The 57671-nt window shown below is 32.9% G+C and carries 59 protein-coding genes; 8 read left to right on the forward strand and 51 right to left on the reverse strand.

What is annotated here, in order from left to right; genetic code table 11:
- Positions 1-88: 88 nt before the first annotated feature.
- The 8 genes from QZZ48_RS01415 to QZZ48_RS01450 form a co-directional block, all read right to left on the reverse strand.
- Entirely contained in the window at positions 89-394 is a 306-nt protein-coding gene (locus QZZ48_RS01415) for a hypothetical protein (protein ID WP_294961034.1), read from the reverse strand.
- 210 nt (positions 395-604) lie between these two features.
- A complete protein-coding gene (locus tag QZZ48_RS01420) occupies positions 605-1228 on the reverse strand; it encodes an acyl-CoA acyltransferase (RefSeq protein WP_294961036.1) in 624 nt (207 codons plus the stop codon).
- A gap of 206 nt (positions 1229-1434) precedes the next feature.
- Positions 1435-3030: an arginine--tRNA ligase gene (gene argS, locus QZZ48_RS01425; RefSeq protein WP_294961038.1), complete on the reverse strand. Its 1596-nt coding sequence runs from the start codon at positions 3028-3030 to the stop codon at positions 1435-1437.
- Positions 3031-3033: 3 nt separating this feature from the next.
- The gene (locus tag QZZ48_RS01430) at positions 3034-3270 is read right to left on the reverse strand and encodes a twin-arginine translocase TatA/TatE family subunit (RefSeq protein WP_294961041.1); all 237 of its coding nucleotides are present in this window, start codon (positions 3268-3270) and stop codon (positions 3034-3036) included.
- A 61-nt stretch (positions 3271-3331) separates the two neighbouring features.
- The gene (gene gmk, locus QZZ48_RS01435; protein WP_294961043.1) at positions 3332-3955 is read right to left on the reverse strand and encodes a guanylate kinase; all 624 of its coding nucleotides are present in this window, start codon (positions 3953-3955) and stop codon (positions 3332-3334) included.
- Positions 3955-5679, reverse strand: coding sequence for a DNA topoisomerase IV (locus QZZ48_RS01440; RefSeq protein ID WP_294961046.1), 1725 nt, complete (start codon positions 5677-5679; stop codon positions 3955-3957). Before QZZ48_RS01440 ends, gmk begins: the two co-directional genes overlap by 1 nt.
- A 46-nt stretch (positions 5680-5725) precedes the next feature.
- Complete coding sequence (gene fliR / locus QZZ48_RS01445; RefSeq protein ID WP_294961049.1) at positions 5726-6493, reverse strand: flagellar biosynthetic protein FliR; 768 nt, start codon at positions 6491-6493, stop codon at positions 5726-5728.
- 10 nt (positions 6494-6503) lie between these two features.
- Positions 6504-7148, reverse strand: coding sequence for an ABC transporter ATP-binding protein (locus QZZ48_RS01450; RefSeq protein ID WP_294961052.1), 645 nt, complete (start codon positions 7146-7148; stop codon positions 6504-6506).
- A gap of 134 nt (positions 7149-7282) precedes the next feature.
- Between QZZ48_RS01450 and ndhC the strand changes: the two genes are divergently transcribed.
- The 5 genes from ndhC to nuoF are packed head-to-tail and all read left to right on the forward strand — an operon-like array spanning position 7283 to position 11554.
- Positions 7283-7645: an NADH-quinone oxidoreductase subunit A gene (gene ndhC, locus QZZ48_RS01455; RefSeq protein WP_294961055.1), complete on the forward strand. Its 363-nt coding sequence runs from the start codon at positions 7283-7285 to the stop codon at positions 7643-7645.
- A complete protein-coding gene (gene nuoB, locus QZZ48_RS01460; RefSeq protein ID WP_294961057.1) occupies positions 7636-8157 on the forward strand; it encodes an NADH-quinone oxidoreductase subunit NuoB in 522 nt (173 codons plus the stop codon). The genes ndhC and nuoB overlap by 10 nt, the downstream gene beginning before the upstream one ends.
- Positions 8150-9823 (forward strand): NADH dehydrogenase (quinone) subunit D, encoded by a 1674-nt coding sequence (nuoD, locus tag QZZ48_RS01465; RefSeq protein WP_294961059.1) that lies wholly within the window; start codon positions 8150-8152, stop codon positions 9821-9823. Before nuoB ends, nuoD (QZZ48_RS01465) begins: the two co-directional genes overlap by 8 nt.
- Complete coding sequence (locus tag QZZ48_RS01470) at positions 9820-10302, forward strand: NAD(P)H-dependent oxidoreductase subunit E (protein ID WP_294961060.1); 483 nt, start codon at positions 9820-9822, stop codon at positions 10300-10302. The genes nuoD (QZZ48_RS01465) and QZZ48_RS01470 overlap by 4 nt, the downstream gene beginning before the upstream one ends.
- Positions 10295-11554 (forward strand): NADH-quinone oxidoreductase subunit NuoF, encoded by a 1260-nt coding sequence (gene nuoF, locus QZZ48_RS01475; RefSeq protein ID WP_294961063.1) that lies wholly within the window; start codon positions 10295-10297, stop codon positions 11552-11554. Before QZZ48_RS01470 ends, nuoF begins: the two co-directional genes overlap by 8 nt.
- Before the next feature lie 24 nt (positions 11555-11578).
- Here the strand turns inward: nuoF and QZZ48_RS01480 are convergent, their stop codons facing one another.
- The 11 genes from QZZ48_RS01480 to QZZ48_RS01530 all read right to left on the reverse strand — a co-directional run bounded on the left by QZZ48_RS01480 (position 11579) and on the right by QZZ48_RS01530 (position 23203).
- Positions 11579-13087, reverse strand: coding sequence for an NADH-quinone oxidoreductase subunit N (locus QZZ48_RS01480; RefSeq protein ID WP_294961066.1), 1509 nt, complete (start codon positions 13085-13087; stop codon positions 11579-11581).
- Positions 13087-14565 carry an NADH-quinone oxidoreductase subunit M gene (locus QZZ48_RS01485; protein ID WP_294961068.1) on the reverse strand — a complete coding sequence of 493 codons (1479 nt, stop codon included), beginning with the start codon at positions 14563-14565 and terminating at the stop codon, positions 13087-13089. Before QZZ48_RS01485 ends, QZZ48_RS01480 begins: the two co-directional genes overlap by 1 nt.
- Positions 14566-14568: 3 nt before the next feature.
- Complete coding sequence (gene nuoL, locus QZZ48_RS01490; RefSeq protein ID WP_294961070.1) at positions 14569-16455, reverse strand: NADH-quinone oxidoreductase subunit L; 1887 nt, start codon at positions 16453-16455, stop codon at positions 14569-14571.
- Entirely contained in the window at positions 16452-16769 is a 318-nt protein-coding gene (gene nuoK / locus QZZ48_RS01495) for an NADH-quinone oxidoreductase subunit NuoK (RefSeq protein ID WP_294961074.1), read from the reverse strand. Before nuoK (QZZ48_RS01495) ends, nuoL (QZZ48_RS01490) begins: the two co-directional genes overlap by 4 nt.
- Positions 16770-17282, reverse strand: a complete 513-nt coding sequence (locus tag QZZ48_RS01500) for an NADH-quinone oxidoreductase subunit J (RefSeq protein WP_294961077.1) — start codon at positions 17280-17282, stop codon at positions 16770-16772.
- Positions 17279-17782 (reverse strand): NADH-quinone oxidoreductase subunit I, encoded by a 504-nt coding sequence (locus QZZ48_RS01505; protein WP_294961080.1) that lies wholly within the window; start codon positions 17780-17782, stop codon positions 17279-17281. Before QZZ48_RS01505 ends, QZZ48_RS01500 begins: the two co-directional genes overlap by 4 nt.
- 2 nt (positions 17783-17784) lie before the next feature.
- Positions 17785-19068 carry a complex I subunit 1 family protein gene (locus tag QZZ48_RS01510; protein WP_294961082.1) on the reverse strand — a complete coding sequence of 428 codons (1284 nt, stop codon included), beginning with the start codon at positions 19066-19068 and terminating at the stop codon, positions 17785-17787.
- A gap of 7 nt (positions 19069-19075) precedes the next feature.
- Positions 19076-20590, reverse strand: coding sequence for a 2Fe-2S iron-sulfur cluster-binding protein (locus tag QZZ48_RS01515; protein WP_294961084.1), 1515 nt, complete (start codon positions 20588-20590; stop codon positions 19076-19078).
- A 214-nt stretch (positions 20591-20804) separates the two neighbouring features.
- Positions 20805-21857 carry a translation elongation factor Ts gene (gene tsf / locus QZZ48_RS01520; protein ID WP_294961086.1) on the reverse strand — a complete coding sequence of 351 codons (1053 nt, stop codon included), beginning with the start codon at positions 21855-21857 and terminating at the stop codon, positions 20805-20807.
- A gap of 2 nt (positions 21858-21859) precedes the next feature.
- Positions 21860-22636, reverse strand: coding sequence for a 30S ribosomal protein S2 (gene rpsB, locus QZZ48_RS01525; RefSeq protein ID WP_294961088.1), 777 nt, complete (start codon positions 22634-22636; stop codon positions 21860-21862).
- 201 nt (positions 22637-22837) lie between these two features.
- Entirely contained in the window at positions 22838-23203 is a 366-nt protein-coding gene (locus QZZ48_RS01530; RefSeq protein WP_294961089.1) for a NifB/NifX family molybdenum-iron cluster-binding protein, read from the reverse strand.
- A 110-nt stretch (positions 23204-23313) separates the two neighbouring features.
- Here QZZ48_RS01530 and QZZ48_RS01535 point away from each other — a divergent pair, with 110 nt between their 5' ends.
- Positions 23314-23820, forward strand: a complete 507-nt coding sequence (locus tag QZZ48_RS01535; RefSeq protein ID WP_294961091.1) for a GNAT family N-acetyltransferase — start codon at positions 23314-23316, stop codon at positions 23818-23820.
- Here the strand turns inward: QZZ48_RS01535 and bcp are convergent.
- The 10 genes from bcp to mqnP form a co-directional block, all read right to left on the reverse strand.
- Positions 23807-24277, reverse strand: a complete 471-nt coding sequence (gene bcp, locus QZZ48_RS01540; protein WP_294961094.1) for a thioredoxin-dependent thiol peroxidase — start codon at positions 24275-24277, stop codon at positions 23807-23809. The genes QZZ48_RS01535 and bcp overlap by 14 nt on opposite strands.
- Before the next feature lie 61 nt (positions 24278-24338).
- A complete protein-coding gene (locus tag QZZ48_RS01545) occupies positions 24339-24803 on the reverse strand; it encodes a DUF420 domain-containing protein (protein WP_294961096.1) in 465 nt (154 codons plus the stop codon).
- On the reverse strand, positions 24796-25407 hold the full coding sequence (locus tag QZZ48_RS01550; protein ID WP_294961099.1) for a DedA family protein: 612 nt from the start codon (positions 25405-25407) through the stop codon (positions 24796-24798). The genes QZZ48_RS01545 and QZZ48_RS01550 overlap by 8 nt, the downstream gene beginning before the upstream one ends.
- Positions 25408-25565: 158 nt before the next feature.
- Complete coding sequence (locus QZZ48_RS01555; protein ID WP_294961102.1) at positions 25566-26318, reverse strand: group I intron-associated PD-(D/E)XK endonuclease; 753 nt, start codon at positions 26316-26318, stop codon at positions 25566-25568.
- Positions 26311-27294 carry a DNA cytosine methyltransferase gene (locus QZZ48_RS01560; protein ID WP_294961182.1) on the reverse strand — a complete coding sequence of 328 codons (984 nt, stop codon included), beginning with the start codon at positions 27292-27294 and terminating at the stop codon, positions 26311-26313. Before QZZ48_RS01560 ends, QZZ48_RS01555 begins: the two co-directional genes overlap by 8 nt.
- Positions 27295-27657: 363 nt before the next feature.
- On the reverse strand, positions 27658-28677 hold the full coding sequence (murG, locus tag QZZ48_RS01565) for an undecaprenyldiphospho-muramoylpentapeptide beta-N-acetylglucosaminyltransferase (RefSeq protein WP_294961104.1): 1020 nt from the start codon (positions 28675-28677) through the stop codon (positions 27658-27660).
- A gap of 12 nt (positions 28678-28689) precedes the next feature.
- Positions 28690-29859, reverse strand: a complete 1170-nt coding sequence (locus QZZ48_RS01570) for an FtsW/RodA/SpoVE family cell cycle protein (protein WP_294961105.1) — start codon at positions 29857-29859, stop codon at positions 28690-28692.
- Positions 29860-29867: 8 nt separating this feature from the next.
- Positions 29868-30389, reverse strand: coding sequence for a hypothetical protein (locus tag QZZ48_RS01575; protein WP_294961107.1), 522 nt, complete (start codon positions 30387-30389; stop codon positions 29868-29870).
- Positions 30386-30901: a hypothetical protein gene (locus QZZ48_RS01580; protein WP_294961109.1), complete on the reverse strand. Its 516-nt coding sequence runs from the start codon at positions 30899-30901 to the stop codon at positions 30386-30388. The genes QZZ48_RS01575 and QZZ48_RS01580 overlap by 4 nt, the downstream gene beginning before the upstream one ends.
- Positions 30898-31758, reverse strand: a complete 861-nt coding sequence (gene mqnP, locus QZZ48_RS01585; RefSeq protein ID WP_294961112.1) for a menaquinone biosynthesis prenyltransferase MqnP — start codon at positions 31756-31758, stop codon at positions 30898-30900. Before mqnP ends, QZZ48_RS01580 begins: the two co-directional genes overlap by 4 nt.
- 66 nt (positions 31759-31824) lie before the next feature.
- On the opposite strand from mqnP, the gene miaA reads away from it, so the two are divergent.
- Together miaA and QZZ48_RS01595 are read left to right on the forward strand one after the other, a co-directional pair.
- Positions 31825-32718, forward strand: coding sequence for a tRNA (adenosine(37)-N6)-dimethylallyltransferase MiaA (gene miaA, locus QZZ48_RS01590; protein ID WP_294961114.1), 894 nt, complete (start codon positions 31825-31827; stop codon positions 32716-32718).
- Positions 32715-33149, forward strand: coding sequence for a phospholipase D-like domain-containing protein (locus QZZ48_RS01595; RefSeq protein WP_294961117.1), 435 nt, complete (start codon positions 32715-32717; stop codon positions 33147-33149). Before miaA ends, QZZ48_RS01595 begins: the two co-directional genes overlap by 4 nt.
- On the opposite strand, the gene QZZ48_RS01600 is transcribed toward QZZ48_RS01595, so the two are convergent.
- The 22 genes from QZZ48_RS01600 to QZZ48_RS01705 all read right to left on the reverse strand — a co-directional run bounded on the left by QZZ48_RS01600 (position 33146) and on the right by QZZ48_RS01705 (position 57656).
- The gene (locus QZZ48_RS01600) at positions 33146-35518 is read right to left on the reverse strand and encodes a flagellar protein (protein ID WP_294961119.1); all 2373 of its coding nucleotides are present in this window, start codon (positions 35516-35518) and stop codon (positions 33146-33148) included. The two genes, QZZ48_RS01595 and QZZ48_RS01600, sit on opposite strands and share 4 nt — an antisense overlap.
- Before the next feature lie 39 nt (positions 35519-35557).
- On the reverse strand, positions 35558-37066 hold the full coding sequence (gene nuoN / locus QZZ48_RS01605; protein ID WP_294961121.1) for an NADH-quinone oxidoreductase subunit NuoN: 1509 nt from the start codon (positions 37064-37066) through the stop codon (positions 35558-35560).
- The gene (locus QZZ48_RS01610) at positions 37066-38619 is read right to left on the reverse strand and encodes an NADH-quinone oxidoreductase subunit M (protein ID WP_294961123.1); all 1554 of its coding nucleotides are present in this window, start codon (positions 38617-38619) and stop codon (positions 37066-37068) included. Before QZZ48_RS01610 ends, nuoN begins: the two co-directional genes overlap by 1 nt.
- A 3-nt stretch (positions 38620-38622) precedes the next feature.
- Positions 38623-40545 carry an NADH-quinone oxidoreductase subunit L gene (gene nuoL, locus QZZ48_RS01615; RefSeq protein ID WP_294961126.1) on the reverse strand — a complete coding sequence of 641 codons (1923 nt, stop codon included), beginning with the start codon at positions 40543-40545 and terminating at the stop codon, positions 38623-38625.
- 4 nt (positions 40546-40549) lie between these two features.
- Positions 40550-40858, reverse strand: coding sequence for an NADH-quinone oxidoreductase subunit NuoK (gene nuoK, locus QZZ48_RS01620; RefSeq protein WP_294961129.1), 309 nt, complete (start codon positions 40856-40858; stop codon positions 40550-40552).
- The gene (locus QZZ48_RS01625; protein WP_294961132.1) at positions 40855-41430 is read right to left on the reverse strand and encodes an NADH-quinone oxidoreductase subunit J; all 576 of its coding nucleotides are present in this window, start codon (positions 41428-41430) and stop codon (positions 40855-40857) included. Before QZZ48_RS01625 ends, nuoK (QZZ48_RS01620) begins: the two co-directional genes overlap by 4 nt.
- Before the next feature lie 11 nt (positions 41431-41441).
- On the reverse strand, positions 41442-42056 hold the full coding sequence (gene nuoI / locus QZZ48_RS01630; protein WP_294961133.1) for an NADH-quinone oxidoreductase subunit NuoI: 615 nt from the start codon (positions 42054-42056) through the stop codon (positions 41442-41444).
- Positions 42057-42066: 10 nt separating this feature from the next.
- Positions 42067-43053, reverse strand: coding sequence for an NADH-quinone oxidoreductase subunit NuoH (gene nuoH / locus QZZ48_RS01635; protein ID WP_294961136.1), 987 nt, complete (start codon positions 43051-43053; stop codon positions 42067-42069).
- A gap of 3 nt (positions 43054-43056) precedes the next feature.
- Positions 43057-45543, reverse strand: coding sequence for an NADH-quinone oxidoreductase subunit G (locus tag QZZ48_RS01640; RefSeq protein WP_294961139.1), 2487 nt, complete (start codon positions 45541-45543; stop codon positions 43057-43059).
- On the reverse strand, positions 45540-47786 hold the full coding sequence (locus QZZ48_RS01645; protein ID WP_294961142.1) for a 2Fe-2S iron-sulfur cluster-binding protein: 2247 nt from the start codon (positions 47784-47786) through the stop codon (positions 45540-45542). The genes QZZ48_RS01640 and QZZ48_RS01645 overlap by 4 nt, the downstream gene beginning before the upstream one ends.
- 8 nt (positions 47787-47794) lie before the next feature.
- Positions 47795-49789 (reverse strand): FAD-dependent oxidoreductase, encoded by a 1995-nt coding sequence (locus tag QZZ48_RS01650; protein ID WP_294961146.1) that lies wholly within the window; start codon positions 49787-49789, stop codon positions 47795-47797.
- Between the two features lie 9 nt (positions 49790-49798).
- The gene (locus tag QZZ48_RS01655; RefSeq protein ID WP_294961148.1) at positions 49799-50023 is read right to left on the reverse strand and encodes an NADH-ubiquinone oxidoreductase subunit E family protein; all 225 of its coding nucleotides are present in this window, start codon (positions 50021-50023) and stop codon (positions 49799-49801) included.
- Positions 50023-51264 carry an NADH dehydrogenase (quinone) subunit D gene (nuoD, locus tag QZZ48_RS01660; RefSeq protein ID WP_294961150.1) on the reverse strand — a complete coding sequence of 414 codons (1242 nt, stop codon included), beginning with the start codon at positions 51262-51264 and terminating at the stop codon, positions 50023-50025. The genes QZZ48_RS01655 and nuoD (QZZ48_RS01660) overlap by 1 nt, the downstream gene beginning before the upstream one ends.
- An 8-nt stretch (positions 51265-51272) precedes the next feature.
- On the reverse strand, positions 51273-52079 hold the full coding sequence (locus QZZ48_RS01665) for an NADH-quinone oxidoreductase subunit C (RefSeq protein WP_294961154.1): 807 nt from the start codon (positions 52077-52079) through the stop codon (positions 51273-51275).
- On the reverse strand, positions 52079-52588 hold the full coding sequence (locus QZZ48_RS01670) for an NADH-quinone oxidoreductase subunit B family protein (protein ID WP_294961157.1): 510 nt from the start codon (positions 52586-52588) through the stop codon (positions 52079-52081). Before QZZ48_RS01670 ends, QZZ48_RS01665 begins: the two co-directional genes overlap by 1 nt.
- The gene (locus QZZ48_RS01675; protein ID WP_294961159.1) at positions 52570-52959 is read right to left on the reverse strand and encodes an NAD(P)H-quinone oxidoreductase subunit 3; all 390 of its coding nucleotides are present in this window, start codon (positions 52957-52959) and stop codon (positions 52570-52572) included. The genes QZZ48_RS01670 and QZZ48_RS01675 overlap by 19 nt, the downstream gene beginning before the upstream one ends.
- A 283-nt stretch (positions 52960-53242) precedes the next feature.
- Positions 53243-54979 carry an ATP-binding protein gene (locus QZZ48_RS01680; RefSeq protein ID WP_294961161.1) on the reverse strand — a complete coding sequence of 579 codons (1737 nt, stop codon included), beginning with the start codon at positions 54977-54979 and terminating at the stop codon, positions 53243-53245.
- 8 nt (positions 54980-54987) lie between these two features.
- On the reverse strand, positions 54988-55722 hold the full coding sequence (locus QZZ48_RS01685; protein ID WP_366755891.1) for an outer membrane protein transport protein: 735 nt from the start codon (positions 55720-55722) through the stop codon (positions 54988-54990).
- A gap of 25 nt (positions 55723-55747) precedes the next feature.
- Positions 55748-56122, reverse strand: a complete 375-nt coding sequence (locus QZZ48_RS01690; protein WP_294961164.1) for an outer membrane protein transport protein — start codon at positions 56120-56122, stop codon at positions 55748-55750.
- Positions 56123-56169: 47 nt separating this feature from the next.
- On the reverse strand, positions 56170-57030 hold the full coding sequence (nfo, locus tag QZZ48_RS01695) for a deoxyribonuclease IV (protein WP_294961167.1): 861 nt from the start codon (positions 57028-57030) through the stop codon (positions 56170-56172).
- Positions 57030-57497 carry a hypothetical protein gene (locus QZZ48_RS01700; RefSeq protein ID WP_294961170.1) on the reverse strand — a complete coding sequence of 156 codons (468 nt, stop codon included), beginning with the start codon at positions 57495-57497 and terminating at the stop codon, positions 57030-57032. Before QZZ48_RS01700 ends, nfo begins: the two co-directional genes overlap by 1 nt.
- Positions 57498-57656, reverse strand: a complete 159-nt coding sequence (locus QZZ48_RS01705) for a hypothetical protein (protein WP_294961171.1) — start codon at positions 57654-57656, stop codon at positions 57498-57500.
- Between the last annotated feature and the right edge of the window lie 15 nt (positions 57657-57671).

Here is a 57671-nt window from a genome sequence, read left to right on the forward strand (position 1 = left end):
GCGGATTAAGTAAAAGTTTGAAGCTAAACTTAGTAGATTATTATCTTGTGAATTATAAGAAAAAGTAGAAAATTATGCACCCGTTTTTTTAATTAAGTCCCATTTGTAGTTTGTTATTAATATTTGTAGAGTCTAACATTTCAACTCTTTCAAAAGCTGCAAGTGCGGCTTCATAATTACCAGTTTCAAATGCTGAACGACCAAAGTAAAAGTTTAGATTTACATCTGAGAGTTTTGATAAATATATTTTTGAAAATATTTCATAACTATTTTTAAAATCTTTTTCTTTATAAGATTTCACTGCTTCTTTATATTGTAAATCGACATTAATACTGCCATCATTAGAGAATAAATATAAAGGAAACATAAGAATTAAAAACAGAAAAGTTTTCATTTATTCACCCTTTTTTTAATTTAAAGCATTATAATTTAATATAATACTATATTTTGATGTTTTATTTTTTGAATATATATTAAAGATAGAAGATGAAAGAAATATTAAAGGAAGTGAGAAAATATTTTGATGATAGAGGAGAGTTAGATTAAAAGAGTCTCACTAAAAAGTGAGACAAAAATAGTGTTTATATTCTAGTAAGAGTAATTATTAAAACTCAAATGACAAAAGTATTAAACCTGGTCTGCCAAATTTTTCTTTATAAAGTCCAGACTCTATTTGTCTAACTTCTTTAAAGCCGAGTTTTTTATAGTAAAGTAGCGTCTCTAGTGAGCCTATTTCTACCATTGCCTGAGCTATGCGATAACCTTTAAGTCTGGCAGTTAAAAGACTTTTTTGCATCAATGCTTTTAAAACTCCAACATTCATATGACCTTCTAGTTCTTCCATAAAATCAAATATGAGGGTACTTTTATTAAGTCCAAAATTACAAGTATCTAATATCTCAAAAAACTCTTCTGTATGGGAATCACTTCCTATCTCTTTTAAAGAATTCAAGAAAGTCTCTCTTGTTGCTATTCTTGGTTCATAACTACAAAGGGATCCAACACTTTTACCATCTATTTCAGCAATTAAAAAATTACTATAATGACATTGGTTCTTTCCTACTGTAGTTGTTAGTTTCTCTATATTTTTTAAAGTGGCATCATCTTCTTTTGATTCAAATATCAAATCAAAAATTCCAATTTTCTTATCTGCACGAGAACTTTGTAAAATCATTTTTGCCAAAAACTCAGCATCTGTATTTAAAGCTTTTCTTATTTTTATGTTCATAACTCTTTCCAAAAATCAATTAAATTCATATATTTAGTAATAGTACCATATATTATGATGAATACATTCTTAATCTTTATTTTTTTACAAAATTCATTGTACTTATCAAAGAAAATTATAATGCTAATTAGTAGTGATTTTGATTATTAAAAAGGTGATTGATGACTAGATGGGAGTAAATCCCATCTTTAAGATTACTAGTAGTTTTACTCTTCTTCTTTAGCCATTCTGTCTTTAGCTTCTATCCCTAAAAGAGAAAGACCAGTTTTAAGAGAAAGTGCAACTACAAAAAGTAGCTTTAAAAGTTTTGCTTCATCATCAGTTCCGATAATTCTACAATCATAGTAGAACTTATGAAGTGAAGCTGCAAGTGATTTTAAATAATCTGGAAGCTTTTGAACTTGACGAGAACTGAAGGCATCTTCAATAATCTCAGGAAGTAAAAGAGCATCAAAAAGAAGACTATCTGCATTTTCATTAAGACCTTTTAGTGACGATGCCATAATATCTTCTTTTGAGAAATTACTTTTACTGAGAATAGTTTGTATTCTAGCATGTGCATATTGGATATAAAAAATAGGGTTTGAGCTATCTTGCTTTTTAAATTCTGATAAATCAAATTCTAAAGCAGTATCACTCTTTTTAGATGCAAAGATAAATCTAAGCGCATCTGAGCCTATTTCTTCAACAATATCACTCATAAGTATTACATTACCAGCACGTTTACTCATTTTATAAGGTTCGCCATCTTTAAGAAGACTTACCATTTGAGAAAGTAAAGTTTCAAGTTTTTTACTATTATAACCTAAGTACTCAACAGCAGCATTAACTCTTGGGATATAACCATGATGGTCAGCACCCCAGATATTGATGTAGTGATCATATCCACGCTCAAATTTTTGATTGTGATAAACTATATCTCCAGCTAGATAAGTTGGACGACCATCTTCACGTACAACAACTCTATCATTATCATCGCCTTTAGCCTCAGATGCTATCCAAATCTTCTCTTCTTTCTTATAGATACCATCAGCCATCTTCTGCATAACTCTATCCCAGTCGCTATAAAGAGATGACTCATTAACAAAAGTATCAAAATGAATATTAGTGTCAGCCAAAGATGCTACAACTAGATCCATAACACCGTCTTTAGCCCAAAGAGCTAGTTCTTTATAGCGAGATTCATCATTGAATATCTCTTTACCAAACTTCTCTAATGCACCATTTGCAAGACCTTCTAAGTACTCACCACGGTAATAACTCTCAGGATACTCAACACTTTCATTAAGTATATTTTCACGAGCATAAAGAGCAATAGAAAGACCCAGTAAATCTATTTGATTTCCTGCATCATTTACATAATACTCAGCTGTAATATCATAACCTAAATGTTTTGCTAATCTGTAAAGTGTGTCACCGTAAACAGCACCACGAGCATGACCAATATGAAGCGGACCAGTAGGATTTGCACTAACAAACTCTAAAAGTATCTTACTTTTTTTGTCTTGTTTGCCAAATTCACTTTGATTTTGAAGTGCCCAATCACCATACTCACTTAAAAAGTTTTCACTAAGGCGAAAATTCAAGTAACCTTTAACTGATTCAACACTGGAAAAAATTTCTGATTCATTAAATGAAGAAGCTAAATCCTCAGCTATAACCATAGGAGACTTCCTAAGTTCTTTAGCTAGAGAAAAAGCAATTGGTGTAGAGAAATGACCAAATGCTCTGTCTTTTGGTTTTTCTAAAACAACTTCACGACCAAACTTTTCGCGCAAAAGCGCCGATACACGTTGTTTCAATTATTATGCTTGTGTTGTAGTTTTTGGAGCTTCTGTAGATGCAACTTCTTCGTTGTTCTCTACTTTTTTAGGAGCTTCAGTAGATGCTGTTTCAACTTCATCTGTTTCTTTCATTTCACTTTTGAAGTTTTTGATTCCCTTACCAAGACCTTTTGCTAAGTCAGGTATCTTTTTAGCACCAAATAAAAGTACGATAATTCCAAATATTATTAATAGTTCTGTTCCACCAGGCATGCCCATGATATTCCTTTTTTTTATAAAATTAATTCGAGAGTATATCTACACTTTGCTGTAACTACTCTTATTGCTCTATATCTTCCCAATTTTGCACAAATTCATTCACTTCGTTCATTGAAGTTTTCATTCTAGCAGTTATTGCAATTTGTCTCAGTATACCAGCAGCTCTTTGTAAATCATCGTTAATAATCAAGAAATCATATTCACTAACTCTTTGAATTTCTCTTTTAGCCATCTTTAGGCGAGCGTCCATAACTTCTTGTGAATCAGTAGAACGACCAGCAAGTCTACTCTTTAGTTCAGATAGTGTTGGAGGTGTTATAAATACTGAAGTTGTTATATCTCCAAGTCTATTATTAACAGCTGTATTACCTTGTACATCTATATCAAAAAGAATTAACTTACCTTCACTTAAAGCTTTACGAACAGGTTTAACTGATGTCCCATAATAATTTCCATGAACAAATGCATATTCTAAAAAATGATTATCTTCAATATCTTGCTTGAATTCTTCTTGGCTTACAAAATGATAATCTACACCATCTTTCTCAGTGCCTCTAAGTGGGCGAGTTGTTGTAGATATAGAGAAGTAACACTCTCCTATATCATTTATGATTTCATTTAATAAAGAACTTTTTCCTGCACCACTTGGGCCTGAAAGAACTAAGACTGCTCCACTTTTATTCACTACTTGTCACCTAATGTTATATTGATATTTATTTTCATACCTTTCATAGAAGCGGCTACATCTTCGTTTGAAAGAGCTATTAATAATTTTTTAAGAGCTTCTACACCTTCGTTATCCGGTGTAATTTCAGTGTTTATTTCTTCTGAAATTTCTAAATCTTCAGTACTAAACTCTTCAAGTTCATCAAGGTCACTAACAGAATCACTTTCATCTGAGATGCTAGTGTCCACTTCTTCAGAAACTTCTTCACCGATTGCAAGCTTTATATCTCTTGTATTTAATGACTCAAGTCCATCTATATCATTTACTGCAATATCTAAAAGCGAATCTGCATCTAACTCACTCTCAAGATCTTCATCACTAAGTTCAAGAACAGCATTTTCAATTTCACTCTCTAAGTCTTCATCTTTAATATCATCAATGTTTAGTTCGTCTTCTAGGTTCGTCTCTTCGAGACTTTCTAGTTCATCGAGGTTTTCAACATTCTCGTTTTCGTTTAAATCGCTAGTGTTCACTTCACTTTCTTCAGCTATGTCAAACTCTTCAGTATTGACTTCTTCAAGTTCTAAATCATCTGAGTCTAAATCTCCTAAATCTAAAGTTTCATCCTCGTCACTAATTTTATCTAGAGATAAATCATCAGTTTCTAATTCATCAAGACTGTCCACTTCATCATTATCATCTTTTAAATCTAATTCTAGTTCTGAATCATCTGAGTCAAAGTCTAAATCTCCTAAATTTAAGTCAGATTCATCTAAAGTATCTTCTTTGCCTAACTCATCTGCTTCTAGGGCTTCAGGACTTTCAACTTCATCACTATCTTCTTCTAATTCTAGGTCTCTTTCTAAGTCTCCTAAGTCCATCTCTTCGAGATTTTCGACTTTTTCACTTTTTTCAACCTCATCTAAATCCAAATCTCCTAAGTCCATATCATCTAAAATATCTACTTCATCACTTGGTTTTGCTTCTTCACTTTTAGCTTCTGTTTTTACTTCTAAATCATCGTCAAAATCTAAGTCTTCAAGTTCTATATCCATGCCATCTAAATCATCAATGGATTCTTCTGTTTCAACTTCTTCTGTTTCTTCTAAAAGCTCTTGAACTTCTTGAAGTTCATCTTTATCTAAAACACTTTCACTTACATCAACATCATCTAAAGAAATATCATCTTCTAGATTCATATCATCTAAATCTAGTTCGTCATCGTCTGATAGGTCTAAGTCATGGCTAAGTTCAGAATCTTCAAGTTCATCTAAGTCATCCAAGCCAACAAGGTTGTCTAAATCACCAAGATCATCAGCATCTAGTTCCAAAAGTTCACTATCATCTATTATCTCTTCTTTGGAATCAGTTAAATCTAATTCTTCCATATCATCTTCATCTTCAGAACCTAAATCAACCACACTTGCTTCTTTGCCCAAAGTAGAAAAAAGTTCAACTAAATCAGTTGGTAGGAATGGTTTTCTTAAGATAGATGTAAAACCCTCAATCTCCACCGCATCACGTGAACAAATATATAGTGATTTACTAAACTCAACTTTATCTTTAAGCTCAGCTAGTAACTCTTCACTATACAGAGTATCATCCAATACAAATAAGTCATAAGTTCCAGCTTCTATCTCTTCAACACTAGCAACGATATCTAGTTTGTCAAAAGTCTTTTGTGCACTAAGAGTTACTAATTTTGTAACTACTGGATTATCATTTAAAAGTAATATATTCACGTCTATTCCTTTGGGGCATAAGTTTTATCAATTGTAGCAAAAAAAACTAAAAAAGAATCTCTAAATAATTAAAAGCTTCTTGCATTTGCATTTTTAAAATCAACATGGTAGCACTAAAAGTCGCTATGAGAACGGTAAATGCAACCATAATCTTAATAGGAAAACCAATAACAAGAAGATTAAACTGAGGCATTGTTTTCATTAGCATTCCAAATATAATATCAGCAAGCCAGGATAGTGCAATGGTTGGAAAAGCAATCATAAAACCAACTATAAACATATTTGATGCAGCTTTAATTATATAGTTAAAAAGGTCTTCACTCATAAGAAAACCACCAAGCGGTATAGCACTTAAAGAGCCGTCAATAAAAAGAAGTAACCAGTGATGAAGGTCAATTGCAAGTAAAACCATCAAGCCCATAAGAGATAAAAATTGAGAAATAATAGGCATCGATACACCGGTTTGAGGGTCAATTGCACTTGCCATTGAAAAACCCATCATAAAAGATATCATTCCTCCGGCAAAGGTTATTACATTATACGCTAGGAGTAAGATAACACCTATTGCTAAACCAAAGAATAGCTCACTAAGTATTGCAAGAAATATGGTAGGCATATTTATGGCTATTAAAAGAGGTGGCATTGATGAGTAAAAAACTATTGTAAAGAAAAAGGCCATTGAAGTTTTTATGGTCATTGGAATATTTTTATGTGAGAAAATTGGTGCTGCCATAAATAGTGCTGCAAAACGAAAAAATAGAAGTATAAAACCAACTATATATGTATCGCTAAAAACATCTGTCCATGATAACATTAGATTCGACTCACTTAACTACGAGTAGTTTCTTATTTTCGAGTCTATAGACTTTTTTACACTTAAAAGCCAACTCTTCATCGTGAGTTACAAGAACCATTGCAGCACTCTTATTCTCAAGATACTCAAAAAATATATCCATAACTTCGTTTGCAGTTGATTTATCCAAGTTTCCAGTTGGCTCATCAACAAATAAGATGCGAGGCTGCTTAGTCAAAACTCTAGCAATAGAAACTCTTTGCTGTTGTCCACCAGAGAGCTCTGTTACTTTTTGATTTATTGCCTCATAAATATTTAATCTCTTTAATAATTCATCATTGATATCTTGTTCTGATAACATTGCAGCAACTTCAAGATTTTCTAAAGCGCTAAACCCTTTAAAAAGGTAGTGAGATTGAAAAACAAGTCCTAGTGAATCTCTTTTAATTTGAGCTAATCTTTTCTTATTCATTTTTGCAATCTCTTCACCAAAGAGACTAACACTTCCATAATCCGATATTAATAGAGTTGATAATATATGAAGTAATGTAGACTTACCACTACCACTAACACCGATAATAGCTACGGAATCTTTTTCATTTAAATCCAAGGATATATCGCTAAATAGTTCATATTCAAAAGTGTGTGATAAGTTTTTTGCTGATAATAAATTCATAAATTATTATATCCTACCTAAGCAAAAAAAGGTTTTATAAAAATACAAAATATTTAACATATATTCTATACTCTTTACTTTACTTTTAAGCAATCTTAGATATTATCTGACATATATAATAAAAAGGAATATTAATGTCGCTTGAATTAGTACTTGCTTCTTCTATTGTTTTTCTTTTAGCTGTGGTTATACCGACCCTTTTTATTTTGTCTAAAAAGCTTGGACCAAACACTCAAGGAAATAGAGAAAAGAACCTTCCTTACGAAAGTGGGATAACAAATCCTGTAGGTGGTTGTGATAGTCGTTTTAGCATTAAGTTTTACCTAGTAGCTATCCTCTTTGTTCTTTTTGATGTAGAGATTATGCTTATGTTTCCATGGGCTGTAAATGTTAGAGAACTTGGTTTTTTTGGGATAATGGAAATGTTTACTTTTATGGCGCTTCTTTTAGCCGGTCTTATATATGTATATCGAATAGGAGCTCTTAAATGGCAGTAGGTGCAGAAGCAATTTTCGGAGATAGTGTTATCACAACAAAACTTGATAGTGCTATAGGTTGGGCTAGAGAATCATCAATGTGGCCATATATATTCGGTACAGCATGTTGTGCTATTGAGTTTATGAGCGTGGCATCTAGTAAGTTTGATATTTCAAGGTTTGGGGCAGAAGTTGTTCGTTTCTCACCTAGGCAAGCTGACTTAATGATAGTAGCTGGAACAATAAGTTACAAACAAGCTCCAGTATTAAAAAGAATTTATGATCAGATGACAGAACCAAAATGGGTTATCAGCATGGGTGCATGTGCTTGTAGTGGTGGTTTTTATGACAACTACACAACTGTTCAAGGGATTGACTCAATAATACCTGTTGATGTTTATGTAGCAGGATGTCCACCTAGACCAGAAGCACTTTTAAATGCCTTAGCAGAGATACAAAAACAACAACTCAAAGAAGAAAGCATACTAAAAGATAGAGTAAACACTGAGTTTAAAGGTGAACTTGATGCATGAGAATTTTCAAGAAAAGTTTAAAGACCTTTATACAAAAGATAGTGATGGCATCTACGTACTAGATAAAGATGATCTACACTCAGCTATTAAATGTCTTAAAGATGAAGATGAGTTTCACTTTTTAGTAGATGTTACAGCAGTTGATTATTCTAAATATTTATACCCTAAAGCATCTAGATTTTGTGTAGTTTATCTTCTAAGAAATAAAGATTTTAAAGAGATAATAACTATAAAATCATTTCTTGATGATCAAACTTTAGAAATACAAAGTATCACGGATTTATTTCAATCTTCAAATTGGGCAGAGAGAGAAGTTTGGGATCAATACGGTATAAAGTTTTTAGACCATCCAAATCTAAAAAGAGTTCTAAATCACCAAGGTTTTGAGGGTCATCCACTAAGAAAAGATTATCCAATTATAAAAGGACAAATTTGTAACGAGACAGATGACCTTATGGATGAAATGATTCCAAGGTTAGCTAAAAAAGGTTACACAAAACATGATGATTTGATGTTTTTAAATTTAGGTCCTGCACATCCTGCGAGTCATGGAACTATTAGAACTTTTGTAGCACTTGAGGGTGAAACTATTGTTAGTGCTGTAACTGAGATAGGTTATTTACATAGAGGATTTGAGAAATCTTGTGAAAACCATACATATAACCAAATCATTCCATATACAGATCGATTAAACTACTGTTCTGCCATTTTAAACAATATAGCCTTTGCTCATACAGTTGAGGGAATGCTTGGACTTACACTTCCAGATAGAGCTCAATTTATAAGAGTTATAGTGGGAGAGCTATCTCGTATAATAGATCACCTTGTATGTTTAGCAGCAAACCTTGTAGATATGGGTGCTTTAACAAATTATTGGTATTTGTATAACCCAAGAGAAACTGTTTATACACTTTTCTCAAAACTAACAGGAGCAAGACTTACTAACTCTTATATGCGTATCGGAGGGGTTGCTCATGACCTTTATGATGGTTTTGAAGAAGATTTGAATCACTGTATTAAAGATATAGAAAAAGGTATGAGTGATGCTCTCTCACTTGTCGAAAAAAATCGTATCTTTCATGATAGAACACAAAATATTGGTGTAGTAAGTGCAGCAGAAGCTATAAACAAAGGGTTTAGTGGACCTAATCTTAGAGCTTCTGGAGTAGCATACGATATGAGAAAAACTGCTCCTTATAACTTTTATGAGAGTTTTGATTTTGACATAGCAGTTGGTAGTGTTGGAGATGTTTATGACAGACTAATGGTTAGGTTTGAAGAGATAAGACAAAGCATTAGCATAATAAAACAAGCTATGAATAAATTGCCTAGTGGAGATATAATTGTAAACGACAGAGCTGTATCTCTTCCTGCAAAAAATGATGTTTATAACTCTATAGAAGGTGTAATGAACCACTTTAAAATTATAACTGATGGCGTAAAAGTTCCAACTAAAGAGTACTATCGCGCTATTGAAGGTGCTAACGGTGAACTTGGATTTTACATAGTTAGTGATGGAACTGGAACACCTTATAAGGTAAAAGTTAGACCTCCATGTTTTGCTCCTATGTCAGCTCTTCCTGAGATGCTAGAAGGTGGGATGATTGCTGATAGTGTAATAAGCTTAGGAAGTCTAAATATAATTGCTGGGGAGTTAGATAGATGAGTGAGTTTAAATTTAGTCAAGAAAACGAAGATAAGTTTAATGAACTTTTAAAAAGATACCCTGAAAAAGCCTCTTTATCTCTGCCCTCTCTATGGATGATTCAGTATCAAATTGGATGGATAAGTCCTGAGTCAATGGTATTTTTAGCTAAAAGACTAGACACTTCTCCTATTGATATACAAAGCATTGCTTCTTTTTATACTATGTTTAATCTAAAGCCTATAGGAACATACCATATACAAGTTTGTAAAACTCTATCTTGTAATCTTCGTGGAAGTAAAATAATAACCCAACATGTGCAAAATAGACTTGGAATCAAAGTAGGCGAGACTACTAAGGATATGAAGTTCACACTTAGTGAGGTTGAGTGTTTAGGTTCATGTGGAACTGCACCAATGATCTCCTTTAATCATGACTATGAAGAAAACTTAACAATTGAAAAAGTTGATAAACTTATAGACGAGGCACAAAATGCATAATGATATGACAGTAAAAATCGTAAGTAAAAACTTTGATATAAAAGACTCTCATAAACTTGAGGTTGCATTAAAACACGGTAGATATTCTTCACTTAAAAAGCAGTTTTCAATGTCTCCCCAAGAAGTTACTGAAGAAGTATATGAAAGTGGACTTAGAGGAAAAGGTGGTGGAGGTGCTAATACTGGTTCTAAATGGCGCTTAATGCCTCGTGAACATGAAAAACCAGCTTATTTAGTAGTAAATGCAGATGAAAGTGAACCGGGAACTTTTAAAGATAGGCAAATTTTAGAATATGATCCGCATTTATTGATAGAGGGAATGATAAACTCATCATATGCCATAGGTGCAAACCATGCTTACATATATATCAGAGGTGAGTATGTATTTTGGGCAAAAAGAATGCAAGAAGCAATAGATGAAGCTTATGAAGCAGGTTACTTAGGTGAAAAAGTTGCTGGTTATGACTATACTTTAGATATCACTCTTCATAGAGGTGCTGGTGCATATATATGTGGAGAAAAAACTGCTCTTTTAGAATCTCTTGAGGGTAAACGTGGGCATCCGAGACTAAAACCTAAACAGCAAGAAACTGAGTGGTTTTTCGGTGGTCCAACAGTTGTAAATAATGTAGAGACTATAGCAAGTGTACCTTTTATTATAAAAGAGGGTTTTACTGCTTATAGAAAATATGGAACGCATTGTAGTCCTGGAACTATGCTATTTGGACTTAGTGGTCACATTCAAAATCCAGGTGTTTATGAGCTTCCTTTTGGATGCAGTATGAAAGAAGTTATAGAAAAAGTTGGTGGGGGTATCTTAAATGGAAAAAAACTAAAAGCCCTTATACCAGGAGGTTCTTCTTGTGCTATTTTAAGAGCAGATGAAATAGACAACATAACACTTGATTACGAATCAGTTGCTAAAAATGGCTCTAGTTTAGGTACTGGTGGAATGATTTTTCTTGATGAAGATACGTCTATACCAGATGCTATGAAAAATCTTTTTGAGTTTTATCACCATGAATCATGCGGACAGTGTACTCCTTGTAGAGAAGGAACTGGCTGGGTAGATAAAATTATGGGCAAAATTTTAAGTGGTGATGGCACAATGGCTGATTATGACAAAATCTTAGATGCTTGTAAGATGCTAAATGGAAAAACAATTTGTGTATTTGCTCCATCGGTTGCTTATATAGCAGAGAGTTATATTTCAAAATTTAAAGATGAATTTTACGCTCTTTTAAAAGACTAAAAAAGGCTTTAAAAGCCTTTTTTACTATCTAATAAATAGAGACTCATAAGATAGTCTCGCCATATCTATAAGGAAATCGACCCCAGGGAAATATGATATAAGTGTATTTCCTATACCTCCCCAAACAATAAGAATAGTTATTAAACCAATTGTAATAGAACCTACCCCACTAAAAGGTACATCCTCAACTATCTTAGGGCTTGGATAGAAGTACATTATAGCTATGAGTTTAAAATAGTAATATACAGATATAAATGTAGCTATTATTCCAATAACTGCTAAGATTGTATACCCTGCTTCAATCGCAGCAGTAAAAATATAGAACTTACCAATAAATCCAATCGTAGATGGAATACCTGCAAGAGAGAGCATAAATATACTAAGCATTGCAGCACGATATGGATAGACGTGAGCAAAACCTTTAAAGTCATCATAAGTGATTCTTAATCTTTCATCTGAGGATATAAAAGAAACAATTCCAAATGCTCCAATAGCAGATAAGAAATAAGCTACTAGATAAAATATAATAGAAGAAGCTGCACTCTCTCCAATAATACCAATAGAGATAAATGCTATAAGAAGATAACCTGTATGAACTATACTAGATGCAACTAACATTCTTTTTATGGATGTTTGAATTATTGCCAAGAAACTACCATAAGCTAATGTTGCAATCGTTATTACAAAAAGCATATCATCCCAAAAATCTCTAATAGAATCAAAATCTACCAAAACAAGGCGAAGGACAAAACCAAAGATTGCTATTTTAAAGGTAGCTGCCATAAATGCAGTAACAGGAAGTGGAGCGCCATCATAAACATCTAAAACCCAGTTTTGAAATGGAAAAGCTGCAATCTTAAAAAGAAAAGTAATTAGTATCATAGTTCCACCTATGATAAGCAGAGGCATATCTGTACCAACATAATTTTGAGCGAACTCTCCAATCTCACCAATGGTAGTAGTTTGTGTAACTGCATATATAAACGAAGTTCCTAAAAGAAAAAATATACCAGCTAAAGAACCAAGCACTAAGTATCTGTAACTTGCTTCTACTCTCTTGTCTAGAACTTTTTGAAAACCTATCATTACATACATAGATAAAGAAGCAATTTCGAGTGCAATAAACCCAGTAATTAGTTCATTTACATGCACTAAAAGCATCATCCCAAGGACTGAAAAAAGAAATAGTGAGAAAAATTCAACTGTAAATTCTTTATGTTTTTCTAAATATTGCAAACCTATTAGAAGAGTTAATATTGCACCAAAAAGTAATATAGAACTAAAATATCCCGAATATGTATCTACAATAATCATCTTTTTAAAGATACCAATATATGGATAACTAGAGTAAATTTCAGAAGAACTATTTAAATTATATAAGTTTGATATTAAAGCTACAAATAAAAACATTAGACTGTAATAAGCACCTTTTTTAATACTCACACTTGAGAATGTACTTAAGAGCATCATCGTTATTGCGCCTATCATAACTACAAGTAATGGTAAAAGATATACTATGTCATTTGATTCCATTAGCTTGCCTTTATTTGTAAAATATCTACTAAGTAGTGTTGTATAGTCGGTTCTATCTTAAATAAAAACCAATCAGGATATACACCCATAGCTATAATTAAAAAAGCAATAGGAGCAAGTCCAATAATCTCTTTTAAATCTAAATCTTTCATATTTGATGTGTCATTATCTGTATCTTGTAAAATTGCTCTTTGAAACATCCAAAACATAAAACTAGCTGCAACTAAAACAGTAAGTGCAGATACTATACCTGCACTTGCTTGCATTCCAAAAGCACCTAGTATAATTAAAAACTCACTTACAAAACCATTTGTTCCTGGAAGTCCAACTATACATAAAAGCATTATCATAAAAAACAGAGTAAAGATTGGCGCTTGTTTTGCAATACCACCCAAATCAGAGATATTTTTACTCTTTAGGTTGTACTCCATTTTACCAACAAGTAAAAAAAGTGCTCCTGTTGCCATAGCGTGAGCTATGATAAGAAAGAGTGCTCCTGTCATACCATAAGCATTTAAAGAAAAAATACCCGTCACAATAAAGCCTAAGTGAGATGCAGATGAGTAAGCAAACATTTTTTTAATATCTGTTTGCATTAGGGCAGCTATACCAAAATAGATAAGACCAAAAATACCTAACCAAACAAAATAAGGTGCAAACTCTATATATAGATCAGGAAATAATGGCATTACAAATCTAACTATCCCATAAACACCAAGCTTAGCCATAATACTTGATAGTAAAAAAACTCCACCAGTTGGAGAATTAGAGTATGTTTGAATCAACCAAGTATGGAAGGGAAAAAGCGGTATTTTAATTGCGAAGGCTATCATAAAACCAAAAAATAGCCATATCTCTTCACTTCTAGTAAAGCTAGATATTTTAACAACGTCTTGAAGAGCAAAACTCCAAACACCAAACTCTTCAAAGAAGGATACTCCAATGTAAAGAATACATATAAACATAAACAAAGAACCCATTATCGTATATACAGTTACTTTAATAGTTGAAAAAACTCTATTACCAGTTCCAAACATCCCTATAATCATAAAGACTGGAAGCAGCATAGCTTCCCAAAAGAAATAAAATAAAATTAAATCTTGGGCGAAAAGAGTTCCTGTAATACCAGACTGAATCAACAACATATTTACCCAGTAAGCTTTTGTTCTACCATTCCAAAGGAGTAAAAATGCACATGGGATAAGAGTGGCAATTAGCATCAATATGATAAGAGAAAAACCATCAATTCCTAAACTATAATAAATACCATAACTAGTTATCCATTCATGATGTTCTATAAATTGCATATATCCACTAAACTCAAAGTTTAGATAGACAGTCATTGCCAGAATAAATATCATTATAGAAGTGACAAATGCCGCGTTCCTAGATCCTTTAGCTCCTACCGGAAGAGCAAGAAGAACAAAAACAACAAAAATTGGTAAAAATATTATTACTGATAATATTGAAAAATCCATAATCTACCTTAATTCTATAATTAAATATATTGATATTAAACTAATGCCACAAAGCATCACAAATGCATAAAATCTTGTATTAGCATTTTGAACTCTTGCAACAAGATGACCAATGCTAATAAACTTAGAAGAGAGTCCCATAAGAAGCGAATCAATTATTTTAATATCTATTTCCATCGCTATAAAGCTACTTAAGCGTTTAATACTTCTAACAAATAAAACATCATAAATTTCATCTATGTAAAATTTATTCCATATCATGCCACTGAATTTTGGCACCTTAGTCATGTCATATTTATAAAACTTTTTATATGCTATAAAGATCCCTACAAGTGCAGCCAATACATTTATAAGCATTAAAACTGACTCTGTTGTGTGGTCAATATGTAAAGAAGTGTTTTTCCACTCAGATAACCATTGGCTTGCTAAGTTTGTTCCACCTAAAAGTTCAGGTACACCCAAGAAACCTGTAAGAATAGAACCTACAGCTAAAATAACTAAAGGAATCAATATGGATTTTGGAAGCTCTACAATATGTCTATCTTCAGAACTATTTTTTCCAAAGAAAACAACAAAAAAGAGTCTAAACATATAATAAGCTGTCATTATTGCTGTAAGAACACCTATACCCCAAAGAAGATACTCTCCTGATGCAAAGGCACTAAGAAGTATTTCATCTTTAGAAAAGAAACCTGAAAATGGTGGGATACCTGCGATAGAAAGAGTTGCTATAAGCATAGTAAAAAAGACTACCGGAGTATGCTTTTTCATTCCACCCATTTTAAATATATTTTGTTCATGGTGCAGTGCAACTATAACTGCACCTGCTCCCATGAAAAGTAGTGCTTTGAAAAATGCATGAGTAAATACATGAAAGATTCCTACACTATAGCTTCCAAGCCCAACAGCTATAAACATATAGCCTAGTTGCGACATAGTAGAGTATGCTAATATCTTTTTGATATCTGTTTGTTTGGTAGCAATAGTCGCTGCAAAAAGAGCTGAAAATGCTCCTATGTAAGCTATAACGAGTCCTACATTTGGAATAAGCTCATATACAAAATGAAACCTTGCGACCATGTAAACACCAGCTGTTACCATTGTTGCAGCGTGAATCAAAGCTGAAACAGGAGTTGGACCAGCCATGGCATCTGGAAGCCATACATAAAGAGGTATCTGAGCTGATTTTCCAACTGCACCTATAAAAAGAGCTATACCTATATAAGTTACAATTTCTATAGGAACATTGCCAATTGAATTTTGTAGACTCACATAATCAAATCCATTTGCACCTGCATAATAAAACATCGTTATCATTGCAACTATAAAACCAAAATCACCAACACGATTAGCTATAAAAGCCTTATTTCCCGCTAGTACATTTTCACTATCTTTATAATAGTAACTGATTAAAAGGTAAGAACAAAGACCAACACCTTCCCAACCGATAAACATAATGATTGGGCTATCTGCTAGAACTAAAAGTAGCATAGATGCTAAGAAGAAATTAAAGTAAAAGAAAAACTTTCCATAGCCTTCATCATCTTTCATATATCCAGATGCATATACATGAATAAGACCACCAACAAAGGTAACAAATAAAATCATAAATATAGATAGATTATCTGCCATAAAACCCATAGAAACATTGTACGAACCTACACCAAGCCACTTATATGCTTCATAGTGAATAGTCTTACCATCTTGTAGCATCTGTATAAAAAATAGTCCTGCAATTGCAAAACTAATGAAAGGAGATGTTAGTCCAAAAATAGCAAAGACTTTGTTTGATAATTTTTTGATTTTTATAGAATAGAGATATAAAAGTCCTAAAATAATTGCACTTAAAAGTGGAACTAGGACTATCCATGATAATAAAAAACTACTCATGACGCACTCTTTTGACTTAAAATATTAAATATATCAGAATCAAGAGATCTTTTTCTTCTATATAAAACTACGATTAGAGATAAAAATACTGCTGCCTCAGCTGCCGCAACTGCAATAATAAGTATAGATATAACCTGAGGTTCCATAGATTCATAGTATCTACCCAAACTAATAAAAATAAGATTTACAGCATTTAGCATAAGTTCAATTGACATATAAACTATAAAAATATTTTTCCTACTAATAACCCCTAATAACCCAATAGAAAATAAAATCATTGCTAATGATATATATGAAAGAAGTGAATCAGCCATCTATTTCTCCTCACTTTTATTTTCTTTTCTAGCATATACTACTGCACCAACAAGAGCAGCCAAAAGTAGAAGTGAAATCATCTCAAATGGCACAAGCCAATTTTCAAATAACTCTGTACCAAAAATTTTAATCGAACCAAACCCATTACTCAAAATATGCATAGGTTTATCTTCCATTGCGGCAAATGATTTTAAGATTAAATAATTAAATGGGATAAGTAAAACTCCACCGATAACAATTGTACTTATCTTATTTGGTTCTTCTGGCAAGTTATCATCTTTAATATTTAAAAACATTATGATAAAAAGAAGTAGAGTTATTATAGCTCCTGCATAAATGATTATTTGAACCATAAATAAAAATGGTGCACTCAAAAGAGCGAAAATACCACCTAAAGCAATAATACAAACTATAAGACTAAGCGCTGAGTATATTGGCTGAGCAAATATTATCATACCAAATCCACCAGCTATAGCGATAAGAGATAAAATTAGAAATATAATATCAATCATGACTTATCACCTTTAAACTCTTTATACGAAAGTAAAGTGTCAATATCCACAACAAAATCCTCTCTTTTTTTCTTTACAAAGCTAAATATACCTGTATCCATTCGTATTGCATCTTTTGGACAAGCTTCAACACATGAACCACAAAATACACACTCTAGAAGGTCTATACTAAACTTACTTGGCATCTTCTCTTCAACACCGTCTTCTCTATCTACCGCTTCTATAAAAATACACTCAGCAGGACAAGCTGTGGCACATAAAAAACAAGCTACACAACTGATAGTATTATCTTCTCTTTTTGTAAGTCTATGAACACCTCGATATCTACTTGTAATATCTGAGGGTTGTTGTTCTGGATAAGAGAGAGTTTTTATTTTTGATGTATCTTTTAAATTTTGGAAAAAATGCGAAAAAGTAACCTTTAAGCCACCTGCTATTGTTGGTAAGTAGAGTTTTTCAACAAAAGTACTACCATGTCTTGGAACAACTTTAATACCCATGACTAACCTCCAAAGGCAACTACAAATATAGCTGTTACGAATATATTTGCGATAGAGATAGGAAGAAGTATTTTCCATCCAAGGTCTTGAACTTGGTCATATCTAAATCTGACAAGAGTCCATCTTACTAAAATGAAAAAGAAATTCATTACAATTAACTTAGCAACAAAAGTTATAAACTGAATTAGAGCGACTGAAATATTTACTCCATTTGAGCTAATACCAAAAGCTAAAATCAAGGCTAGAGACAAAACAATTAAAACGTTTATAAATATCAAGACTTTTAATAATCTTCCTGTTTCTTTCGCTCTAGGATCATCTTTTACAGGCCAGACATTATTTCTTTTTATCCATCTTGCAAAGAAAAAACTTATTATTGGCATAATCACAATGGTAGAAATTAATACAGTTTGAATATTGTCTTTAAGAGCTTCAGTATTTAACCAAGGAATTTGATAACCACCAAAAAATAGAGTTACTATCAGAGCACTTGCAGCACTCATTGCTACATATTCACCAACAAAGAACAGACCAAATCTCATCGCACTGTACTCAGTGTGAAAACCACCTACTATCTCACTCTCGCCCTCAGCAATATCAAAAGGAGCACGATTTGTCTCGGCAAATGCAGTAATTATAAATAAAATAGCCGAAACTGGTTGAAGTATAACACCCCAAGCAGGGATAAATCCCCACAGCAATTCACCTTGAAACCTAACCATATCTCCAAGATTTACAGAACCGTAAACTATAAGGATAGATATAATAGATAAACCCATAGTTGCTTCATAACTAATAACCTGAGCAGCTGCTCTAACACCACCTAAAAGGCTATATTTGTTATTACTTGCCCAACCGCCTAATATGATTCCATATACACTTAATCCTGCAAAAGCTAAAATCCAAAGTATCCCCAAATCTATTGGTAGTGCCTGCATCATATAAGTTTTTGCTCCAATAGTTAAATCATCAGAAAAAGGAATTACCATAAATGTCAAAAATGAAGTTGCAAATACAATAGCCGGGGAAAGAGTAAAAAGTAATTTTTCTTTTATAGAGTCAGGTCTATAATCTTCTTTAAATACGAGCTTTAGCATATCTGCAAATGACTGAACTAAACCTCCAAGTCTCATACCACCAATATGGCATCTATTAGGGCCTAGTCTATCTTGAATAAATCCAGCAACACGTCTCTCCATCCATACTAAGATAGGAACAAATGCCAAAGATAAAATAATGGCAATTACAATGTTAATAATAACAATACTTACAGTAGCTATATCCATAATAAACTCATATACTACTCAATTTTCTTGATTGTATTTTTATTTCATTAAAAGTTATATTATCTACCATTTTACTCAACTCATCTTTGTATATTTGTTCACAGCTCAGAACTTTTTCATCTAAAAGCTCAGATGCTACTTCTATAAGATTTTTTGTATCATTTTGGCTTAGTACTTTTGCTTTGCTAAATTGAAGGTATCCATCTATATTTATGTATGAGCCTTCTTTACTTGTATGTGTTAAGACTGGAAGATAAATATTATAACTCTGTGGATTTTTTGGTGTACTAGAACTTATACAGATTTGACTTTGAATATTTTTATAATTATCTAAAATCTCTATATCATCTCTGCCAATAAAAACTACTATCTCTGACCCGGAGAGTGCTTCTTTTAAAATATTTTCATTTTCGTCTATATTTAAAAGATTTAGTCCTCTTCTATTTGTTGATAAATCATTACACTTTAAATAATCATCTCCAAAATCTTTATCATACTCATTTACATCGTAACCACTTATTTGTGCATCATAAAATTTTTCTAGTTTCTTTATCATTAGCATCTCTTCTAAAGATAGTGAGGGAGATATAAGAAAAAGTATTTTAGATTTATGTTTGGCTAAAAGTGATTTTAACTCTTTGCTAGTTTCATCGTAGTTATTTTGTTCATTATTTATAAGAGCGACAGAGAGTCTATTTTCATTTTCTATTTTGTAACTTAGTCTTCCAACATCACAGATAAAGTATCCATTAACCTTAGGGTTAAATCTAGGTCTATATCTGAAAATTGCATCAGCTTCATACTTTGCTTTGTGATGATCTACATATATGCTACAGGCTTTAGCACATCTATTACATATTGATTCTTCTGGTTCTAAAAACCAAACTCTTTTATTAAAACGAAAGTCCTTACTTGTTAATGCACCTACAGGACATAAATCAACTACATTCATAGCGTATGGATCTGTTAAAGGTTGATCTTCAAAAGTTGCTATTACAGAGTGGTCAGTTCTATTTAAAATACCCAATTCTCTTGTTTTTGTAATCTCTTTTGTAAATCTAACACAGCGAGTACATAAGACACAGCGTTCTTGATCAAGAACTACATTTGCCCCTAGATCTACTTTTTTTCTAGAATGTACTTTTGTAGTGCTTAGTCTACTTTCATAAAGACCAACATCCATATAATAGTTTTGAAGTGAGCACTCTCCAGATTGATCACAAACTGAACAGTCAACAGGATGGTTAATTAGTTCGAGTTCTAAGATAGAACGTTTAACCTCTTGTATAGAGTCACTTTTCGTGCTTATAACCATGCCATCTTTTATAGGTGTATCACAGGCAATCTGAGGCCTCTTTTGACCTTTAATCTCAACCATACACATTCTACAGTTACCATCTTTACCAAGTGCAGGATGATAACAGAAATGGGGTATACTAATACTATTTGCTAACAGCTCCTCTATGAGCATCACATCATCTTTTACTTTTAACTCTTTGCCATCAACGGTTATAGTTACCATAAATAAGAACCCTTTCGAGGAAATTATATTATTCTACTATTATATTTCTTTATATTTGCATAAAATCAGGTATTAAATTAATGTGATAAAAATAAGAAAAATGAATATTGAGGTATGAGATTTATTAATAATGAAGAGGGAAGGTAAAAAAAAAGGGGTTAAAGCTAAAAAGCTTCAACCCCTAAGCATATTTTAGAGTTTTTTAATGAACTCTTTATGCCATTTGAGAAGCAACTTCTGCAGCGAAGTCCTCTTCTTTTTTCTCGATTCCTTCACCAACTTCAAGGCGAATGAACTCTGTAATTTCAGCAGTTCCACCAAGTGCTTTAGCAGCTTCATCAATAGCTTGTGCAACTGTTAATTTGTCATTTAAAACATAAGTTTGATCTAGTAGAGCTTGTTCTTTATCTAGAGTCGTATTATCATCAATAAAACGAGCTAATTGACCAGGAACAATTTTATTCCAGATTTTTTCAGGTTTGTTTTGAGCTTTTAACTCTGCTTTGATATTATCTTCAGCAGCAGCTAGAACCTCAGGAGTTAATTGACTCATAGAAATGTATAAAGGTACATTTTTAAGAGGTTTTTTAAGACGAGATAGTTCTACATTATCTTTTTTGATAACTTCGATTCTACCCTTAGTCTCAGTTTCAACATACTCAGCATCAAAATCTTTGTAGCTTAAAGTAGTTGGTTTCATTGCAGATGCATGCATTGCAACTTGCTTAAGTGTATCTCTCAAACCTTGAGCAGTTTTTTCACTATCACAGTTTGCAGTAATTACTACACCAATACGGTTGTTAGAGTGAATATAACCATTAAGAGCAGTTGTTGCGTCAGCTGTAAGTGTACCAAAACGACGAACTTCAATTTTCTCACCAATTTTAGTAACAATAGCTTTAAAAGAAGTTCCAAAGTCACTATTCATTAGAGCATCTACATCAGCAGGTTGAGTATTGTAAATCTCAGAAGCTGTATCTTTTACAAGATTTTGGAAACCTTCATTTTGAGCAACGAAGTCAGTTTCAGAGTTGATTTCAACTACAGTAGCTTTAGAGAAGTCATCAGCGATTTTGAAACCAGCAAGACCTTCTGCAGCAACTCTATCAGCTTTTTTAGCTGCTTTAGCAATACCACGTTCTTTTAAAAGTTCAGTTGCTTTAGCCATGTCTCCATCAGCTTCTACTAAAACTTTTTTACAATCCATCATAGGTGCGTCAGTTGCCTGACGCAGTTCCTTAACCATTCCCGCCGTTATAGCTGCCATAATTATGCTTCCTCTTTTGCTACTGCTGGTGCTTCAGGTGCCTCAACAGTTTCTTCAGTTGCTACTTCTTCTTCAACTACTTCTTCTTCAGCAGGTGCATCTCTAAGAGCTTTACCTTCGTTGATTGCAGCTGTCATTTCACGACAGAAAAGTTGAATTGAACGAATTGCATCATCATTACCAGGAATTGGGTAAGTGATTAAATCTGGGTCACAGTTAGTATCTAGTGGAGCAACAACTGGAATACCAAGACATCTTGCTTCTAAAACAGCAATGTGCTCTTTTACTGCATCTACAACAAAAAGCATATCTGGAAGTTTCTTCATGTTACGGATACCACCGAAGTATGCAGAAAGTTTTTCTTTTTTACGAGCAAGCATTAAAGCTTCTTTTTTCGTAAGAAGATCAATTTGACCATTTTCTTGCATTTCAGTAATAACGTCAAGTTTACGAATAGACTTTTGAATAGTTGGGAAGTTAGTAAGCATACCACCTAACCATCTGTTATCAACGTATGGCATACCACAAGCGATAGCAGCATCTCTTACAGAGTTACGAGCTTGTTTTTTAGTACCAACAAATAATACAGTTTGCCCTTCAGCAGCTGCGTCCATAACGATTGTATACGTGTTACGGAAATAACGAAGAGTCTTTTGTAAGTCAATAATATAAATATTCTTACGAACACCGAAGATATATTTTTTCATTTTCGGGTTCCAACGACGAGTTTGGTGTCCAAAGTGTACACCACATTCTAAAAGGTCTTTCATAGTTACCATAGGTAATCCTTAAAGGCTATTGTTTCAAGCCAGAGTTTTGTTAGTTAGCTTTGGTAATGTCGGACAATACTATCCTAAAGAGGAAGTTGCACTAACTTTTGACACATACCTGTTAATATTTTCTTGTAAATTTATAGAAGAAAAATCCGCGAATTATACTCAAAATATATTTAAATATAGCTTTTTGTATTTATGAAATATTTAATGGCTAGAACAAGTTCCTTCGCCACTACTCTTTTCTAACTTATTTGCTATAAACATATCAAGTGAATCTTTTACAGTCTTACTCTTTGAATCGAAGAAAAGATCAAGCCCAGCTTTCTTAAAACCTTGGGCAGGTGAACCACCTATTCCACTTACGATTAAAGCAGAAGGGTTGAGACTCATTATATTACTTACAGCATTTGTACAAGCTCCAGAAGTATGACCTTGATTAACTTCAACATCTACCTTCACTATTTCATTATCTTCTAGGGTTATAATTGTGTAAAATTTCGCTTTACCAAAGTGAGCACCTCTTTTACTTAAATAACCCATATCTTCATCAGTTGGAAAAATTATTCTCATTTCTTGTCCTTAATTTATTATTTATATATACGTCTTAATTATATTTAATATAAGTTTATATAAAGATTATTATTTATTGCATATAGAATAAAATTCGCTAAAATATGCCCATGATAATATTACAATCAGATAGATTAATACTTAGAACGTCGAAGATAGAAGATGCTAATACTTTGCATCGTGAAATATTTAGCAATAAAAATGTAGTTAAAAATACTTTTGGAAAAGAACTTTTTAACTTGCAAGAAACAAAAGCGTTTATAAAAAATAGTTGTTATTTAGACTCTAAACTTGGGCTTAATACACTTGTTGAAAAAGAGAGTGGCGAGATTATTGGGCTTGCTGGTGTTTTAAAATGCAGTTATTTAGGTCAAGTTGATTATGAATTTGGATTTATTTTAGCTGAAACATATTGGGGAAAAGGATACGCTTCTGAAATAGGAAAAGCTCAAATTGATTTTGTAAAAAATGAGTTGAAAGAAAAAAGAGTTTTGGCTTTAGTACACAAAGAGAATGTATCTTCTCTTAAATGTATACAAAGACTAAACTTGCACTTTATCAAAACGGTAAGTACAAAAGATAGAGGAGATAGAGAGGTTTATATTAAAGAGCTCTAAGTTCTTCAAGCTTTTGCTTAACTTTTAAAACATGATCTTTAACTCTTACTTTTTCAAATAGAGCTTTTATAACGCCCTCTGGGTTTATAATCAAAGTTGTACGAACAATTCCCATATACTCTTTGCCGTAATTTTTCTTTAACTGCCAAACACCATACTCTTGCATCATTGATGTATCTTCGTCACTTAAAAGTGTAATACCCAACTCTTTTTTTTCTATAAAATTACGGTGTTTTTTAGTAGAATCTGCACTTACACCTATAATTATTGCATCTAATTCTGAAAAGTCTGGAGCAGCCTCGGTAAACTCACAAGCTTCAGTAGTACATCCAGGAGTGTTATCTCTTGGATAAAAATATAGAACTATCCACTTACCCTTTAAATCTCTTAAACATATTTCAATATCATCTTGGTTTGGTAAGCAAAATCCAGGTGCTTGTGTTTCTAATTCAATCATTTATTTCCTTTAGAATTTATAATTTTTTAAAATTTCTTTATTAGTCTCAGAGGACTATAAACTAGTAGACAAACATCAAAAAGTAAACCCAGATGCCAGTTAGTGAAGTCATTACAACTCCAGTAAATGTCATAAGTCCAGCTTTTTTATGTTTATTTAATTGTAGTTGCTTCTTTGCCATAAAAATATTTACACTCCAAACTGTTAATGTAATTACTGATATAGCTATATGAGAAACAAGAACGATTAGAGCATAGTTATGTGAAACTCCACTCTCTTGCATAAAAAAACTAAAGCCTCCAACCATTCTAACCCCTGTCTCAAAATATCCAAGGACAATAACAGAAAAAGCAAATATAGCTATCTGTGCATAAGCATGCGCTTTATATCTTTTAGTTATAGCCAAATAGATAGCACTCGCTACTAACAAAGGTAACAATGCAACTATTAAAGTCACTACATCCATAAATATGGGTGCTCTTGTTCCAAAAAAACCTGCCCCAAACATAAAATCTGAACTATTCACTTTTTACTCCTCTACTTCTCTGATAATAAACATACCAAGACCCTAATAAGATTAACACAATTAAAACACCTATAGTAATTTGTTTTAAATATGTATCAATCAACTCTTGATTTTCTCCGATAGAATAACCTAACATTGTTAATATAAACGCCCAGATACCAGCACCTAGTGCTGTATAAGTTGAAAACACAACTAAATTCATACGAGCAATCCCAGCTGGAATAGATATCAACTGTCTTATTCCTGGAATTAATCTTCCTGTAAAAGTAGATATATGTCCATGTTTTTCAAAGAATGTATCCATCTTATCTAAAGCACTCTCTTTTATAAAAAAGTATTTTCCATATTTTTTAAGAATTTTTCTGCCAAGAGTAAGAGCTAGATAGTAGTTGATGAAAGCACCAACCATAGAACCACCCAAACCACTAAACATTATCATGCCTAAACTCATATCTCCCTTAGATGCTAAGTATCCTGCTGGTATTAGAATAATTTCACTAGGAAAAGGGATAAACGAACTTTCTACTGCCATAAGACAAAAGATGCCAACATATCCCCAGTCAAATATCAAATCTACTAAATCTTGCGCTAACTCTCTTATCATTAATTCTTTTCCTTTAACAATGCTGTTATTTCTTTTGGCATCTTATCTTCTGAATAAAAATACTCTTCCAGTGGTTTAATTTTACTCAACTTTCGCACATAGATTCCAATAAACACATCAACTTAAATTGAGAATTAAAGCCAATAAACAGGCACTTTTTAGTCTGAAGTAGTTAATTTTTTAATAACATCCCAATTTTCTTTATAGTGAGGGATGTCTATTAATTTAATCTTTTGACAATCTTCAAAACTTAATAAATCAGCCCAAGACATTGGAACTATGTAACATATTCCTACTTGCTTATCTACAGCTACATAAATATCGCAATCCTCAGATGTAATTCTTTGTCCTATATTTCTTTCATGAGTATAGTCTATACCTTGACCCCCTCTGTCCCTATCTTTAAAGCTTATATTACTTCCTGTACTTATACCTTTAATCTGCACTCTTAAAAGCTTATTATTGTAGTCAATAATTGCGTCATATCTACTACTACGTACATCGACACTACTACAATTAAACCCAGCTAATATCGCACGTGCTACAAATATAAATTCTGCACTATCACCGGCATTTGCCGTCATAACACCACTTTCTATATCATTTATATTTACAGGAAATCCATTAGTCATTGCAATATATAGTGACTTTTCAATAATATGTTTTAGTTCAGTTTTAATAAACTTAAATTTTTGTTGTTTTTCATCAGGTACTTTTGATGCAATGTCTTCAATATTTAAGTTTGCTAGCTCTTGTAAGTTTAAATCTTCTGCAATTTCTGAAAAGAACTTCATACTGTAAAATTTTTTTAATTGAGCTTCTGTTAATCCATGTGAAAGAGCAATTTCTTTTACTTTACTTTTTACATAATTTTTATTTATTAGTTCCTGTACTAATTCACTTTCATCCATATTTAAGAGCTTCCTTGATTTTTTTTGCAATTTCAACAATAACAGGGACTGTAACAGAGTTGCCAATTTGTTTATATATATGTGAATTTGCAAGTTTATCACTTAAAATAAAAGTGTCATCATAGCCTTGAAATCTTGCACACTCTCTTGGTGTTAATTTTCTAATATCTTTTTTATCAATTATTAAGGGAACATTATGACCACCAGTACCCATATTCGCAGTTAAAGTTGGACATAATTTACTTTTATTTTCTCTTACGTACACTCTTCTCCATTGATAAATAGTATCTCTATTTTTCATTTCTTCTTTTAGTTGCTTGTAATATCTACTGTTTGTATAATAAAATTTTTCTTCTGCTTCATTATCTATCAAATCTTCTATTTTCTTAGTTAATTTTTTTGGTTTAGGAAATTCAAAATTATTAAATATATTTTCGTCTTTAAAGCCAACAATATATATTCTTTCCCTATTCTGTGGCGTATTTCCATATTCAGAGCTATTTAATACTTTACTTTTAACATGAAAGCCTCTATCCTTTAGTTCATTCAATATTCTTTTAAAGGTATTACCTTTATCATGTCCTTGCAAGTTTTTTACATTCTCTAAAAATATAATTTTTGGTTCTAAGTCATCAATAAATCTTAATATCTCAAAAAATAAATTTCCTCTATCATCTTCAAACCCTTTTCTCTGACCAGCAATAGAAAATGCTTGACATGGAAATCCGCCTGTTAATATATCAATTTTTTCAACTTCACTTGTCTTTAAATCTTTTAAATCTTTTTCAAATAGTTTGTGTTTGTGGTTTGCTCTATAAGTTATCGCAGCATTTTTATCTATTTCATTAGCCCAAGAAATATCAAAGCCAACTTTTTTAAATCCCAATTCAATTCCACCAATACCTGCAAATAAACCACCTAAGGTTAGTTTTTTAACTTCTTTTTTTCTAATATCTGAATAAATTATTTTTGTCATATTTTTATTTTCAGCACCAAAATCGAATAACATTTGTGAATTTATCATCTCTGTCATATATCAACCTTTTTATGCTTACTATATCCTTAGTTTTGATATCTTATAATAAATTTGACAATTTGCAATATTTATTTTATTTACTTATTTTATCTTTTTTTTCTTGAACAGTCTGTTAAAAAGATTCTTTAAAGTATAAGGTCACTTTTTCCAGTAATCTATCTTATCATCATTAAGTATAAGTTTTTCTATAACATATAAATATATTTCAATCAAATCATGTGATATTTTATTTGCTTATTATCATATGAAAAAATAGCACTAACTTTATTTGGCATAGAGATTTTTTTCCTTTTTCTTGTATATCTAAATTATGAATTTAGCCACGTCTTCTATCATTTTATCTGCAACATTACTACTTGCATATTTTATAAGTTTTTTACTTTTTTCTTCAAGAGGCTCATCTAAAATACTAAGCAACTTAGATTTTAAATCTTCACTCTCTCTCTCGCACCACCCAAGTTCATTCTCAACTATAAATCTTGCATTATGAAACTGATGATCACCTGCTGCATGTGGATAAGGAACATAAAAAGCAGGAAGTCCATTTGTAGTAGCTTCCCAAAGAGTACTAGCTCCCGCGCGACTAACAGCTAAGTCTGCTTTTACTATAAGAGTCGCTAAATCTTTTGTAAAAGCATAAAGTTCTACTTCTACGCCTAAGTCAGCATACTCTTCTTTTACTCTCTCAAAATCATTCTCACCTGCTTGATGAATAATTTTTATACCTCTATCTTTAAGTTCAGTCGCTAAACTCAGGGCTAAATCATTTATAGATTTTGCACCATGAGAACCACCTAAAAATATAATACTTTCTAAACTTGTACGAACTCTTGCAGATTTACTAAAAATCTCTTTTACAGGGTAACCCTTAATTATAGAGTTTTCATCATATGCTGAGATAAACCTTTTTGCAAAGGGTTTTAAAAGTGAATTTAGTCTTCCCTCAACTGCATTTTGCTCATGTATAAAAAGTGGTATTGTTTTACTAACAGATGCAAAAGATGCAGGAGCAGCTGAAAAACCACCAACACTATATGTTGCTTGAATTTTATGTTTTTTAAGTATTGCTCTTGATTTTAACAAGGCACGAAACACTTTGTATAAAGCTTTAAACTTACCAAGACCTTTTTGGTTTACAACACCTGTAGTTTCTAAAAAATACACATGAGAAAAAGAGCTTCTATCTTCAAAGTACTTTCTATCTTGTCCACTCATAGAACCTATAAAGATAGCTTCATGTCCTTGTTTTACTGCAGCTTCAACAAGAGCCTGTGCTATCATCAAGTGTCCACCAGTTCCACCGCCAGTTATACATATCTTCAAATTCTCACCATCTTATATTTGCTCCATTTTTGCTTTTCTTGAAGCCATTAGGACCATTCCAACAGCAATAGATTCTGCAATAATAGCAGAACCACCATAACTTAAAAATGGAACTGAAATACCTTTAATAGGAGTGATTCCACTTATACCATAGGCATTTACCAAAAAGGCAAAGGATAGTAATAGACCAACTCCTAAAGAGAAAAGATACATACTTCTATCTCTTGAACGATTTGCTACTTTAAATATTCTTTGCAATATCCATAAAAAAAGTATTACAACAAACAAAACACCAAAGAAGCCAAACTCTTCTGCTAATCCTGCTAAAACAAAGTCTGTATGAACTTCACTTAGAAATCCAAGTTTAAAAGTACCGCCAGCTAATCCTGTTCCAAATATTCCACCATTATGAATCGCATTTAAAGAGTGTCCTATTTGGTATGGTTCTATTTCAGTTGGCACTCTTAACTTCTCAGCTATAGATGCAGGGAAAAGCTCTAGGACACTATTTTGAGCTAATGCCCACCATGATTTTATACGTATTATTCTATGTTCTGCTGTCATTATAAAAAATAGAAAAAACACTAATGCAATTGAAAGTAGTGAGAGGAAAAATCTAAAACTACTTCCTGCAAACATAAGCATAAAAAGTAGAGTCATTCCTAGAACGACAACCTGACCTAAGTCATTTTGAATAAATGCAATCATAAACATAGCACCAACAAATACAAGCGCATATGGGATAAAACGCTTAAACTCCGCACCAATGCCCATACCATCATGGTGCCCTAGTTTTCTTGAAAAACTCCATGACAAAAAGTATACGAATCCAACTTTAAAAAACTCAACTGGAGCAAGAGAAAAACCAAATAACTTTATCCATCTTTTTGCTCCACCAACGGCTGAAACCAAAAACTCTGGTAGAAATGGCATAGCAACCATCAAAACAGTAGAGCCAATAAAAAGAGTAAAACCTATTGGACTTAACCATTTATCTGGGTCTAACTGAGCTAATGACCACATAATTATAATACCTACAAATCCAAAAAGTGTCTGTCTTATAGCAAAATGAAACTCATTTACTCCAAAAAGAAGAGTTGTATATGCAGATAAAGAATATGTTAGAACTATACTTATAAATATCAATATAGAGACTAATGTAAAGAGTTTTCTATCCGCCACATTAGTTCCTATTTGATTTTATTTATTTTAAGAACAAACTCAACTTCTGCTTTTGAGATATGTAATTCTTTAGAAATAGTATCTAGTGAAACACCTTGTTTAAACAACGAAATAATTTTTTGGTCATCATTTCCATGAACTGAAGTAGGAATTGATATTTGTTTAACTCCATTCTCTAGAGATGATATTCTTAGGTTCATCTGCTCATCTATAGTAACAAGTGTATCTTCTAGTCTTTGTACTCCAACAGAGAGAGGTTTAACCATATCATATACTGATCTCTCAACCTCTTCATATATCTCTTCATCACTCATACGGCTAGTATTACTTTTAATATTTTTTTGAGTATCTGTAAGCTCTTTTTTGAGATAAAAAATCTCTCTATTTAAATCTTCAACCACAGATGCAACAGAGCGAATGTTTTTATGATATTCTGAATCTTTTGTAAATACATAATAAAGAAGATAAAGAATTATAGCGGCCATTGCAACTAGAATATGCTCAATATTTATCATTTGTGCATATTTCATTTAGCTTTTGCCTCACGAATTAAGACTCTCTCTCTTGCTGTCAAATATACACCCCATTCTTTTTCATCACGTTCATGCATTTTTACTATCTCACACAGTGATTCATCAATAGCTTTAAAAAAGATAGGAACATCTCTTTTTGGATGAACTGGCATTTCAACACGTCCATAGTACTCTTTTCCAACTTCTAAATCATTAGACTCTATTTTAAAGTGTTCAAAACCAATAGACTCTATCTTTATCTTATTTGTCATAGATATTCTTTTTGGAGTTTCATCTTTTAAAAACATCTCTAGAGCATCTACTTTTCTATGAAGTTCTACTACAAGGTTTAGTAAAACTGGGTCAGTCTCAGAAGTTTCACCTCTACCTTTTGCAAGTTTCAACCATTGACTGATTGGATCATCATCACTCTCACTTAACTCTGAATATTCCCTAAGGTATGCCTCTTTATCTAAACTCGCTTCGTCATAAACTAAACTAATAGGAGCTGATACTAGGCGAATACTCATGCTGCGACCTTATCTAATACGATTAAAACAAAAAATGCAATACCTAGATAACCATTAACGGTAAAAAAAGCACGATCAATTTGAGTAAAATCTTTTCTAACTAACTTATGCTCATATCCAAGCATAACAGCACTAAGAATAACTGCTAGATAAGCAAAGATTCCAAGTCCTGCAACCCAAACAAAAAGAGCCCAAAATATTACACTTAACATGTGAAACAGTGATGAGATAAAAAGCGTAGCATCTGCACCATAACGAGAAGGGATAGAGTATAAATTATTTTGTTTATCAAAATCTATATCTTGTAAAGAGTATAACAAATCAAAGCCTGCAACCCAAAAAATTACACCAAGACTAAGAATAACAGACCAAGCAGGAATACTGGCTTGAACTGCTACAACACCAGCAATAGGAGCAAGACCAAGAGAGATACCAAGAACTATATGTGCTAAGTGTGAGAATCTTTTAAAGTATGAATAAGATCCAAGAACAAAAAGGATTGGAACACTCATATATAGTGCTAAGTCATTTATCATATATGCTATTACGATAAATACAAAAGCATTCACAAGAATAAAAATCATAATACTTGTTGCATCTAATCTTCCATCAACATTTGGACGAGACTCTGTTCTAGGGTTAGCTGCATCTATGTCTCTATCAGCATATCTATTTAAACCCATAGCAAAATTTCTCGCACTAACTGCTGCTAATGCTCCCATAAATAGGAGCCAAAAGCCAAACCAGCCATCTGCTGCAACTATCATCGCTATAAATATAAATGGTAGTGAGAAAATAGAGTGTTCGAACATAACTAGTTCGTTAAAGTCTTTTATTTTATTAATATATCTTTGCAACTATTTACCTTAGAATATTTTTGTTCTATTTTACCCAAACTTGATTTAAAATGATATAATTTTGCCATGAATAAACCTATAAAACAACTTGCAATCATAGGACCAACAGCATCAGGGAAGAGTGATTTAGCAATAAAAATCGCTCAAAAAATAGATGCGTACATACTCTCTATCGACTCACTTAGCATCTATAAAGAGATTGATATTGTCTCCGCTAAACCTTCAAAAGAAGAACTTTCACAGGTTAAACATTTTGGTATAAATGTACTAAATCCTGATGATTATTTTAGTGTTGATGTCTTTATAGATATCTATAAAGATGTTAAAGATTTATGTGAAAAAGAAGGTAAAAATCTTATCATTGTTGGTGGTACTTCTTTTTATCTAAAATCACTTTTACATGGCTTATCTAATCTACCAATCATAGATGCCAAGATACAAGCAAAAGTAAAAAAAGATCTTGAAGATCTTCAATCTTGTTATGACTTACTTGTAAGTATAGACTCTGTTTATATGAAAAACATAAGCCAAAATGATTCTTATAGAATAGAAAAAGCACTGCTTATATATGAAGCTTCTTCCCTATCACCAACTGAGTGGTTTAAACAAAATCCACCAAAACCAATTATAGAGAAATTAGACATTTACAATATAGATGTAGATAGAGATATTCTAAGAGATAGAATATCAAAAAGAAGTCATAAGATGCTAAGTATGGGACTAATAGACGAGGTTTCCTACCTAGAACAAAAGTATACAAGACTGCCTAACTCTATGGGCTCTATCGGAATTGTAGAAGTTCTTGATTATCTAGATGGAAAAATAACACAGGATGAGATGTTAGAACTAATTTCAATTCACACCGCTCAACTTGCAAAAAGACAACAAACTTTTAACCGTACACAGTTTGAGAATATAACATCTGCAAAACTTGAAGAACTAGAAAGATTGCTAACATGAAACTATTTTTAATACTACTAATCAGCATAAGTCTATATGCCGAAAATTCTCTTTATTTTTTTCCCCAAGATGCTAAAAAAGCTAAAAGTGATATTGAAAAACTTATAAAAACTTCTAAGTATAGTATTGATATAGCTATGTATAATTTTGCAGATAAAAAACTTGCAAAGTTGTTAGATAAAGCTCAAAAAAGAGGTGTTGGAGTAAAAGTTTTTTATGATAAAAAAGATGTTGAGTTTAAAAGTGTCAAAGCAAAACAAGTTGATAAAAAGCTTCACACTAAAATAGCAATATTTGATAAAAAAACTGTTGCTTTTGGAAGTCCTAATTGGACTAAAAAAAGTTTTAAAGATAATTACGAAGTTTTATATATTACAGATGATAAAAAACTTCTCTCGAAGTTCAATAAGTTTTTTAAAGACTTAGATTAGTCTTCTTTCACACCCTTGGCAAGTTTCGCCCATGCAGATTCTGGGTCTGCATCTATGGACTCCTGATAAGCCACTTGTGCTTCTTCACCTCTCCATAATCTCTCATATATAGATCCTAAGAGATACTTTTGTCTTGATCTATTTGCCTTGTTTAACTCTACTGTATCTAGTGACTTTATTACTTCTAGAGCCTTATTAAAATCATCTTTGCTGATATAAGCTTGATAGAGAGCAAACTCAACAAATGGGCTTTGAGTATAAGAGTCTGAAGCTTTTTGTATACTCATTACTTCATTACCATACTTAAGTACTAAATTATTATCATTTCTATCACTTCCGATTGCCATTACTGAGATGTACCTCTCAATATCTTTGTAACTAATGCCAAACACCTTTTGAACATCTACTATTGACTCTATCATCTTATTAGCATTTTCAAGTCGATCGTAGGTATCAAAAAGAACTCTATACACATCTTTGTACTTTGACTCTTTATCATCATCTATAAGTGTTATTAGTTCTTGAGACGCTTTAACAACATCACTATAGTTTCCAGTTGCAAAATCAACTTTAATATGACGATATAACCATTTTTTTCTCATCTGCATATTTTCAGATTTCAAATTTTTACTTGCAATATTTTTAGCAAGTGAAAAATCTGCACCTTTCATAGCACAAGCATATAATCCATCATCCCATTTATCTGAAAGTTTAATAGAATATTCACTAGATATTTTTAAAACACTATAACATTCTTTATTCTTTAGAGCTATTTCCATAACCCCTAGAGCAGCATTATCAACAATCTTCTGAGTATCAGGATACAATGTGGTATCTAAAGCCAAAAGTTCATCTTTAAACTCTAAAACATCACTAAACATTTTATTTTTATTCATTAGTTTTGCTTTTTCGTATATAGCTCTCTTACCTATACTATCATCTACATATGTATTTATCAAGTTATTATAATCAGCAATTTTAGTACTTACATTTGCATCACTTACATCAAAAAATAGTGAATCTTTTGCAACTTGTACTTCTTCTTCATAAAGTCCATCTTGAAATTTTTTAAAGTAGTTATTTAAAGCTGCTAAAGCTTTTTCTTTTTCAGGTGTTTTTGCAAGCCAAATACCTATGTTTTTTAACAATGATTCGTACTCATCATACTCAGTATTAGTTTCATTTACAATTGCTATTGCAATAGATGCAGCAGCTTCATAATCACCCTCTTCAGCAAAGCTTTCCATCATATTTAAACTTTTTGAGTACTCAGTTACAAAAAAACTAGGTTTAGCTTTAATAATTTTCATTATATACTTACTTGCTTCTATCTTATTACCATTATTGGTTTTATTAAGTGCTAGTGCAAATGCAGCTGTAGCAGCAATATCAATATCAGCAGTTTCAATTAAAGCTTTTTTATAATATTCAAGTGCCTTAGATGAAGCTCCAGACTCTTCGAGCATATTTCCCTTATATATATAACCCCATTTTGCATATGGAGAGTCTCTATGTTCGCTAAATAACCTATCAAAAAAGTAATCTGCCTGTGCATTCATATTTGATAGAGAGTTAGCTCTAGCAGTAAGAGAAAGGACTTCGGCAACATTATCATCAGATGAATATTCTCTAAGATACACTTTTGAGAGGGCAATCACTTCATCACTATTTCCTGTAATCTTAGAGTTGACTCTTATTTTATAATATAATAATTCAGCATTGAAAAGTGAAGAAGGATATTCAAGCATAACTTCATTAATAAGAATCAAACACTTCTCATACTTTTTTTCCTTATATAATCGCTTTATAGTTAGATAATCACTTACATCTTGAATCTCTTGTATATGTACAGGATTACCTTTCATATCTAAACTTCCAACATATGGTAGTTTGTCTTTTTCAAGATAAAATGGAAAGTTTATTGCAACCTCTGAAGGTTCTTGTGTATTAATAAATGGAATCTCTTTGTTGTAACCAACAAGCATCCAATGAAGAGAAAGTTTTGCATTAGTTTTATATACACTATCATCTTCACTTAGGTTAAAAATAACAGGAAATAATTTCATCTTTTTATATGGTGTGATTATTAAAAAGAATGTTTTTTTCTTTATTTGAGTTTCTATCTTAAAAAAATCATTTTGCAATGTCTTTAGTTTTTGAGAGGGAGCTTTAGAAAATGCACAAACTATTTTTGTCACTACATCAAAATCATCTGTCATCTCTTGGCATAAAAATTTATTTTTATCTTTTATATGAAGTGTTGAGTAGTTTTCAAAGTTCTCTTTAGCACCTTGAAGAGATATATCAAGGGCGCTAAGAGATGTAGAGATAGCACTTAGAAGGAAAACCGAGAGTATCCATTTAAACAAATTCTCTTCCTTTCTTCTGAGTAAATTTATAAAGTAGTATTAGTATCCACTTTTATATACAAGAGCTGTAATAAACTCTAATACTGGGTTTACAGCAAGAAAAGCAAAAATAGTTCCCACTGCTGCAAATCCAATGATTGTTTTCAATGGAGTAGTTGCATTTGCCACAAATACATGTCCATCTTTATTAATTACTGGCTCTTTCATAAACATATAAACGACTAGTTTTAGATAGTAATAAGCCCCTACTGCAGAGTTTAATGCCATTATAAAAGCTAGTACAGTATAACCACCTGTAACAGCAGATGAGATTAAATATATTTTACCCCAAAATAGTGCAAATGGAGGAATACCAGCTAAACTAAGCATGAAAACTCCCATGATAGTTGCAGCAACTGGTGATGTTTGAATCATACCCGCAAATTTCTCAAAACTATGATCAGTATATTGATGATAAGGAAGATGTTTCTGACGTGAAATCCATAACATACTAAATGCACCTAAGTTAATGAAACTAAATAGTATCCAGTACAAGAACAGTGCACTATTTGATTGCGTTGTACCTATCAAAATAGCAGCCATAACAAAACCAGCATGAGTAATTGAGCTATATGCAAGCATTCTCTTTACATCAGTTTGAACTAATGCCCACATATTTGCCATTGTCATTGTAACAACTACAACTATATAAAGAATAACCTCTAACCAAACTACACCACTATGAATTAAGAACTCAAACATTCTCATAGCAACAATAAATACTGCTATTTTTGGAACAATTGACATAAATCCAGCTAGAGATGCAGATGAGCCTTCATAAACATCTGGAGCCCATGTATGAAATGGAACAAGTGAGAGTTTAAATCCTAGTGCAGCTAAAACAAATACAACACCTACAAGAACAAAGCCCATATCAGCAAAACCATTAGCTCCTAAAACTGCAGCTATTTGGTTAATCTCTATAGAACCTGTTAAAGCATAAAATACCATTGAACCAAAACTGAAAAAACCTGCAGATAATGCGCCCATAGTAAAGTACTTAATTGCTGCTTCAAAAGATTTGTCACGGTTATGCATAGCAATTAAAGTATAAAGTGCTAATGATGCTGTTTCTAATCCAACGAAAATTAAAATTAAATTGTCCGTTGCAACCATAAACTGGAAACCACCAAGCATAAATAAGAATAGCGCAAAAAATTCTGGATAAGCGAATTCATGGAAGTGCTTATGTGTTAGTGCTAATGGAATAAATAGCAGAGATGCAACAACAATAATAAGTTGAGCAAGAATTGCTAAACCATCAATAAGCATTACATCAAAAACACCCATCATAGTGCCATTTTCAGTAAATATACCTGCTGTTTCTACAATAGCTCCTAAGTCTATAAGTAAGAAAAGAATACTTATCATTACAAATAGAGACTTATCTAAACCACTCTTAAATATATCAATAACTAAGATTAATAACGCACCGATGATAGGAATTAACATTGGGGCAAGAGTCATTAAGTTTAATGACTCTAGTGAAACATTTACTGGCTCTAACATTATTGTGCCTCCGTATCTGTAGTTTTAGTAATCTCAATACCTTCAATAAGGTTAGGGATTCTAGCTTTAGCTTCTTCTGTTATAGCTTTATCGTGCATTAACTGTACAACAGACTCAACTGAATTATTTATAGGACCCAATAATGGTTTAGGATAAATACCTAACCAAACTGTAATTATTACTAAAGGAACTAATGCAATAAGTTCTCTCTTGTTTACATCTGGAAGATTTCTATTTTTTTCATTTGTTACTTCACCAAAAAACATCTTTTTGTAAGCTGCTAACATATAAATAGCTCCAACAATAATAGCAATACCGGCTAATAGAGTTAAGATGTGTGATTGCTGATAGAATCCAAGAAGACTTAAAAACTCACCAACGAAGTTGATAGTTAGTGGAAGACCAACTGAAGCCATCATCATAATTCCAAAGATAGTTGCGAATCTAGGCATAACAGATGCTAAACCACCAAACTCACTCATCATCTTAGTATGACGTCTATCATATATAACACCTACAAGTAAGAACAGAGCACCGGAAACTACACCATGAGCAATCATTAAAAAGATTGAACCTGTAATACCTTCAACATTAAGAGCAAATGTACCAAGAATGATAACACCCATATGTGAAACTGAAGAGTAAGCAACTACTTGTTTAACATCTTCTTGTGCGTATGCAACCATAGCTGTGTAAACAATCATAATAATAGCAATAATTGCTATTGGGAACATAAAAAATACTGCTGCATCTGGAAACATTGGGAGTGAAAAACGGATAAATGCATATGTACCCATTTTAAGTAAAATTGCCGCTAGTATTACAGAACCGATAGTAGGTGCTTGACCGTGAGCATATGGCAACCATGTATGGAATGGGAACATTGGAACCTTAATCGCAAAACCAAAGAAAAATGCTGCAAATAACCAAAGTTGGAATGTCTCAGGTAATATTAGACGATACCAATCTAGTATTGCGAAACTCCATACACCAGTTGCTTGAAAGTAAAAATATGCCATAAAAAGCATACCAACAAGCATTACTAATGAACCTGTAAATGTATATAAAAAGAACTTTACTGAAGCGTAAATTCTAAGAGGTCCACCCCATGCACCGATTAGATATAACATCGGAACAAGAGATAGTTCCCAAAATACATAAAATACAATAGCATCTAAAGCAACAAATACACCTACCATAGTCATCTGTAAAAACAGAAGTGTGATAATCATATTTTTTACATCTTTAGTATCTGAAAGAGATGCTATACCAATCATAGTAAAGAATGCTGCCAAAATTACAATAAATAGTGAAATACCATCTACACCTAATATATAGTTAATTCCAAATGCAGGAACTAAAGGAAGTTGTTCCATAAATTGCATTCCAGATACATTTGAATCAAATGAGAACCAAAGCATTAAAGCAAGAGTAAACTCTATAAATGAAACTGATACACCATAAGCACGCATACTATCTTTATGAACAGCAAAGCCAAATATAGCTGCTAATGCTGGAAAGAAAATTAAAATTGATAAAATATTGTCTAACATCTATTAAACTCCTAAACCTGATAAAATTGTCTTAATTTCATCAGAATGTCTTACTGCTAATCCAAAAACAACAGCTAGTGATAACAGGACAACAGTACCTGCTACCATCCATTTAAGCATTGTAGATAAATTACCACTTTGCATCGTTCTTGTATTTTTGCCTGTTTTATAGAATATATTTGCAATACCATCTACAGAGGCATCAATAATTTTTTGGTCAACTTGTTTCCAAAAAATTGTAGAAAGTGCTCTATATGATTTTACTAAATACTCATTATAAAAATGTGGAATATAGTACTGGTTGATTAATAATTTATATTTAAAACTATTCTCCATAGCACTAGTTCCATCTGGTACTTTAATATCTTTACACATATATTTTTTATAAGCAAATGCAATTGAGAGGATAACAAATAGTTGAGTACCTATTGTCATAATCCAATATGTTGCAGCGGAATGTACGTGATACTCTGTACCTGGAAGTAGCATTGTTACATACTCAAAGTATGTGCTTTTAAATGAACCTGCGATAATTGCTAAGATTAACAATGGTGTCATTGCTATTAACATAAACTTATAAGCTTCATGAGGATGAAAACCTAAAGATGTATGACGATCTTCACCATGGAAGATTAGAGCAATAATTCTAAATGAATAAAATGCTGTTAAACCAGCAGTAAGTAAAAGAACACCATAGATGATAAAGTGATGATCAACAAAAGCAACTTCTAAGATAAGATCTTTTGAGAAAAAACCTGCAAGAGGAAAGATTCCAGCAAGAGCAACAGATGCAAGAGTCATAAGAATCATTGTACCTTTCATTGTCTTACCAAGACCACCCATCTTAAAGGGATCAAGTTCACTGTTCATTGCATGCATAACATTACCACCACCAAGGAATAGAAGCGCTTTAAAGAATGCGTGAGCCATTAAGTGAAAAAGTGCAACCCAGTAAGCCCCAAGACCAGCAGCTGCGAACATATAACCTAACTGAGATAGTGTTGAGTAAGCGATAACTCTTTTAATATCACGGTTTACAAGTGCCATACTAGCTGCAAAAATTGCAACAAAAGCACCTAAAGAAGCGATAAATAGACCAACATTTGGAATTAGAGTGTATAACTCGTTTGAACGTACAACTAAGTAAACACCAGCTGTTACCATTGTTGCTGCGTGAATAAGTGCCGATACAGGAGTAGGACCTTCCATCGCATCTGCAAGCCAAGTATGTAATGGAAACTGAGCTGATTTACCCATAGCACCAATAAACAAGAAAATTCCCATCCAAGTAAGAGTAGCGTTATCTAAGTCTGGCATTACTGCGAAAGCTTCGTGGTATTGTAGTGTTCCAGTATTCCAGTAAACAAGAAAGATACCGATAAGCATACCAAGGTCAGCAATACGGTTCATAATGAATGCTTCATTTGCTGCCCATGTAGCGCTCTCTTTGTGATACCAAAAACCAATTAGACCCCAAGAACAAAGACCAACACCTTCCCAACCGATGAAAAGACCAGCAAAGTTATCACTCATAACTAGAATCATCATTGAGAAAACAAATGCAGATAACCAAGAGAAAAATCTATTAAAACCCTTATCGTGATCCATGTAACCGATAGCATAAACGTGAACAACAGTTGAAACCAAAGTAACAACCATCATCATAGTAACACTTATCTGATCAACAATAAAACCAAAAGGAATATAAAGATCACCAGTAGCCATCCATGTCATCAATTCAACTTGGACAAATTGACCAGTTGTAATTACATGAACTAAAAGTATTGTACTTGCTATTAATGATACTCCAAGAAGAGCACTTGTAACAATACCAGTTATAAGTGTCTTAGGAGATGCACCAAAAAGTGCAGCAAACAAAGATCCTACTAATGGGGAAAAAAGTGCTGTATATAGTAATATTTCCATATTTCTATCCTTTCATCGTTGACATTAAATCTAAGTCAATTGCATTATGTCGTTTGTGCCAAACAACTAATAGACCAAGTCCTACAGCAACTTCTGAAGCAGCGATTGCAATTACAAAAAATGCAAACATCTGACCAGTAAGATCACCGTAATAGTGTGAAATCGCAGCAAAAGCAATATTTACAGAGTTTAGTAATATTTCAGTTGCGAAAAATAACATTAAAAGATTCTTTCTTCTCATTACACCTACTAAACCAATAGAGAATAAAATAGTAGAAAGTACTAGATAGTGATTAAGTCCTATTTCCATCATGAAAGTACCTTTTTCTTTTTTTCTTTTTTCATGTCTCTTATCTCAGCGTCACTCATAAGAGTAAGAGATAAATCCATTTTCTTACCAGCTAAAACAATACCTGAAACCATTGCAACAAGTAACATAACAGCAGCAAGTTCAAAAGGAACTAAGTACTTAGTAAAAAGAACTATACCTATCTCTTGAGTATTACCAGCACCTTCCGTCATAGGATAAAGAGCTGTAATATTATCTCCAACAATTGGAGCAGCAAAAATTACAACAATTAAAACTGCAGCAACAGTTGCTAACCCAGTAACAAGAAGTTTATTACCATTTTTCTCTTTTAGTTCTCTTGTTGTATCAAAGAACATCATTCCAAAAGCATAAAGAGCCATAACAGCACCAGAATAAACTACTATTTGTACTGCACCTAAGAAGTCAGCACCTAGAATAAAGAAAAAGGCTGATATAAAAATCATTCCTGCGGCTAATGCTGTTAAAGCATATAGCGCTTGTGATGTTGTTACAGTAATGTAAAACATCGCTATTGTTAAAAAAGCAAACAAATAAAAAGCAATCGCTTCAAACATACCCAAACTCCTTAGTATGAGAGAGGTGTTTTTTTAACACTCTCATCTTCATGTGGTGTAATAGCACCAAAGCCTTCAAACTCTTGTTGAGCTCCAGCCTTCATTTTATCTAGTGGTGTAAGCATTGCTGCATAATCCACAAAATGTTCTCTTTGCTCAGATGCATTCTCATACTCACCACCGTGAGTAATAGCTAACTCTGGACAAACTTCTGCACAATAACCACAAAAGATACAACGCCCAAGGTTAATTGTATATTCACTAACCTCTTTACGAGAGTTTTCATCTACCTTAGTTTCCATTCTAATACAATTTGATATACAAATCTTCTCACAAAGTCCACAACCGATACATCTCTCAGCATCTGATTCCCATAATCTTTTCATCTCATGAACAGCACGGTATCTTGGACCTATTGGCATCTTTTCTTCAGGATAACTAACAGTATGAATATCAAATCGAATCATCTCTCTCATAACAACCCAAAGTCCAACAAATAGTTCAATTCTAAATGTTCTTTTTAGAGTTCTTTTAAACTTATCCCATGGTTCAGTTGGATAATCTTGGATATCTACCATAAAGTATTCGTTAGAGACATCTCTATTATTAAATTGTTCATTTTTCATCATTACCCCCTTACATCAATACTATTGCAGTAATTAATATGTTTAAAACTGCGATTGGCATTAATACTTTCCAACATAACCACATTAACTGATCTGGTCTTACATCTGGCCAAGCAGCTCTTGTCCATAAGAAAAAGAAAAAGAAAAATGCCATTTTTCCAAGTAGTCCTAGTGCACCAAGGAAACTTCCATCACCATATCCACCTAAGAAAAGTAAAGGAATCACAAATGATATAAAGAACATATTTGCATACTCACCAATGAAGAAAAGTCCCCATCTCATACCAGAGTACTCAGTACCAAAACCATCAACAATCTCGTGATCATTGGCAATAAGGTGAAATGGAGTACGACCAGTTTCAGCAAATGCTGCTATCCAAAAAAGAATAAATGCAACAGGTTGACTCCATACTATCCAATCAGTAAATCCACCTGATTGATATTCATTGAAATCAATCAGAGATAAAGAACCAACCATCATAATCGGAGCTAAGATTGACAAACCTGTAACTACCTCATATGAAATAAATACAGCAGCACCACGAGCGGCAGAAAGCAGTGCAAATTTATTCGCTGATGCCATACCACCAAGAAGTGGACCATAAAGACCTACTCCCATCATTCCAAGAATATATAATATACCAATATTTATATCAGCAATAATTGGATGTACTTCATATCCAAAAATCGTGAACGATGGTAAAAATGGAATTGCAGCTGCAGCTAAAAAAGCTGTCGCAGCAGTAATAACTGGTGCTATCTTAAAGATAGGAGCCACTACATTACTTGGAATAATATCCTCTTTTGTAAACAACTTAATCGCATCTGCACCAAATTGTAATAGTCCGTAAGGACCAACATTCATTGGCCCAAGACGACGTTGCATAAATGCAAGAATCTTACGCTCAAAATAAGTTCCAATTCCTGCCAGCATAGAAAAGACAAGTAAAACTACAACGATTTTTATAACCGTTTCAATTAAATATGCTACTTCCATATGTTATTCCTTTTCAATCGAAGCTGTTGCAAAACGGTAACCGTCAAACAGAGCCTCTGAATTTATTTTAGAATCAAATGTTGGTAAAACTGCTATATTGCCAGCGATTTTATTATCACTTACAATATTAACAACTATCTCTCCACGATTACTCTTCACTCTCACACTATCACCTTCATTTAGTTCTGAAGCACTCAAGAATTCTTCACTCATATATAAACCAGCAATTTCATCAAGATTAGTTGCTTTATTTGTGAAATCAGTAAATTGTCTTACAGGGTTTGCAAGATAAATCAGAGTACCTTCTAATTTATCTTCACTAAATGCTTCTACATCTTGGTTAACACTTATCTCAACTTCTACATTATCTAGTAAATATCCTCTAACTTCACTGCCATCATTTTCATAATGGTTTGGCAAGTTATCAAATGCTTGGGCTTTAAATCCTACTTTTGTTGGAAGAGAAATTGTATAATCAATTACATTCTGAGCATCCATTCCAAGCTCATTAGCAATGTCATTTAACTCATAACCTTTATACTCTAATGCAGCATTAGTAGGGTTAACTCTTTTATTTACAGAAGTTAGAGTACCTTCTTGTTGATTGATTGCAGGCATATCTAGATCACCATCACCAAGAGCAGATAGAGTAAAATCTCCTTTTGTGTTGTAACCTACACTATATTCTCCAGCTTCTTCATCAAGTTCACAAATAAGAGCTACACCCAAAGAGTTAGTAAGTGTTGGAATCATAGTAAGCTCAATATCACTACATTTTTCAACTAGAGCAACTAGTCTAGCAATATTTTTAGAATTTGGATGATTATAAAGATCAGGTCCTACCATCATAGTAAAACTATCTTTTTTCTTTAAGTTCTTTTCTAAAGTTTCCATGAAATTATCATCAGCACCTACGATGCTTAAAAGAGCATTATCATCTACAACAACTTCTTTAGAAATTTTCTTAGGAACCATTTTAGATTTTTCTACTTCTACTTCTTCCTCTTCGCCTGTCTCAACATTCACTTTCATCTCTTTAACGATTTCAACTACTTTTTCTTTAATAGTCTCTTCAACTGTAATAGTCTTCTCAGAGTGAAAAGTTGCTAAGTAATCAGAAACTTTTGCAGGTAGTTTTTCTTTATCTGCAAATAGATCTAAAATTAGGTAAAGAGCTGCCTCTTCTTGAAGTGGTGCATGTTTCACACTCATAATGCTTTTACCAAGACCTTCAATGATTGGATCTTGTAAAGGGTGGAAATAAAGACCAGCCCCTTTGTTTACAGTCATTGAGTTATTTAATGAATATCTAGCATTTGGATTGTCACTTTTTAGTGCTGTTCCTAAAGAGATTACAAAGTTAGAGTTCATAGTAGTTTTTAAGTCACTGCCATAAAGCGTTGTTCCACTTATCTCACTATAGTCTTTTAAAAATGTTTGAAAAGATTTAGCTTCATTATTGATAAGTTTAAATCCATGTTTTTCTTTTAAAGTTTGAAGAAGATAAGCTTCTTCGTTTGTAATTGTAGAAGTAAATTCAATTGTATCAGCTTTTTTGAAAGCCTCTATTGCAGATGCAAAGGCAACTGCATCTTTAGACTCAACCTTGTTCTCATAATCAAATCCATATCTACCCGCTCCACAAAGTGAAACATAATTCCACTCATTCATAACACGATAGATTTTATCACTTGGATCAGAGATACTTGTTTGTTTAACATCATAAGAAATTTGACATCCAGCAGAACAGTGACCACAAGTTGCAGGAACTTGGCTAAGCTCCCAAGCATTAGATTTATAAATAAAGTGAGTATCAACTAAGGCCCCAACTGGACAAACAGAAGCACACTCTCCACATGATGTACAATCAAGAGTATCAGTACCATTAGTTAAACCAATTACTGATTTGTTAAGTTTATTCCACATTGCGTATGCATCTTTTGGCATAGTCTCTTTAAACTCAGCTTCTAGTGCATCTGCTCCACGAGGGATAGTCTTAAGAGAGTTATCACCAATCATATCTTTACATGTAGTCACACATCTCTCACAAACTATACATAAACCTGAATTGTAGTGAATATGTCCCCAGTCATGAGAACTTCTATCTACATCTTTAACTGAATAGCTTTGTGTATCTACGCCCATCTCTAATGTATAGTTTTGTAGTTCACACTCACCAGATTGATCACAAACACCACATTGAAGAGGATGATTTACATCATAAACTTCCATGATTGCACGGCGCTCTTTTTCAATATTTTCAGTCTTTGTTGTAATAACCATACCATCTTTGCTTTTTGCATTACAAGAATAGACCTGTTTACCATCAGCCTCAACTAAACACACACGACAAGCAAGTGTCGGGCTACATCTTGTTAAGTAACATATAGCTGGGATAAATATATCATTTGCACGCGCGGCATTAAGGATAAACTCTCCCTCTTGGGTTTGGACTTCTTTACCATCAATATTTATAGTAATCTTACTCATTCTACTACTCTTTTTATTTTGGATTTTTCAAATCTATATCTACCAGCGTCAATCACGTCATCAAATGTAGGATTAAGTGCTATCGTACCCTTTAACTCACTATCTAATTTAAATTCTCTTATTAAAGCCTTAGCTCCGAAATTAATCTCAACTCTATCTCCGTCTGAAATTCTAGCAGCAGCTGCAAATTGAGCTGAACCTCTAAGAGTTGTGTCACTTTCTAGTTGCTCTGCTTGATTTGTTTGAGCATTAAATTGTAACACTGGATTCACATTGTAGATAATTGTACCATTAAACTCAGGTAAATCATCTAGCTCTTCAAGTTCTCCATCGGCTTTACATGACACTTCATCAAGAAGGTAACCTCTTACATCATCACCATTTGCAGATAAGAAGTTTTCTAAATCATCAAACTCTACTTCTTTGAATCCAGAACTTTTCTTTAACTCTTTTGTATAAGCAACTGTATTTGTTGCACTTATACCAAGAGTAGATGCTACATCATTTAATGTGTAACCATCAAACTTAACTGCAACATTAGTTGGAAGGACTCTATTATCTATATTTACAAAAGTACCTTCTTGCTGATTTAAAGATGCAACTGCCAGATTTGCAAGAGATAAAAAAGATATTATAAAGTCACCCTTTGCGTTATAACCGACAACATCACTTATATCTTCATCTTTATCCAAATCACAAATCAAAGATGAACCAAGAGTATTAACTTCTTTTGGAACAACTACTAAAGAAAAGTCACTATATTTCTCTATCAAAGCAGCAAGTTTTGCAATATTGCTTGAGCGAGAATGAGCCATTAAATCATTTCCAATTATTAACACACGGTTTTTTGTTCTTGAGAAAGATTCCATCATTTCATCTATCTCTTCATCACCAATGTTACTCTCAGCATCAAGATAACCTAAATCTAAATCATCAAAGAATGCTCTTTCACTATCAGACAAGTCAGCTTTTTGCAAAATTGCATTAGCAAGAAGTGCTATAACACCCTCTTCTGTTCCAACTTCGTACTTCATAAACTGAGTAACAGTGTTTTGCATTAAAAGATCTTCCATAGGGTGAGCATAAACTATTTTTGCTCCATTATGTTTAGATGCAGTTGTTAGTGCATATCTAACTGCTGGATTATCAGTAGATATTCTACTTCCAATGACAATCGCTGCATCTGATTGCTTGATTGCATCTAAAGAACCACTATGATGAAGCTTTCCGCTAATAGTGCTATAAGCTCTCATAAACTCTTGAAACTTTCTTGCATCTTCGTTAAAAAGCTTAATATTTAACTTCTCTTTTAAAAGTTGTAATATATGAGCTTCCTCATTAGTTATCATAGATGAAAAACGAATAGCTTTAGCTTCTTTTAAAGCTTGGATAGCTTTATTAAATGATGTTTCATCACCAGCATCTTTATTATCAAAATCAAAGCCAAAACGACCTGCACCACATAGGGATGTGTACTCAAAATTATTTTTTACTCTATAGATAGAATCATCTCCGTTTATTCCTGAATTTTTGCTCTCATATTCTAGAGGACAACCTGCAGAACAGTGTGCACAAGTTGCTGGTATACGATTAAGTTCCCAAACATTTGCGCTATATTTAAAGTTAGAACTTACTAGAGCTCCAACCGGACAAACCGCTATACATTCTCCACAGAAAGTACAATCTAAAACATCTGAATTTTTTGGAATGATTGTTGAAGCATATCCGCCAAATATTACCTCAATAGCATCGTCTCCGATTACTTCGTTACAGATGTGAACACATTTTTCACATAGTATACATAGAGCTGGGTCAAAACTTATCAAACCCCAATCTTTAATCTCACGAGATAAATCACGAGTTGAAAAGTTTTGTCTCTCTATATTAAATTCCAAAGTCTTATTTTGTAAATCACATTCACCTGATTTATCACAAACCCCGCATTCTAAAGGGTGATTTACATCATAAAGCTTCATTATATTTATTCTCTGAGTATTTAACTCACTAGAGTTCGTTGTAATCTCTATGCCTTGAGTTGGAGTAGTGTTACATGAAAGTACAAAACCATCAACTCCCTTAGCTTCAACCACACACATACGACAAGATGCACACGGTGTAGTCTTTGAAATGTAACACATTGTAGGAATGTAGATGTCATTTTTGCGAGCTACATTTAAAATAGTCTCACCTTTTTGTGCTTCTACTGAAATACCATCAATTTTAAAATTAATCAAATTACTCATATTCCTTCCTACACCGTTACCATTGCAATATAGTAACAACGCATACAGCGGTCAGCTTCATTCATTGCTTCTTCTTGTGTAAAACCTAAGTTGACTTCTTTGTCATTATCTTTACGAACATCAACACTTAGTTTTTCACTCTCTTGTCTTGGCAAACCTGGAAGCCAACCTTTAACTTTTTCTTTTTTATCATAAACTTTTAAATTACGTAAGTGATCTTCCATTATTTCATCATCACTTAGAGATATCTCTGCATTTTGCATATATCTAGACATTACAGATGCAGCACGTTTAGCTTGACCAACTGCATTGACAATTGTCATTGGACCATATTCACAATCTCCAGATGCAAAAACTCCTCTGCGAGATGTCATATAGTCTTTACCATTTGTCTTGATAGTTCCCCAAGATGTCATTTGCATATCCCATTCTTTTGGGATTAGCTCAAGATCAGCAGACTGAGAAACTGCTGGAATTAGGAAATCTGTCTCTATAGTATAAGACTCACCCTCAATTTTATTTAATTGTGCTCGACCACCATCAGGGTCTGGAACTAATTCAAACTTATCAATTAAAAGAGATTTTAAAACATCATTTTCATCACTCATACTATTAACAGCTGAGTAAAAAAGAAATTCAACGCCCTCTTCTACCGCTTCATGATACTCATCATAAGTCGTATTTCTAATTATAGTCTTTTCATCACGACGATAAACCATGTAAACTTTTTTAGCGTTTGCTCTAATTGCACAGCGAACAACATCCATAGATGTAAATCCGCCACCAACACAAACAACTGTCTTATCAGTTAAATCAACGGCTTTACCAATTTCATACTTATCCCAAAGATTAATTTGGTCTAGCATCTCAATTGCAGACCAGTAACCTTCAACTTCTGGTCTCTCGTTATTACAGCGAATTTTCTTAGAAATACGAGTACCTGTTGCAAGCATAGTTGAGTCATACTCTGTTTCAAATCTTCTCATATCATCGGCATTAATACGAGCATTAGTTATAAAATTAACGCCCATATCTTTTACGCATTCTATGTCTTGGTTGTATTTATCAATAGGCATTCTGTACTCAGGAACTCCAACTGCAACTTCACCACCTAAAACAGGAAGCTCTTCATAAACATCTACTTGAGTTCCCTCAGCTGCAAGGTAGTAAGCAGTAGTTAGTCCAGCAGGGCCAGCACCGATAACTGCAACTTTTTTACCATTACTTTCTTTCTTTTGCATTGGATGAGTAAAACCAAAACTGTGGTCAGTTTCATAATCTGCACCAAGACGTTTTAGTTCCATAATTGAAATAGGTTCATCAAGATTTGTTCTTCTACAGGCATCTTCGCAAGGATGTGGACAAACACGACCACAAACATGAGCAAGAGGCATTGTTTGACGAGTAGCTTGCAAAGAATCATCAAATCTCAAATCTCTTACACCTTCAATATATGCTGGTATATCTACATGTGCTGGACACATATCAGTACAAGGTGCTGTTATTTTTGCAATATATCCAATTTCATCTTTATAGTGTTTTGATGGCTTTTGATTGTTTATACAATCCATAAACTCATCTTCAAAATGAGTCATTAAATCAAGAATAGGATTTGGCACTGTTTTACCAATCTCACATTTTGAAGTAATTTGCATACTAGCACCAATTTCTCTCAAATGATTCATATCAGCTATAGAACCTTCCCCTCGAGCTATCTTATCTAATTGGTCATATAAAATCTGTCCACCCCATCTTCCAGGTGCACATCTTCCACAAGCTTCAGAATATACTTGATACTGCGCAGCATATTCCATTGCTAAGCGAATCACATCAACATCTTCATGGAAGAGAGAAACACCATCCCAACCTATAAAGGCCTTTGAATCACGATGGTCATCATAAGTTGCTGGTAAATTATAAGCTGATTCTTCCCACTCTTCTTGAGGTTTACTGACATTGTTTACCAGTTCCCCATTCCAAGTAGAAAAATATACTTTACTCAAAATCGATTCCTAAGCTTTTTTTGCCACGATAGTCCAATCGACTTCGTTAAACTTTAAAGAGTTCATCAACTCATATCCACACTCTTTTACTAAATCTGCAGATTTTTGTATAGGAGTAAAATCACCAATTTCAAATAAAAAAATTGCTACTTCGCCTGCACTGTGAGTTGCTAAAAGCTCTTTCATTCTAGGTTCGAACTCAGTTTTTAAATGTCTTAAATCATATCTTTTCATTAGCGGTCTACCTCCCCAAAAACTATATTTGTTGTTCCTATAATTGAAACAACATCTGGAATGTAATGTCCAGGAAGTAAGTCAGTTAAAATACCTGTATGCCAAAAAGATGGAGTACGAAGCTTCAGTCTATATGGATATGGTCCTCCTTGAGAGTTAATGAAAAAACCTAACTCACCTTTTGGTGACTCAGTTGCTACATATACTTCTCCAACAGGAGGTCTCATACCTTGTGTTACTAAAACAAAGTGTTGCATCAATGAGTAGTTTTGAGTCATGATATCAAGCTTTGGAGCTGACACATATTTAGGAGCATGAGCCATCAGCTTTGTATCTCCATTTTTAACACACTCTTGGTACATATCAATTGTTTGATAAAGAATCTTTGCTGATTCTCTCATCTCTTGCATATAAAGACGGTAACGAGCAAAATTATCACCCTTATCAGACCAAGGAACATTAAATTCTACTTCGTCATATAACTCATAAGGTTCTTCTTTACGAATATCCCACTGTACTCCAGATGCACGAAGCATAGGACCAGTACAACCCCATGAAAGAGCCATTTCTTTTGATACAATTCCAACTTCTTCCATTCTCATTAACCAGATACGGTTAGTGTCTAGAAGATCTTCATAATCTTTAATGTTAGCAGGTAACTTATCTAAGAAATCTTTTAACTGAGATATAAAACTATCTTGGATATCTAGTGGCACACCACCGATACGAATAGCAGCATGTGTAAGTCTAGCTCCACAATAACCCTCGATGATATCCATCAAGTATTCTCTCTCACGAAATGCATATAAGAAAACTGTCATTGCACCAATATCTAGAGCTGTAGTAGCTAACCAGAAAAGATGACTCATTAAACGGTTAATCTCTAAAAGCATCATACGAATAACTTTCGCACGACGTGGAACTTCTAAACCGATAAGTTTTTCAACTGATAAAGCAAAGCCATAGTTATTTGAAGATGAAGCAATATAATCCATACGGTCAGTAGTAGGCATGAACTCATTGTAAATCATGTTTTCAGCCATCTTTTCCATACCACGATGTAAATAACCAATATCCGGATGAGCTTTTACAATCTGCTCTTGTTGAAGGTGAAGCATTAAACGTAACTGTCCGTGTGAAGATGGATGCTGAGGACCGAAGTTTAATATAAGTTCATTGTCATCTCTATCAAAAGTGATATTTTCAAAAAACGGTGTTAATCTATTTTTTATTTGTGCCATATTTCTACCTATCTTTGAGGGTCATCAATAATTACTGATGACTCTTTATCAAATTTCTTAATTAAGAACACACCACCGTCTTCTTGGTAAGATTGTTCATTTGCTGGCTCGTTTCCTGTAATCTCTGTTCCCTTAGGTACTTCATGTCCTAAACGAGAAAATCTATCAGAATCATAACGGTCAACTCTTGCAGTATCACGAATTTCTGGTCCAATCTCTTCTCTAGCTTCTTTTCCATAGATCTTATCTACTTCATACAAAGCAGCAAACTCATCACCTTGAAGTGGGTAAGTTTTAAGAAGAGGATTTCCTTGCCAGTCATAAGGCATAAGGATTCTTTTCATAAATGGATGTCCATTAGCTTCGATACCGAACATATCAAACATCTCTCTCTCAGACCAATCTGCAGAACGAAAAAGTTTCTCAACAGAGTTAACAGCTTGTCCATCTTCTATAAATAGTTTGATACGAATACGCTTACGCTTGTTCATACTTAGCATCTGATAGAAAACTTCAAAACCACCTCTATCAGCTAACCAGTCAATAGCACTCATCTCTGAAAGTTGAGTGTATTCTAGTTCATCTTTAAGAAGTTCTAAAACGCCATAGTTGTCTTTAGCATTAATATAAACTACTAATTGTTCAACTTGAATAAAAGCATCTAAAACATCAAATTTAGCTTTTATAGCTTCTAAATCAGCATTAAATACTTCATCACTCTGGGGTGCAAATTTCGCAACTTGAGGAGACTTATAGAATCTGTCAGTGTAATAAGGCTTAGCTTGTACATTGTCTTTAGGTGTATATGCTCTCATTACATTAACCTTTTTGCTTTTTGCGCTTTAGATGCATGGTTCGCACGAATCTTTTTCTGTAGTAACATAACACCATATTGAAGTGTCTCTGGACGAGGTGCACAGCCTGGTAAGTATAAGTCTACAGGGATGATTCTATCAACACCTTGAACTGTTGCATATGTGTTAAACATACCACCAGTATTTGCACATGAGCCCATTGAAATAACCCACCTAGGTTCAGTCATTTGATCATAAAGTCTTTTGATAAATTCAGCATGCTTTTTAGTAAGTGTTCCAGCAACAATCATAACATCTGCTTGACGAGGAGATGCTCTAAAGATTGTTCCAAAACGGTCAAAGTCATATCTAGATGCACCAGATGCCATCATCTCAATACCACAACAAGCAAGACCATAAGTAAGTGCCCAAAGTGAGTTTGAACGACCCCAGTTAACGATTTTATCAACACTAGTAAGTGCTATCGGTAATCCACCATTTTGTGTATAATTTACTTTATGTTGTGCCATTCAAGGGCTCCTTTTTTCCATGCATATACGAATCCAATAGTTAATAATAATATAAACATTAACATCTCAGCGAAACCAAACCAGCCAAGTAGTTTAAAGTCTACTGCCCATGGAAACATAAAAATAATCTCTACATCAAAGAGTAAAAAAAGTAACGCGAATAGATAAAACTGTGGTGATATTCTATTTGGTTGTCTTGTAACCTCTGGTCCACATTCGTAAATAGAGAGCTTAATCTTTTCGCTATCTTTTGCCGCTAAAGCGCGACTCACTAAACGAGCGAGAATAGTCGTAGCTGTGAACGCACCAAATGTTACAACAAACAGTACGAATACCCCAAAATACGGATTTGCAGTGCTAATATGCTCCATATAACCTACCTTTAAATAATTTTTTCATTCTTTTCAAGCATTATCCTAGAAAAAATAGTTAATGCACTATATCAAAAAGAGTATTAAATATAAGAAACTATAAAGAGAAGAATTTTAAATCATTACCAAAAGTAACGTTATTTTTGCACTTAGTAACACATGTCCGAAATTGTAACATATTGATTTATTGGGATTGAAAAAAACTAAAATTTTACTTAATATTTAAATTAGTTTGTATATGAATTATTATAAGAGTGGGAAATAACTCTACGTTATTGTAGAGTTATTTATTTAAAAATCCCATAGATTTTTCGCTATCGAAGTTTGCATCTTTTTCTCTTTTTATCTCACTTATGAAATCATCTACTTTAAAGATTGGCTTTTCTATTACAGCTACTTTATATGCTGTATTTTTTACGATTAAGTTGATTTGCCCACCAGTTAGTGAATATGTAGCTAACTCTTTAAGATCAAAGTTTTCTTCATATGGAGCATTTAGAGGAAGCATCATTTTCCAAAGCTGAGCTCTTTGTGCTTCATCTGGTTTTTTAAACTCTATCTTGTAGTTAAAACGTCTTGAAAAAGCTTTATCAATGTTCTCAAGAAGATTAGTCGTAGCTATAAGCATACCTTTGAAGTTTTCTATCTGTTCTAAAAAGATATTTTGCATCTGATTATGCATTTGATCAGAACCGCTATTAACTCCACTTGAACGTGCACCTAAGAATTGATCAGCTTCATTGAGTAATAGTATCGGCTCAGATTTTGTTTTTTCACAAAGATCATAAAAAGTATCAAAGATTTTACGAACATTTTTTTCACTCTCTCCAACATACATAGAAAGGATTTTAGAACAGTCAAATGCAAGTACCTGCCTCTTTAGTGACTTTGCAAGTGAGTAAGCTGTCATTGTCTTACCTGTTCCTGCATGTCCATAAAAGATTATCCTTGCATCTATACCACTCTTTTTGTCTTTTACTCCCCACTCTACCAAACGACCTATAACTTCTTTATCTACTTGACGCATCAAATTTTCCAGAGTTATTTTAGTCTCTTTTGCAAGAACCACATCTTCTAAAGAAGTCTCAGGTTCTATAAGTTCAAAAATATCTTGCTCTTGTATAAGTGCATTTAGTTTTAAGCGGCGAACTTTTTTATTTTTTTGCGGATGAATAATACTTTGAAGTATTTCATCTACAATGTAAAATGCTCTAGAGATGCCACCAAATGGATTTAGCATCTCTTCATAGTCAATTATCCCTTGATTAAGAAGGTTAGAGCCATCTTCTAAAAGTGAACGATTTTTAATACGGTCATATTCATCTAAAGAGATTAAGTCTATTAGAGTATTCATCTCTCTTAAAGATGCGTCTGTTGCACTATATTCTTCACGTAAAAGCGCCAAAAAGATAACTTCTTCTTTAATCTCAAACTTTTTTTGTTTAAAAAATTTATCTAAAACAAGTTTTTCCGCAGTCTGCTCAACTCTTAGAGCAATTCTTTGTTCTAAGAGTTTTAGTTTATGCTGAACTCTATCAATGCCAAGAGAGTGTTCATGAACATTTTGACGGATAGTACTCATCTTTTGATAAAGCTCTATTCTAAAAAACTGATCTTGGAGATATTCTAAATGGTCAGTGTATGGTTTTATATCTGGTAGTTCTACTTCAGAAGCACCATCTTGTAATAGTTTTAAAAAAGATGGAGTAAGCCCTACAGCAGTATTTAAAAGCTCTAGTGGAGTAACCTCAGATATTTTAACAGGAGTAAAACTTTGCTGATGTAACCATCCGAGTTCAAGAAGTATTTTAACTTCTTGAAGATGGGAGAGATGCTCAAATTCAGCATCATCATACAGTTCACCCAAAAGTTCTAAGACCAAGACATCATCTTGACCTTGCATATACTTTTTTGCTAGATTTTGAAGTATTAAAGCCTCGTTTACACTACACTTAAGTTGTGTAAAAATTTGAGACTCTTCTATGTTTTTGTTTTGTAAAAAATCAACTAATATTTTCAATTTTTTCCTTAAAATTTGTAACCTACACCAGCAGAAACCATAAGTACATTACCACCTGAGAATTCACCTGTACCATCGGCACTATCTCTGCTCTCTCTCATAGAGTATAGAGCTGCTAAACCAAGATCAACTTGCTTATTGATGTTGTAACGGCCACCAATAGATAATCCTAGAGAATTTGAATCAGGAAGTTCATAAGCTATAGTATCATCAGGAACTGGAGATTCATCATAAACTATACCAGCCATTAAAGTCATAGTATCTAACTCTTTAGTAAGACCTAAACGGAATGTATTTGTATCATTCCAATTTTTCTCTACTGGATTTCCATAAGCTGATTCTACAGTAGAATTTGAATATTCAAAATCTATTGCTTTATAAGCTGACCACATTGTTCTCTCATAAACAAACTCAACTGTTGTTTTTGCAGGAAGAGTATATGCTACGGCAAAAGAAGCTACTGCCGGAAGAGGTACAGTTAAACTAACATCATATGTTCCACCAGCAGTAAGTTCTGATGTTCCTTCTTCTGTAAGGTTTATTTGTGAACGGTAAGTCATAGCCATTTCTAAATCTGTTGTTGCTTTATATGAAAGAGCAAGATTATAACCATAATCAATAGAATCACCTGTCATCTTGTAATAAGCAGTTTCTACAACACCCTCTGATTTTACTATTCTAAAACCAAATGCAAGTGAAAGTTTGTCGTTAACAGGGATAGCAACACTTGGATTTATCTCTATAACAGAAAGTGTAAACTCAGTTGCACTAGTTGATGCAGGTGCGTTTAGTTAAACCACCTGGAACACAGATACTAAGACCTATTCTTGTTTCGCCTGCTTTTCCTGATACATAATGGATAGAAGGAATTATAAATGTTTCAGATTCCGATTCTATATCTGAAGAAGCACTCTTATACTCAATAGCATCTAGCCCAATATATGTTGCATCAACTTCTACATAGTTTGAATCTTCCATAAACACCATATTCGCAGGGTTATAGTAAGCCGCATCTGCACTTTTATTATGTGCAACATTTGCAGCACTTAATGCTACAGCATTCGTTGAAGTCTCTGGGATTTTATATCCCCCCGCCATTAATATAGAACTAGCTACGAAAGATAGTAAAACAATTTTCTTCATATGTTATTTCCCTTTTTTATTTCGACACCATGTTACATAATGTTTCCTTAAGACTCCAAAGAATAGAGAAGTTCTATCTCATCTTTCCAAATAGTATCATCTATAGTCTCAAGAATTAACGGAATATCATTCATCCTTTCATCATTCATAATAAATCCAAACGCATCTAAACCAATCTCCCCTTTTCCAAGAGAATGGTGTCTATCTTTTTTTGAACCTAATGGTGGTTTAGAGTCGTTTATATGCATTCCCATAAGATATTTAAAGCCTACAATATTTGCAAAATCATCCCATGTTTTATCGTAAGTTTGTCTTGTTCTTATGTCATAACCAGAGACAAACATATGGCAAGTATCTATACAGATACCAACTCTACTTTTGTCTTCTACCTTATCTATAATTTGTGCTAATTGCTCAAATGTATATCCTAGGTTTGTTCCTTGTCCTGCTGTGTTTTCTATAACAGCTTTGACTACACTAGTCTTATCTAAAGCAATATTAATAGACTCAGAAACTATCGCTAAGCTCTCATCTTCACTAATAAGCTTTAGATGACTTCCTGGGTGAAAATTTAGTCTATCTAGTCCAAGTTGATTACATCTATTAAGTTCATCAATAAATGCTTCTCTAGATTTTTCTAACTTTTCAGTCTCAGGATGTCCAAGATTAATAAGATAAGAATCATGAGGCAAAACATGTTTTGGCAGTATCCCACTATCATCAAGTGCACGTTTGAACTTATCAATTGTGTCTGCATCTAAATCTTTTGCAACCCATTGTCTTTGGTTTTTTGTAAATAGTGCAAAAGCTTTTGCCCCAATTTTTTGTGCATTTGTTACAGCATTAAAAACTCCACCGCTTGCTGAACAGTGTGCTCCTACAAATTTATTACTTTGTTTTTTGTTCATTAGTTTGTATCCTTGATTTTAAATATTATTTTATTTTTTGTATCTTTAAAATATATTAGATTTGAACTTACTCTATACCTTATATTTACATCTTTATCTTCTATCTTTTGCTCAAAACCATCTTTTGTATAGACTCTATTTTTTTCATCATATATAGGAGTGCCTAAAAGTATATTTTGCAGTATGTCTGATGGATAAGAAGCATTTAGGAATTCTTGGTTAAAAGCACTTTTTGTCATACAACCTGCACTTGTGCATATAAGATGGTTTATACTTATTTTTTCTATTGATTTACCTGCAGTAAAGAGTTCAAGTTCTATAGATTTTTGAGAGTTTCTTAAGTAAGCGACATCTCCAAACTTGATTTTTGGTGACTTAATTATGATAATTTTTGTTTGAGTTATTTCATAGTTTTTTATACTACAAGCAGTAAATAAAAGAGCAAATGCAATGAGTAAATATTTCATTTAGTTTTGAAGAAATTTACCACATTTTTTAACTTCTGAGCCATTCAACTCATGAATCTCACGAGAAGTACCATTTTTTACTATAGTCTGTCTTTTACACTCATCTTTAGCTATACACTTCTCATTTACACAGCCGATATCTTCTGGAACTCTTGCCATTTAAATATTCCTTAT

Origin of the sequence: Sulfurimonas sp. (genome assembly GCF_016744025.1) — a bacterium.
In the GTDB taxonomy this organism is placed as follows: Bacteria; Campylobacterota; Campylobacteria; order Campylobacterales; family Sulfurimonadaceae; genus Sulfurimonas.

Excerpts from the sequence above, each read along its gene's own strand:
- QZZ48_RS01415 (WP_294961034.1), bottom strand. The coding sequence starts at position 394 with ATGAAAACTTTTCTGTTTTTAATTCTTATGTTTCCTTTATATTTATTC.
- QZZ48_RS01420 (WP_294961036.1), bottom strand. The coding sequence starts at position 1,228 with ATGAACATAAAAATAAGAAAAGCTTTAAATACAGATGCTGAGTTTTTG.
- QZZ48_RS01430 (WP_294961041.1), bottom strand. The coding sequence starts at position 3,270 with ATGGGCATGCCTGGTGGAACAGAACTATTAATAATATTTGGAATTATC.
- fliR (WP_294961049.1), bottom strand. The coding sequence starts at position 6,493 with ATGTTATCATGGACAGATGTTTTTAGCGATACATATATAGTTGGTTTT.
- QZZ48_RS01450 (WP_294961052.1), bottom strand. The coding sequence starts at position 7,148 with ATGAATTTATTATCAGCAAAAAACTTATCACACACTTTTGAATATGAA.
- ndhC (WP_294961055.1), top strand. The coding sequence starts at position 7,283 with ATGTCGCTTGAATTAGTACTTGCTTCTTCTATTGTTTTTCTTTTAGCT.
- nuoB (WP_294961057.1), top strand. The coding sequence starts at position 7,636 with ATGGCAGTAGGTGCAGAAGCAATTTTCGGAGATAGTGTTATCACAACA.
- nuoD (WP_294961059.1), top strand. The coding sequence starts at position 8,150 with ATGCATGAGAATTTTCAAGAAAAGTTTAAAGACCTTTATACAAAAGAT.
- QZZ48_RS01470 (WP_294961060.1), top strand. The coding sequence starts at position 9,820 with ATGAGTGAGTTTAAATTTAGTCAAGAAAACGAAGATAAGTTTAATGAA.
- nuoF (WP_294961063.1), top strand. The coding sequence starts at position 10,295 with ATGCATAATGATATGACAGTAAAAATCGTAAGTAAAAACTTTGATATA.
- QZZ48_RS01480 (WP_294961066.1), bottom strand. The coding sequence starts at position 13,087 with ATGGAATCAAATGACATAGTATATCTTTTACCATTACTTGTAGTTATG.
- QZZ48_RS01485 (WP_294961068.1), bottom strand. The coding sequence starts at position 14,565 with ATGGATTTTTCAATATTATCAGTAATAATATTTTTACCAATTTTTGTT.
- nuoL (WP_294961070.1), bottom strand. The coding sequence starts at position 16,455 with ATGAGTAGTTTTTTATTATCATGGATAGTCCTAGTTCCACTTTTAAGT.
- nuoK (WP_294961074.1), bottom strand. The coding sequence starts at position 16,769 with ATGGCTGATTCACTTCTTTCATATATATCATTAGCAATGATTTTATTT.
- QZZ48_RS01500 (WP_294961077.1), bottom strand. The coding sequence starts at position 17,282 with ATGATTGATATTATATTTCTAATTTTATCTCTTATCGCTATAGCTGGT.
- QZZ48_RS01505 (WP_294961080.1), bottom strand. The coding sequence starts at position 17,782 with ATGGGTATTAAAGTTGTTCCAAGACATGGTAGTACTTTTGTTGAAAAA.
- QZZ48_RS01510 (WP_294961082.1), bottom strand. The coding sequence starts at position 19,068 with ATGGATATAGCTACTGTAAGTATTGTTATTATTAACATTGTAATTGCC.
- QZZ48_RS01515 (WP_294961084.1), bottom strand. The coding sequence starts at position 20,590 with ATGGTAACTATAACCGTTGATGGCAAAGAGTTAAAAGTAAAAGATGAT.
- tsf (WP_294961086.1), bottom strand. The coding sequence starts at position 21,857 with ATGGCAGCTATAACGGCGGGAATGGTTAAGGAACTGCGTCAGGCAACT.
- rpsB (WP_294961088.1), bottom strand. The coding sequence starts at position 22,636 with ATGGTAACTATGAAAGACCTTTTAGAATGTGGTGTACACTTTGGACAC.
- QZZ48_RS01530 (WP_294961089.1), bottom strand. The coding sequence starts at position 23,203 with ATGAGAATAATTTTTCCAACTGATGAAGATATGGGTTATTTAAGTAAA.
- QZZ48_RS01535 (WP_294961091.1), top strand. The coding sequence starts at position 23,314 with ATGATAATATTACAATCAGATAGATTAATACTTAGAACGTCGAAGATA.
- bcp (WP_294961094.1), bottom strand. The coding sequence starts at position 24,277 with ATGATTGAATTAGAAACACAAGCACCTGGATTTTGCTTACCAAACCAA.
- QZZ48_RS01550 (WP_294961099.1), bottom strand. The coding sequence starts at position 25,407 with ATGATAAGAGAGTTAGCGCAAGATTTAGTAGATTTGATATTTGACTGG.
- QZZ48_RS01555 (WP_294961102.1), bottom strand. The coding sequence starts at position 26,318 with ATGGATGAAAGTGAATTAGTACAGGAACTAATAAATAAAAATTATGTA.
- QZZ48_RS01560 (WP_294961182.1), bottom strand. The coding sequence starts at position 27,294 with ATGACAAAAATAATTTATTCAGATATTAGAAAAAAAGAAGTTAAAAAA.
- QZZ48_RS01575 (WP_294961107.1), bottom strand. The coding sequence starts at position 30,389 with ATGAAATATGCACAAATGATAAATATTGAGCATATTCTAGTTGCAATG.
- QZZ48_RS01580 (WP_294961109.1), bottom strand. The coding sequence starts at position 30,901 with ATGAGTATTCGCCTAGTATCAGCTCCTATTAGTTTAGTTTATGACGAA.
- miaA (WP_294961114.1), top strand. The coding sequence starts at position 31,825 with ATGAATAAACCTATAAAACAACTTGCAATCATAGGACCAACAGCATCA.
- QZZ48_RS01595 (WP_294961117.1), top strand. The coding sequence starts at position 32,715 with ATGAAACTATTTTTAATACTACTAATCAGCATAAGTCTATATGCCGAA.
- nuoN (WP_294961121.1), bottom strand. The coding sequence starts at position 37,066 with ATGTTAGAGCCAGTAAATGTTTCACTAGAGTCATTAAACTTAATGACT.
- QZZ48_RS01610 (WP_294961123.1), bottom strand. The coding sequence starts at position 38,619 with ATGTTAGACAATATTTTATCAATTTTAATTTTCTTTCCAGCATTAGCA.
- nuoL (WP_294961126.1), bottom strand. The coding sequence starts at position 40,545 with ATGGAAATATTACTATATACAGCACTTTTTTCCCCATTAGTAGGATCT.
- nuoK (WP_294961129.1), bottom strand. The coding sequence starts at position 40,858 with ATGATGGAAATAGGACTTAATCACTATCTAGTACTTTCTACTATTTTA.
- QZZ48_RS01625 (WP_294961132.1), bottom strand. The coding sequence starts at position 41,430 with ATGTTTGAAGCGATTGCTTTTTATTTGTTTGCTTTTTTAACAATAGCG.
- nuoI (WP_294961133.1), bottom strand. The coding sequence starts at position 42,056 with ATGAAAAATGAACAATTTAATAATAGAGATGTCTCTAACGAATACTTT.
- nuoH (WP_294961136.1), bottom strand. The coding sequence starts at position 43,053 with ATGGAAGTAGCATATTTAATTGAAACGGTTATAAAAATCGTTGTAGTT.
- QZZ48_RS01640 (WP_294961139.1), bottom strand. The coding sequence starts at position 45,543 with ATGAGTAAGATTACTATAAATATTGATGGTAAAGAAGTCCAAACCCAA.
- QZZ48_RS01645 (WP_294961142.1), bottom strand. The coding sequence starts at position 47,786 with ATGAGTAATTTGATTAATTTTAAAATTGATGGTATTTCAGTAGAAGCA.
- QZZ48_RS01655 (WP_294961148.1), bottom strand. The coding sequence starts at position 50,023 with ATGAAAAGATATGATTTAAGACATTTAAAAACTGAGTTCGAACCTAGA.
- nuoD (WP_294961150.1), bottom strand. The coding sequence starts at position 51,264 with ATGGCACAAATAAAAAATAGATTAACACCGTTTTTTGAAAATATCACT.
- QZZ48_RS01665 (WP_294961154.1), bottom strand. The coding sequence starts at position 52,079 with ATGAGAGCATATACACCTAAAGACAATGTACAAGCTAAGCCTTATTAC.
- QZZ48_RS01670 (WP_294961157.1), bottom strand. The coding sequence starts at position 52,588 with ATGGCACAACATAAAGTAAATTATACACAAAATGGTGGATTACCGATA.
- QZZ48_RS01675 (WP_294961159.1), bottom strand. The coding sequence starts at position 52,959 with ATGGAGCATATTAGCACTGCAAATCCGTATTTTGGGGTATTCGTACTG.
- QZZ48_RS01690 (WP_294961164.1), bottom strand. The coding sequence starts at position 56,122 with ATGAAGAAAATTGTTTTACTATCTTTCGTAGCTAGTTCTATATTAATG.
- nfo (WP_294961167.1), bottom strand. The coding sequence starts at position 57,030 with ATGAACAAAAAACAAAGTAATAAATTTGTAGGAGCACACTGTTCAGCA.
- QZZ48_RS01700 (WP_294961170.1), bottom strand. The coding sequence starts at position 57,497 with ATGAAATATTTACTCATTGCATTTGCTCTTTTATTTACTGCTTGTAGT.
- QZZ48_RS01705 (WP_294961171.1), bottom strand. The coding sequence starts at position 57,656 with ATGGCAAGAGTTCCAGAAGATATCGGCTGTGTAAATGAGAAGTGTATA.